The sequence below is a fragment of the Pseudidiomarina indica genome (assembly GCF_900104245.1).
In the GTDB taxonomy this organism is placed as follows: Bacteria; Pseudomonadota; Gammaproteobacteria; order Enterobacterales; family Alteromonadaceae; genus Pseudidiomarina; species Pseudidiomarina indica.
Genome location: NZ_FMXN01000005.1, coordinates 56543 through 111876 on the forward strand (window position 1 = coordinate 56543; position 55334 = coordinate 111876).

A 55334-nucleotide genomic window follows, 5' to 3' on the forward strand; every position below is an offset into this window, starting at 1 on the left:
TTATACACGTTAAGCCGATTAACCGTGCCAGTGGTGGCGGCGGTTAACGGGCTCGCTATCGGCATTGGCACCACCATTTTACTGCACTGTGATTTGGTTTATGCGAGTAGCAACGCACAATTTGCCTTGCCCTTTATTAATCTGGGCTTGGTGCCTGAAGCCGGTTCGAGTTTATTGCTCCCGCAACGAGTGGGGTATCTCAACGCAGCTGAATTGCTATTGTTAGGGGATTCCTTCAGTGCTCAGCAAGCGTTGGAGTTTGGCTTGGTGAATCGTGTGGTGGAGCCGGATGCGTTACTGGAAACCGTCACTACAGTTACCAGTGCCCTGGCGGCGAAACCGCAAGGTAGTTTACGGGCCAGCAAGCAACTGATGAAGTTACCCCCTGAAACGGTGGCAGAGCGGATTGGGCGTGAGGCGACTGTCTTTGCTCAAGCGTTAACGTCAGATGCGGCACGAGCAGCAATTCACGCCGTCTTACAGCGTAAGAAATAACCTCCTGTTTAATAAACCAGCAGTCGGTTGCAATAGCCTTGCGACCCCTGCTGCTTTAAGCGATAATGCTCGCGTTATGGCGACCTCATTGGTCCCCTCGCAACATGAACTGGCGAACCCGGTCAGGCCCGGAAGGGAGCAGCCGTAGTCAGGGAAATGTGTGCCGGGGTGTGGCTGGTGGGGTTGCCTCCCTTCGATACTGTCTTGCTGTCCCATTGAAAACACGTCAAACTACACTGAATCCAGTGTGCTTTCTGCATCCTTTCAAAAATAATTCATAATCATGACTGAGGACCGCATGGCAAAAAATATCAAACCCGTTTATTACGGTGAGTATCTGCAGCTAGATAAACTGCTTGATGCTCAGTCCCCCCATAGCAAGCGATATGGCCCAGAGGCACATGATGAAATGCTCTTTATCATTGTGCACCAAGTTTATGAACTGTGGTTTAAACAAGTGCTGCACGAATTATGGAGCATTCATCGCGAGTTTCAACAGCCAGAACTTGATGATAGAGCGATGCAAACCGTGGTCCATCGATTACGACGAGTCTTAGCGATTCAAGAGCTAATGAATCAGCAAGTCGGCATCATTGAGACCATGACTCCCCAAGAGTTTTTAGAGTTTCGGGATTATTTGGTGCCTGCGTCTGGCTTTCAGAGTATTCAATTTAAAGAGTTAGAGATTCTATTAGGCCTGACCCGTGACACTCGTATTACTTACGATCAAGCGTCATTTTATAGTCGTTTGAATGATAGCGACCGCGCTTACTTGGAGCAACTAGAGCAACAACCGAGTTTATTTGATGGGGTGGATCAATGGTTGGCTCGCATGCCATTTTTGGAATTCGATGATTTCAGTTTTTGGGACATGTATCAGCAAGCAGTCACGCGTGCCTTGGATAGGGATGAACAAATCATTCGCAATAACATTACGAGTGAGCAAGAACTCAACGCTGAGCTCGCCAACCTGCAAGTGAATAGAAACAATTTCTCTGCATTATTTGATAGCGAAAGTTATGGTTCGTTACAGGCAGAACAGCGCGTGCGTTTATCACAGCGTGCCATGTTAAGTGCCTTATTTATTACCCAGTATCGTGAAGAACCCGCATTTCACCTCGCGTACCAAGTGATTACAGCACTCATTGAAATGGATGAGAAACTTACCATTTGGCGCTACAAACATGCCATGATGGTGCAGCGCATGATTGGTACGAAAATTGGGACAGGTGGCTCTTCAGGGCATGATTACTTACGCCGAACCACAGAACAGAATCGGGTATTTAGAGACTTTTTTGCGATGGCGACTTATTTACTTCCCAAGCATGACTTACCTGACTTACCGCCATTACTACGTCAAGCACTGGGCTTCCATTTCCAACAACGGCCTAAGGACGAGGGCGCTGCTCCTGCTGGAACCAATTGATCGCTTGATGCAGCGAACGCAGTTGATGCGCTAAATGTTCCGACAACCACTGGCTTCGCTGGCTGGTTGTCGCTTGCTCTAGGCGACGCAAGTTACGGCGCAGCTCGTGAATGTAATCTTGCGGGTGATCGACGTCCTGATTGAATAACTGAGGATCAAACCAACCTGCAAAAGCATCAGCATTGATATTCAGTTGCTGTAGTTGGTGTTCTAACCGCTCGATTTGCTGTGTAAGCCGTTGTTTCAGTTGTGGATCCATTTGCTTCTCTTTTAGATGTGATTCTATTCAGTGCGTCATACCCTAGAAATAAGGTAAGTGTACTGTAAATACCTCGGTGAAACTACGAGCTCAATTTGAAGTGAATCAGGCTCCCTCAACCCACCCTAATTATCTTAAGTGTTAAGATTGTGTGAGCAGATGGAATGAATTGGAGCCTGTCTATTTTAGCCCACTTAGGCTGTTGACATTGTCTTATTGATCGTGGGAGTATTGAGCATTATTACCTTGGTGTACTCCACAGGTAGTAGCTGCAAGTGTTGATTAAATTCTATTCGTCACTCAATAACTGGGAGGCTAACGGTGTGTTACCGTTATGCTAATAAGTTAAGTCAAATTGGTTGGGAACTATGACCAAAGTAATCAATAAAAGCAAAATTGCTGCAGCCCTCGTCGGCATGTTCGCAATTGCAGGTAGCGCAACAGTCGCTGCCCAACAGATTTCTACGTTGCAAAACGAAGAAGCAAAAATTCACACAGCTGACAAGCGGTCACAAGAAAAAATCGATTCTTTGTTCGAGCAGAGCCAAGAATTACTATTTGAATACCGCCGTGTCGTGGACGAGTATGAAAACCTCAAGGTGTATAACGACCACGTTCAGCGTTTAGTGGATGACCAAAATGCATCACTGGCTTCTCTACAGCGCCAGATCGACGGCATTGAAGCAACTAAGCAAGGCGTAGTTCCTTTGATGTACAAAATGATCGACGCTTTGGAGCAGTTTGTGCAACTGGACCTTCCAATTCATAAAGAAAGTCGTTTAGAGCGTGTTGCGCGTTTACGCGACATCATGGGCGCTTCAAACGTGACTACGTCTGAGCAATTCCGTCAGATCACTGAAGCTTATCAAGCTGAAATGGACTACGGTGCAGGTTTAATTGCCTATGAAGGCAAGCTGCAATTTGGTGGAGAAGAAATCGCAGTTGATTACTTCCACTTAGGGCGCGTTGCATTGTTGGCACAATCAACCGACTTGAAAAACGGTTGGATTTACAACAATAACTCTGGGGAGTGGGAAGCGTTAGACGATTCTTACTTGAACTCATTAACTCAAGCGATTCGTATGGCGCGGAAGCAAACCGCACCTGATTTGATTAAACTGCCAATCTATGCAGCGGAGCGTGCAGAATGAACAAACTAGTGAAATCTTTGCTGGTAGCAGCAGCATTCTCATTATCAGCTGGCGCAAGCGTTGCCTATGCGCAAGAGGAAGCAAAGTCACTTGACCAATTATTAGAAATGGTTAAGCAGAACCGTGCTGCTTCTCAACGTATTAACGCAGAACGTGAAGCAGAGTTCACTTCGGCGCGTGCTGATAAGCAAGCATTGTTAACCAATGCTAAACGTCAATTAGCGAATGAAAAATCTCGCGGTGAGCGTTTGCAACGTGAGTTCGCTGAGAACGAAGTTTCTTTAGCAAATAAAGAAGAAGAATTGAAAAACGCAATGGGTACTTTAGGTGAAATCGTTGGGGTAGCACGTGGTGCTGCATCTGACACGATTGGCCGTATCGCTACCTCAATTGTAAGTGCTCAATATCCAGGTCGTGAAGTGGTGTTGGAAAGTATCGCTGAAGCGCGTGAAGTCCCAACTATCGCTGAACTCGAAGAACTGTGGTTAGCATGGTTAACCGAAATGCGTGAATCAGGCCGTGTGGTCAAGTTTAACGCAGACGTGGCTGTGAGCGGTTCAACTGCCAATCTTGAAGTCACTCGTGTAGGTGTCTTTAACTTAATCGCTGATAGCAAGTACTTCCGCTACAACGACAGCGTGGGTGAAATTCAAGAGTTGGGCCGTCAGCCTGATGGATACGTGACCTCAGCAGCAGGCAAGTTTGAGCAAACTCAATCTGGCTACGCACCACTTTACATTGACCCGGCGCGCGGCCAAATCTTGAACTTAGCAATCCAGAAAGCAACCCTTTCTGAGCGTTATCACCAAGGTGGCACTGTTGGTTACGTTATTACCGCAGTACTTATCATTGGTATCTTGATTGCTATCTACAAGTTCATCACTTTAACGGCTGAAGCAGGTAAAATGCGTTCACAGTTGAAGAATATCGAAAACCCATCATCGAATAACGCGTTGGGTCGTATTCTGACTGTTTACAAAGAAAACCAAGCGGTTGACGTTGAAACCTTAGAAATGAAACTTGACGAAGCTATTTTACGTGAAACTCCACGTATCGATAGCGGCGTTAACATCATCAAAGTTTTTGCAGCGATTGCACCATTATTAGGTCTACTTGGTACTGTTGTGGGTATGATCGGTACGTTCCAATCAATCACATTGTTCGGTACAGGTGACCCGAAAATTATGGCTGGCGACATTTCAATGGCGTTGGTAACAACTGCACAAGGTCTGATCGCCGCAATTCCATTGATTCTAGTTCACTCTGTTGTGGCTGCACGTGCAAAATCGATCGTTCAGGTACTCGATGAGCAAGCTACTGGTATCGTAGCTGCGCATGCGGAGAAGAAGGGGTAATCCTATGAACTACCTGGTGGGACTTTGGGAATCTATCAGGGATTTTTTAGCGACCGGTGGCGACGTGTTGTACGTCGTCATGGGAGCACTCTTCATCATGTGGGTTCTCATGATTGAGCGCTTCTGGTTCTTGACCAGCGAGTATCCAAAACTTCGTAATAATATTATTGCGAAATGGAATGCCCGCTCGGATACCACCTCATGGTACGCTCATAAAATTCGTGATGCATGGCTTTCTGAAGCCGAAGATAAACTTAATGCACGTATTTTGTTGATCAAAACATGTGTTGCGCTGTGTCCATTAATTGGGCTGTTAGGAACCGTTACGGGTATGATTACAGTGTTTGAAATCATGGCCGTACAGGGGACTGGTAACCCGCGTTTGATGGCGTCAGGTATTTCAATGGCGACCATCCCAACGATGGCAGGAATGGTTGCAGCATTGTCAGGTATGTACTTTGCGACGCGCTTAGAAGCTCGGGTTCGTAAAGCGAAGAACAAATTGATTGACAGTTTGCCACATCATTAAGAGAGAATAACTATGGCACGTAAACGTTTTCAGGAAGAGGAAGAAGCAGCGATTGATATGACACCGATGTTGGACATCGTGTTCATCATGTTAATCTTCTTCATCGTGACGACCTCTTTCGTTAAAGAAGCAGGTATTGACGTGAGCAAGCCAGAAGCGAGTCAAGCGCAGGCGAAACCGTCTGCCAACATCTTCATCGCTATTCGTGCGAATGGTGAAGTGTGGATGGACAAGCGTATGGTTGATGTTGAGCGCGTTGGTGCAAACATTGAGCGTCTATTGGCAGAACAGCCAACTGATATCGTCGTGATTCAGGCGGACAAAGAAGCCAAGCATGGTACTGTCGTAAAAGTCATGGATCAAATCAAGGAAGCGGGTATCGATAAGATATCCATTGCTGCAGAGGTCGAATAATATGGTGCGCTTCATAGTATCATTACTATTGGGTGCTGTAGCTACGTTCCTTCTGTTCGCTTTCATGGCTTATTTGATTAGCGGTGGGGACGGACGGAAAGACGTACCTCCGCCTACACCACCTATTGAGATTGTGACAACACCACCGGATTCTGATGTGGATAGGATTCGACGGACTCCGCCGCCGCCGCCACCACCACCTCAGCAGCCGCCCCAAACTCCTCAGGCCGAGCCTGATACATCGAGTGACGGGCTGAACTTTAACCCGGACTTCGGTAATGTCGAAATTTCGACTGATACAGGGTTGGGAACAGGTGGTTTGGCAGTCGCCGACGGGGATGCTACCCCGATTGTCCGAATCAACCCTCGCTATCCGCCAGCGGCGGCACGTGATGGGCTTGAAGGATGGGTGATGCTGCGCTTCACAATTGACGAAACAGGTGGTGTGACTGACGTTGAAGTAATTAACTCTGAGCCGCGTCGAGTATTCGACCAAGAAGCTCGTCGAGCATTGCTACGTTGGAAATATAAGCCAAAAGTTGTTGATGGAAAGCCGGTTCGTCAGCCTGGCCAAACCGTTCAGCTTGATTTCAAGTTGGATATGGAGTAACAGATGATGCACAAAAAACTCACAACGTTATTAAGTGCGAGTGTATTGTGTTCTGTGATGGCAGTAGCTTCGGCTACTGTCCACGCACAGGAAATCAATTACAATTTGCCATCAGCAGAGCAAGTTCAAGCTGCGAAAGACGCACGTCGTAACCAAGTGGTAAGCGAACGAGTTGGTCGCCGTTTGATCAAAGCCCTCGACATGTATACTGAACAGGAAGATGTGAAGGGTGCTATTGCCGAGTTGGAAGCAGCGGGTGCGCGTGATTCTTTTGACGTGGCGTATGTGAACCGTTTTTTAGGGAACCTGTACGCTGCAGATGAGCAGTTTGACCGCGCGATTCAACTGGTTAAACAGGCTGCTGACTCCAATGAATTGGGCTGGAGCGATCACGCGTCAGTGTTAAAGCTGACCGCCGATTTGGCATTACAAACAGAACAATACAAGCTTGCACTTGAGTATTACGGGAAATGGTTACAATTTACCGGTGAGCGTGATGCAGACGTCTTTATGCGTATTGCAAACGCTTTTTACGAGTTGAAGCAATTTGATAAAGTGATTCGCCCAGCGGACTTATCGATTGCAGCTTTTCGTGAAAAAGGTGAAGAAAACCGTAACCCTTATATTCTGAAAATCGCTTCTTACTACGAGAGCCAAAAGTACGCTGAAGCCATCAAAGTCTTGGAAACTGGGTTAGAAGTTTTACCGGGTGAGAAAGGCTGGTGGAGTCAGTTGGGCATGATGTATATGCTCGTAGAAGATATGGGCAAAGCGTTGCAGACAATGGAGATTGCTTATTTAGCTGGTTATCTTGATAAAGAAAATCAGTTTAAAGCGCTCGCTCAATTGTACTCGAACAACCTGATTCCATATAAAGCAGCGACGACCATGCTGAAGCATATCGAAGCCGGCGATATTGAAAAAACGATGCGCAACTACCAAATGGTGGCGAGTAGTTTTGAACAATCTCGTGACTTTGATAAAGCAGCTGTTCAGTTTGAGAAGGCAGCTCAATATGCTGAAGCTCGTGAAGATAAAGCCGATATGTACCGCCGTCAAGGTAATGCGTACATTCGCGCAGAAGAGTACACGAAAGCTGTTGCTGCGTTATTGAAAGCACTCGAGAACGATGTTGAAAATCCGGGTCGTGTTTACATGTCGATTACCGAGGCTCACTTCTACAACAATAACTTCCGCGAAGCGCTGAAGTATGTTCAAGAAGCGAAGAAATTCTCGAACGAGCGACGCAATGCGTCAAGCTGGGAACAGTATATTCGTTCGAAAGCTTCGAATCGTGGCATCACCTTATAAGCGATATCGTTTATCCGTAAAAACCCCGCCACCTGCGGGGTTTTTTTATTGATGATGATTGGCTTATTGAGCCCCGCTAATAATTCGAGTATGATCCGCATCGAAAATTTTTATGAAGTGAGGAGGTTGTAGTTATGGCTCACGAAGAAAACTTCCGTGATGAATCTGGGGTAATAATGGGCTGGCTTGCTGCCATTGTGTTTGTGGCTGTGCCTTTATTGCCTGCAGTTCTATCATGGATCAAATTCTTTTCAGCATAGGCTGTAAACGACAGTAGGGATTCTATGTCATTGCATTTATTGTTGGTTGAGGATAAACCAACGACCCGGGAGCAACTGTTGCAATTTCTTGCGCAGACCCCGTTCACGGTAAGCTGCGCCAATGATGGTTTAGAAGGCTTAAACCGCTGTAAAACTGAGTCATTTGATGTGGTGCTAGTGGATCATAAAATGCCGCTCATGGATGGGTTGGCGTTGATTAAAAGTTTGCGGCAGCTACCTGCCTACCGCGCAGTACCCATTATCTTGATGACCACACTCGACAGTGCACAAGTAGACCCGTTAGCTGAAAAAGCAGGGGCGAGTTTGTGTCTGTCGAAACCAATTAATGGTGCTCGTTTAATTGAGTTATTGGATGATTTAGCAAGGACCATTGCTCAACCGCAACAAAGCACTGCGTAAGGGGGCGAGGTGAACCTCACCAACGTAATTGCTGCGATACCTGATTACCCAAAGCCTGGTGTAATATTCCGAGATATAACGCCCTTATTGGCAGACGGGAAGGTGTTCCAACAGGTGATTGACCAGTTTGCGGAGCGTTATCGCCCGTTGGGCGTGACCAAAGTCGTCGGCATCGAAGCGCGTGGCTTTATATTTGCGACGGCACTCGCCTATGCACTCGGAATTGGATTTGTACCCTTGCGCAAGCCGGGCAAATTACCGCGGGCGACCCTTTCACAGACCTACGCCTTGGAATACGGCGAAGATACCCTCGAAATTCACGTTGATGATATTCAGCCCGGTGAGCGGGTGGTTATCATGGACGATTTGTTGGCGACCGGCGGAACGGTGATGGCAGCCATCGAATTGCTTCGCCGTCAACAAGCGGACATTGTTGAATGTGCATTTGTAATCACACTCAATGATTTAGAAGGGCATTCGCGTTTAGCTAATGCGGCGATTCCCTACTATACGCTGTGTACGTTTTAAGGTAAGTTAGTAACCCTAAGTTAGTGATCGAGAGAGAAGCGATTAGCATGAGCTATCAGGTCCTCGCCCGCAAATGGCGACCGCGCATATTTGCCGAGGTTGTCGGGCAACAACATGTTCTGCAGCCACTGATGAATGCGTTACAAACAGGACGTCTTCATCATGCGTGGTTGTTGACTGGTACCCGCGGGGTAGGGAAAACGACGATTGCTCGGATTTTGGCTAAAAGCTTAAACTGCGAGCAAGGCGTCACGGCAGAACCTTGTGGCCAATGTGGAGCTTGTACCGCCATTGACCAGGGCCGCTTTGTTGATTTGCTGGAAATTGACGCCGCATCACGGACAAAAGTTGAAGATACCCGAGAGCTGTTAGATAACGTGCAATACGCCCCAACGCAAGGGCGCTTTAAAGTTTATCTGATTGACGAAGTCCACATGTTATCGCGTCACAGCTTTAATGCGCTGCTAAAGACACTCGAAGAACCGCCAGCGCATGTCAAATTTCTATTGGCGACCACTGACCCTCAAAAGCTTCCAATCACTGTTCTGTCCCGTTGTTTACAATTCAATTTGAAGGCTTTATCACGGGATGAAATTGCGGCCCATTTGGCCCAGGTATTAACGGCTGAGAATATCCCTTTTGACGCAGCTGCGCTGCAGTTATTAGCACGTGCAGCGCAAGGTAGTATGCGCGATGCGTTGAGTTTAACAGATCAAGCTATTGCGCAAGGCAACCAAGCGGTTGTGATGGAAGGGGTCCAACAAATGCTGGGCAGTGTCCCCAGTTATCAGTTAGTGAACCTTTTACAATGTATCTTGTTGGGGCAAGCAGACAGCCTGTTTGAATTACTTGAACAGGTGGCAAGTCAAGTGCCTGATCTGAGTGGCTTATTACCTGAGCTACAAAACCTTTGTCACCAAATGGCACTCTATCAAGCCGTTCCAGCGACCGCTCAAGCAACGGGGTTAACAGCGGAAGCACAAACCTTAGCTCAGCAAATTCCTGCTGAACTATTGCAAGTTTTTTATGATATTTTGGTGCAAGGCCGCCGTGATTTACAGTACGCCAGCGATGTGCGTAGTGGGGTCGAAATGACGCTGTTGCGGTTGCTTGCGTTTCGCCCCCAACAGTTGGATATTGTCGAAACGACACCGACTGAGAATACCGCGCCAGTGCCGATGATTAAAGTGGACGAAGCGTCTGAGTTGCAAGCGGCAGCTGAACCTCAGCCAAGCGCACCACCGCAAGTAGCAATGGCACCCGTGCCACAGGTTGAGCCTCAACCAGAACCTGAGCCAGCGCCAGAGTCAGAGTCAGAGCGCGAAGCACCCGCGATGGATCTCAAGGCATTGTTGGCAACCCGAGAAGCATTGGCGCAAAAAAAAAATTGTGAAACCCTAGATAGTTCAGTCCAGCATACGTTACCACCAGAAATGGAACCTGAGCCCGAGGTTGTTGCAGCATCCTCCTTAGCGCTCACAGTGGAGAGCCCAGAGGTTGTTGAATTGCCGATAGAACTAGCTGAAACGACGCGTTCTGCAGCCGAGGTTGATCGCTGGGCAGCGTTGGTCGAAGAACTGGATGTGCATGGGTTAACGCGTCAATTTGTCCGTCATTGTGTGCTACAACAGCAGCAAGGGCGTCACTTTTTAATGGTTCGTAAAAGCTGGGCCTATTTGTTGAATGAAAGCATGGCCAGTCGAGTAAAAGAAGCCCTGGCAAATCAGTACCAACTTCATATTGCTGATGTGCTAGTGGGCGATACTGACACACCAACGCCTGCGGAAATTCAAGATAAAATTAATGAGCAACGATTGCAGCAAGCTGAACAAGCTTTAGCACAAGATACGTTTGCGCAGCAATTAGAGAAACAATTGGGAGCCCAGCTCATCGCTGACTCCGTTAAACCCATTTAGTAGAAAAGAGGTTGTTATGTTTAAAGGTGGTTTAGGTAACATGATGAAGCAGGCACAGCAAATGCAAGAGCGGATGCAAAAAGTGCAGGCGGAAATCGCGAACCTCGAGGTGGTTGGTGAAGCCGGAGCCGGATTAGTCAAAGTCACCATGATGGGCAATCATAATGTGCGTCGTGTGGCGATTGACCCAAGCTTATTCGGTGATGATGATGCTGAAATGATTGAAGACTTGGTGGCTGCTGCTATCAACGATGCGGTTCGCCGTGTTGAGCAAACCTCCCGTGAGAAAATGGCGGAAGTGACCGGCGGCATGAATTTACCACCGGGCTTCAAGATGCCATTCTAAGGCACACATGTCGATGCAACTTAGTCCTGCAATTCAAGAGCTGATTCATGCCCTGCGGTTATTGCCGGGGGTTGGCGCTAAAACTGCTCAGCGCATGACGTTCCAACTCTTGGAACGTCAGCGTGAAGGGGCCATGCGGCTTGCTCATGCGTTAACAACAGCCGTGGAGCGGGTGGGGCACTGTGAACAATGTCGAACTCTGACGGAGAGCTCGATTTGTACGATTTGTGCCAATCCGAAGCGCCGTGATAGCGGCTTACTCTGTGTGGTGGAGACGCCAGCCGACGTGATGGCGATTGAGCAAACTGGGCAATATCAAGGGTGCTACTTTGTCCTGATGGGGCATTTGTCTCCGTTGGATGGCATCGGCCCTGAAGATATTGGCTTAGATGTGCTGGCACAGCGGCTTCATCAAGATGGACTGCATGAAATTATCCTGGCCACGAACCCCACGGTCGAGGGCGAAGCAACGGCACATTATATTGCTGATTTAGCTCGTTCCCGTGGCATTAAAACATCACGAATTGCCCATGGTGTTCCTGTTGGAGGAGAGCTTGAATTTGTGGATCAAGCCACCTTGGGGCACGCATTCAGTGGCCGTAAGCTGATCGATTAACTTACGGCTGCTAATTTCTTTTTTTTACGCTTGAAATTACTCGTCTCGCCCCCATCTTTCTTCTATCGAAAATTCAATAATAAAATCATTTAGCTATCGTGTAGGAGAATACATCATGGCGGACGCTCGTCAGACCGAAACTCATGGCTTTCAAACCGAGGTGAAGCAATTACTTCATCTCATGATTCACTCCTTATATTCCAATAAAGAAATCTTTTTACGCGAGCTGGTTTCGAACGCATCGGATGCTGCTGATAAATTACGCTTCAATGCCTTGAGCAATAGCGAGTTATTGAGCAGTGACACAGAGCTTTATGTGCGAGTCAGTGCCAATAAAGAAGCGGGTACTTTAACCATTAGTGATAATGGTATTGGGATGACGCGAGATGAAGCCATCACTCATTTAGGAACCATCGCAAAGTCGGGGACGGCCGATTTCTTTAGTCGTTTGTCGGGCGATCAAGTGAAAGATAGCCACCTTATCGGTCAATTCGGGGTTGGTTTTTACTCCGCATTTATCGTTGCAGAAACGGTGACCGTTCGAAGCCGTGCTGCCGGCAGCGAAGCCCACGAGGCAGTTGAATGGTCCTCTCAAGGGGAAGGTGAATTCACCATTCGCGATATCGAAAAATCCAATCGCGGGACTGATATTATTTTGACGTTGCGTGATGATGCCAAAGAGTTTTTAGATGAATGGCGTTTAAGAAGCATCATTACGAAATACTCCGACCACTTGAGCATTCCAGTACAGATGCCGAAGCGGGGTGACGATGAGCAGCTTGAGGGTTGGGAAGCGGTCAACTCTGGCCAAGCCTTGTGGACGCGCGATAAATCAGAGATTACTGATGACGAATACAAAGAATTCTATAAGACCATCGCGCACGATTTTGAAGACCCCTTGCTATGGAGCCATAACAAGGTAGAAGGCACGTCGGAGTACACCAGTTTACTTTATATTCCGAAGCGAGCGCCGTGGGATTTATGGAATCGTGATCAACAAAACGGCATCAAACTGTATGTGAAGCGGGTTTTCATTATGGATGACGCGAAACAGCTTATGCCGAGTTATCTTCGCTTTGTTCGTGGCTTAATGGACTCCGCAGATTTGCCGTTAAACGTATCGCGGGAGATTTTACAGGATAATAAAATTACGCGCTCCATGCGCACTGGCAGCACCAAACGTGTGTTGTCGATGCTGAAAAAGCTCGCGAAAGATGATCCTGAAACCTATCAAACATTTTGGGATACCTTTGGCACTGTGCTGAAAGAAGGTCCGGCGGAAGATCACGCGAACCAAGAGACGATTTTGAGTTTACTCCGTTTTGCGTCAACCCACGAAGATACCCCTGTAGCGAAAGTTAGCTTGGACGATTACGTGGCGAGAATGCCGGAGAAGCAAGAGAAAATCTATTATATTGTGGCCGATTCTTATGAAGCGGCACGCGATAACCCAGCGCTTGAAATCCTGCGTAAAAAGGGCATCGAAGTCTTACTCCTGTCTGAGCGCATCGATGAATGGTTAATGAGCCATGTGATCGACTACAAAGATAAAGCGTTCCAGTCAGTAACACGCGGCGATTTGGATCTTGGCGAATTAGCAGATGCCGAAGATAAAGAGCAGCAAGAGAAAGTGGAAGAAGCATTTAAAGACCACTTGAAACGCTTTGAAAGTGCACTTGGAGAGCAAGTGAAGTTGGTTCGAGTGACCCATCGCTTAACCGATTCACCTGCGTGCATCGTGACGGATGAGAATGATATGAGCACGCAAATGGCGAAACTGATGGAAGCGGCAGGTCAAAAAGTTCCGGAAACCAAATACATCTTTGAAATTAATCCAGGACATACGCTAGTGCAGCGAGTGGTTGCAGTGAACGATGAACAACGTTTTGCGGAATGGGCTCAAATTTTGTTGGATCAAGCCACCTTGGCTGAGCGAGGCAGTTTGAAGGACCCTGCAAAATTTGTGGCGCGGGTGAATAAACTGATGTTGGAACTGACTGCAGACGCAACCGCATAAGTTTGACGGGTGGTATAAAAAAACAGCCGTTGGCATCAAGGAGAGCATTGTTCGACGCATGTCGGCAATGCTCGGACTTGTCAATGCACGCTGCGCAAGGTAAAGTTCGACTTTATCTCATCCGTATCCAAACAAATTCAGTAAAAGAGGTTGTTCATGCGCATAATCCTGTTGGGCGCGCCTGGCGCAGGGAAAGGTACACAAGCGCAGTTCTTGATGAAAACTTTTGGGATTCCACAAATCTCAACCGGAGACATGTTACGAGCTGCAATCAAGGAAGGCACCGAGTTAGGTAAACAAGCCAAGGCGGTGATGGATGCAGGCAGGTTAGTGTCTGATGACATCATGATTGGCTTGGTCAAAGAACGGATTGCACAACCGGATTGTCAGAATGGCTTCTTACTGGATGGGTTTCCTCGAACGATTCCGCAGGCTGATGGCATGCATGCAGCAGGCATCATGGTCGATTTCGTGCTGGAATTTGATGTGCCTGATGAAGTCATCGTTGAACGGATGGCAGGGCGCCGTGTGCATCCGGGTTCAGGGCGTGTTTACCATGTGACCTACAACCCACCACGGGTTGCCGATGTCGATGATGTCACGGGTGAAGCGCTGGTGGTTCGTGATGACGACAAAGAAGCGACGGTTCGTAAACGGCTGGCAATTTATCATGAACAAACCGAGCCATTAGTCACTTATTATCGTAAACTAGCAGAGCAAGGTCAGGTGCAGTTTCACAACATTGATGGAACGAGAGAAGTTGAAGTGATCAGTAGTGAGCTTCAACAGTTATTACAATAACTCGTTGCGGTACATCAATGCAGGACAAAACCCACCTTGAGTGGGTTTTTTGCTTCCATTGTTCAGTCACTATCATTAAGGATAACCATCATGGCTGCGTCATTAAACATTACGTTGTTATACGCTGGGTTGTTGGCCGTATTACTGATTGTTTGGTCATTAAACGTGGTACGCCTTCGCTTGCAAGAGCAAGTCGGTTTAGGGAGCGGCCAGTCCATACGGCTGGCGGCAGCAATTCGCATTCAGGGAAACTTCGTCGAGTATGTTCCCATGGCATTAGTGTTACTGGCGCTAATGGAGTGGCACGGAGCGGCAGCCCCCTTGTTACACACGTTAGGACTGGTGTTACTCATTGGTCGCCTGATTCATGGTATTGGTTTAACGCAATCAGCGGGTAAATCAGCCGGACGAATGTTGGGAACTCTTGCAACCATGGCGGTTCTGTTAGTGCAAGCAGGGTACGCCATTGGTGCTTATTTTGGTGCTATTTTATGATGAATTTAGCTGGAGTGTATCGTTTTGGCACCCCCGAACAACCACCCTTACTCCTGCTGCATAGCTCACAAAGTACGAGCAGTCAGTGGCGTGGTCTGGTGCAACAAATTCAAGATGATTTTGATATTTTAGCCATCGATTTGCTGGGGTATGGTAAAGCCCCTGATGCCAATCATATTGAACCAGAAGGGTTTCGTTTTGCCGATGAAATGCCACGTATTCTTGAGGCAGTAGAGGCGGTTGGTTGGCAGCAAGAGGTGACGCTGGTGGGGCACTCCTATGGGGGCGCTCTGGCACTAAAAATTGCTTTGGAACAACCGTTTGCCGTGAAAGCTTTGGTGGCCTTTGAACCTGTAGCATTTCATGTGCTGGAAGCCAATGAGGCAGCGCGGCTAGAAATTGAGAACATTGCGACACAAATGGAGCAGTTTGAGCAGCGGACGGCAACGGCGGCTTTTGTTGACTATTGGAATCACCCCGGCTTTTTCGAGTCGTTGCCTGAGGGCATGCAAGCTGTGATGTTGCAGCAGGCAAGTAAAGTCACGCGTGATTTCGCTGCCCTCATGGGGGAGCCTCATAAGCTCACTGACTATCGTTTGGTGAATGTTCCTGTCTTGTTGCTGCAAGGTAAAGAGACCCAAGCGAGTGCTCGTCAAGTCGCGCAGTATTTACTTGGTGTCTTGCCACATGCTCAAGCAAAAGAATTGGCATGCGGACATATGGGGCCAGTGACTCACCCGCATTTGGTGAACCCTGAAATTGTGCAATTCTTAATGCATCAAGTCATTGAGGTGGCATGAGTCAGTTTGCTATTTTTCGTCACTATCCCGACTTAATCTACTTAGATAGCGCCGCCACCTGTCACGTGCCGGATGTGGTTCTGGAGGCGGTGCAGCATTATTACCAACAGTTGCATGGGAATGTTCATCGCGGTAGCCATCGACTGGGGCGATTAGCAACGCAAGCACTCGAACAAGCACGGGAGCAACTAGCGATATTCATGGGCGCTCCAGCAGCGCAAGTGACGTTGCAAGCATCGACCACAGCGGCACTTAATCAGTTGGCAGATCATCTGCCTGTCACTTGGCAAGCTGGTGATGAAATCGTGCTAAGTTGGGCCGAGCATCATGCCAATATTCTCCCTTGGCAGCGACTCGCACAACGCTATCAGTTGCAGTTAAAATATATCGAGATCGACCCGGTAACGGGGGCACTGGGGGCTTGGGAGCACCTGCTGAGCGAGCGTACGAAAGTCGTTTCGGTGAGCTTGGCAAGCAATGTGACGGGTGCTGTCTTTGCAGTACAGCCATTATTACAACGGGCACAGCAGTTAGGAGCCTGGACGATTGTCGACGCAGCTCAAGCAGCTGCGCATGTGCCGCTGCGAGTTACTGAGTTAGGTTGTGATGCACTGGTCTTGAGTGCTCACAAAGCCTATGGGATGACCGGTTGTGCGCCTTTGTATCTGAGTGAGCGGTTGTTGGCGCAGCTTCCACCGATGGTCGTGGGAGGCGGCATTGTTGAACAGGTAAGTCCGTTGTCGGCAAGTTTCATCGATGGCGTCCAGCGATTTGAAGCGGGCAGCCCCAATACCGTTGCAATCGTTGCCGCGGCAACCGCGGTGCAATGGTTAACGACTCAAGATTTTACGCAGCTACAACAGTTACGGTCGCTGTTAGTGCATGAATTACAACAACGCCCTTGGCTAACTGTGTTGCCCAGTGGTGAGAACGCCACCCCAACGGTGGCATTTTACAGTACCGAGTTTCATGCGCAGGATATCGCTATCTGGTTAGATCAGCACGATATTGCGGTGCGAGCAGGGCACCACTGTGCGCAACTTTTTCTACAACATTGGCAATTACCGGCAGTCGTCAGAGTTTCTCTTGGTATTTATAATACTGAGGCACACATTCAACGATTACTACAAACCTTGGACGCTGGCTGGGCGTTATTTAGCTCAGATTAGGAGTACAGACGTGCAACAACCCAATCATTGGTGGGGTGAGTCGAAAAAACTGGCTCGGCTCACTGGCCCTATTTTGATCGCGCAATTAACCCAAGTATTAATGAGCGTGGTAGACACTTTAATGGCAGGACGTGTGAGTTCGACCGACCTTGCAGCGGTATCGGTGGGGGGCAGTATCTGGGTGCCCTCCACATTATTGATTTTAGGGCTCGCCTTGGCGCTGGCACCGATTATTTCTCATTTTGATGGTGGCAACCAACGTCATAAGGTTGCCAACATGGTTCAGCAAGGGCTCTATGCAGCAGTGATTGGTGGCGTGTTGTGCTTTGTCATCATTCAATGCGCACCGTTGATATTAAATGCAATGGCGGTGGAACCTGAATTTCGTACGATTACTCTCGATTATTTGTTTTACGTGAGTTTTGGTATTCCAGCACTGGTCGTTTACATGGTGTTACGGAACTACTGCGAAGGGTTATCCTTTACTGTGCCATCGCTAGTGATTGGGGTGATCGGTTTGTTGGTCAATATCCCAGTTAACTACATCTTTATCAATGGCTTGTACGGCATGCCAAAACTAGGTGGAGCAGGCTGTGGGTTAGCTACAGCCATTGTGTTTTGGGTGATGGCAATTGCGATGGTAACTTATGTTACTTGTACCAAACGTTTTGAACAGGTGCGCGTGTTTAAACAATTCCATTCCCCCAATTGGGACGATATTTTTTATGTGATTCGCCTTGGTGCCCCCATTGCAACAGCGATGTTCTTTGAAGTGAGTTTATTTGCTGCCGCAGCACTGGTGATTGCACCGTTGGGAGCAGTGGTGGTAGCAAGTCATCAAATTGCTCTGAATATATCGTCATTGGTGTATATGGTGCCCTTGAGCTTATCCATGGCTGTGACCTTGCGGGTGGGCTTTGCGCTTGGGGCAGGGAACCCGGCCAATGCCATGCTTAGCTATAAAATTGCGACTATTTTTGGCATGACTTTTGCGGCCATTAACGGATTAATCATGTACCTTGCTGGCGCATGGCTGGCTGGTCTGTATACAGATGATCAGACGGTGATTCAACTGGCCGCAGCATTAATGGGCTTGGCAGCAATTTTTACGTTATCAGATACCTTCCAAGCGGTTGCGATGGGAACGTTGCGTGGATACAAGGACACCAAAGCAGTGATGTTTATTACCTTCTTGTCCTATTGGCCGTTTGGTTTAACGCTCGGGGTTATCTTGTCACGGACCGATTGGTTAGTGGCAGGGTTGGGCGCACGCGGCATGTGGATCGGTTTTATTGCTGGGTTGTCGGTGGCAGCCGTTCTATTGGCATGGCGACTCCGTATTGTGAGTCGCCGCTACCGTCTTGCTCATGAACGTCAATTTGCTGAAACCGCGGCCGGGTCAAGCAGCTGATTGCCGCTTGGCTAAGGTGAGCAATACCTCATTCAGGTGCACATCGCGAGCGGCCAGCAGGACCAAAAGATGATAAAGCAGGTCAGCGCTTTCATTGAGAAGTTGGCTGTTGTCACCACTGACGGCGGCAAGAGCCACTTCCACGCCTTCTTCCCCCACCTTTTGCGCCACCCGCGCAACGCCTTGTTGCAACAACTGCACGGTGTAGCTATTGGGGTTGGCCTCTTGCTGTCGTGCATGAATGGTATCCATCAATTGCACCAGTAAGGGGCTTGCGCGTTGACTCGCAAAGCAGCTTCGCCGATCTAAGTGGCAGGTGGGGCCCGCTGGTAGCGCCATCACCAGCAGACTGTCTTGGTCACAATCGGTATGGATACTTTGAACGTGCAGCACGTGGTTGGATGTTTCCCCTTTGCGCCATAATCGTTGTTTACTGCGGCTATAGAAATAGGCCTGGGCCTGCGTCAAGGTGGCGAGTAACGCTTCTTGATTCATGTAACCTTGCATCAGCACTTCACCATTGTATGCGTGTTGTACGATGGCAGGAACAAGCCCATCCCCTTTATCAAAGTTAATTTGTAAATAATTCTCTAATGAAACTTGCATAGTTTGACCTTGCTGCGATGCCTTAAAACCGTACCGGAATTTGCGCTTGTTGCAGCGCCTGTTTGATGGCGGGGACGGTCACAATTTCTTTGTGAAACACTGAGGCAGCGAGGGCCCCGTCAACATTTGTCTGCTGGAATACCTCAACAAAGTGGTCAATACAGCCAGCGCCCCCCGAAGCGATGAGAGGCACTGAGCAGAGCTGACGAATTTGGTGCAACTGCTCAATGTCATAGCCGCGTCGAACACCATCTTGATTCATACAATTCAGGACAATTTCTCCGGCCCCTCGGGCAATCACCTCTGCGACCCACTCCGGAGTGGTCCAGTTGGTTTTCCGAGTACGCTGTTCATCGCCAGTATATTGATAAACTTCGTATTGATGGGTCTCGGGATTGTAGAAACTGTCAATGCCAACCACCACGCGTTGGGAACCAAACTCATCAACCAACTGATTGATCAGCTCAGGGTTGGCTAGTGCCGGGGAATTGATCGATACTTTATCAGCGCCCATGGCTAAGATGGATTGGGCTTGCTCGCGCGAACTAATCCCACCCGCCACGGTGAAAGGGATCGTTAACATTTGCGCAATCCGTTTCACCCATTGGCGGTCGACCAATTGGCCATTGGCTGCGGCGGTAATATCGTATAGGACTAATTCATCTGCTCCAGCTTGGGCGTAGCGTTCAGCGAGGGGCTCAATGGCCCCAATAATTTCGTGGTTACGAAATTGAACGCCTTTGACCACCTGTCCGTCACGCACATCTAAACAAGGGATGATTCGTTTTGCCAGCATGCCAATGCCTCCTTCAAGGTGAATTTACCGTTCAGTAATGCTTTTCCTAAGATAACAGAATCACACGCGATTGCTCGTAAAGCAGTGAAGTCAGCTAAACTCGCAATCCCACCAGACCCTTGTAGCTTCAGTGTGGGATAGCGTTGTTTCAATTGTTGGTAAAGCGTCAGATTCGGGCCCGTCAACATGCCATCACGCTCAATATCGGTGCATAACAGATGGCGTAATCCAGCCGGGAGTAATTCGTCGAGCACCTCATTGAGGGTCAGCGAGGAAGTTTGGTGCCAGCCGTGCGTTGCGGCCCTGAACGTACCATCGGCTGCTAATTTTCCATCAATGGCAACCACAATGGCATTCGGGCCATAGGTACGGAGCCATTGCTGAACGTGCTGAGGCTGAGTGACGGCCACGGAACCAATCACCACCCTTTGGACACCGAGTTCAAGTAATTGCTCAATATCCTCGGCAGTTCGAATGCCACCTCCCACCTGGATCGGTAGGGATGTGGCTTGTACGATTTGTCGAATCACCGTTAACTGCCGCTGGTTGGGACCTCGAGCGCCATCCAGATCGACGAGGTGGAGATATTGCGCCCCCTCATCTTCGTAGGCTAATGCGCACTCGTGCGGCGTTGCCGAGTAGGTTGTTTGGCGGTTGAAGTCGCCTTGCTGCAGGCGAACCACTTGGCCGTTGATGAGATCAAGAGCGGGAATTAACATGTTTTTGCCCCCTGAATCATGATGATCATGCGAGTACTCCTTTCGTGGATGGCAGGACCATCTCAGAATCGCGGGTTAAAGCCGGGCGTAAGGCGCGGCCAAAGACTTTAAAGAGGCTTTCCACCTGATGGTGAGCGTTCCCTTCGCTGGTGCTCAGGTGCAAGGTGATAGCCATGGCATCGGTCAGCGAGCGGAAAAAATGGGAAACCATTTCGGTGGGTAAATCACCGACTTGCTCGCGACTGAAATGGGCCTGCCATTGCAGGAAAGGGCGACCTGATAAATCAATGAGGCATTCTGCGCGGCATTCATCCATGGGGAGCGCAAAGCCGAAGCGGCCAATGCCCCGTTTATTCCCTAAGGCTTGGCGTAATGCTTGACCGAGGGCCAGCGCGGTATCTTCAATGGTGTGATGCTCGTCCACTGCTAAATCCCCTTGGACTTTTAGCTGTAAAGAAAATCCAGCGTGGGTTGCGATTTGAGACAGCATATGGTCAAAGAATCCCAATCCAGTTTGGATGGCTACTGGCTGCGATTGATCTAAATTGACCGTGATTTCAATTTGCGTCTCGCTGGTTTCGCGCACGACAGTGGCTGTCCGAGGGCGTTTGGTTAATAGGTCACTAATCCACTGCCAGTGACACTGTTGGCGTTCATACAGAATCCCTGGAAGCCCCATATTTTCCGCAAGCTCAATATCCGTTGGACGATCTCCAATCACATAGGAGTTGGTGAAATCAATACGGCCTTGTCGCAGGTAGTCTTTTACCAGTCCGAGTCTTGGTTTACGGCAGGCGCATTGCTCATGCTCGAAATGAGGGCAAATCAACACCTCATCAAAGACAATTCCCTGGGAGGAAAGGATTTCCATGAGCAATTGGTGGGGGGCGTCAAAATCTTCCTGGGGGAAACTAGCAGTACCTAACCCATCTTGATTGCTGACCATGACCAAACGATAGCCGTGCTGTTGCAATGCTAATAAGGCGGGAATTACTCCCGGCTCCAGTTCAAACTTGCTGAGGCAATCGAGCTGTTTATCTACTGGGGGTTCAGCCACCAAGGTGCCATCTCGGTCGATAAATAAAATGGGCTGTGCGGGTGTGACTCTCATGATAAAACCTCCAGTAAACGTTGCATTTCTGAGGGGCTCCCGATGCTAATCCGCACCGCTTGAATCCCCTTAAATTGTTGTGATTGATTACGGATCAGGACACCTTGTTGTGCGCACTGAGCGACTATTTGTTCAGCGTTTTCGACCTGCAATAAAATAAAATTGGTGACCGATGGCCAACTGCGGAGGACCCATGGCTTTGTGGCAAGCGCGGTGCTCACGCTCTGACGTAATTGCACCGTTGTTGCAACGGCGAGTTGCATGGCCGCCACTCCAGTTGCAGAGAGCGCAGTGCACGCCCGATCAATGGTTGGTTGTGGTAACGGATAGGGCGCCATCACTTTGCTAAGCACCTCGAGGATGCTCGGGTCGGCTAGCGCAAAGCCACAGCGAATCGCTGCCAGCCCGAAGGCTTTGGACAGGGTTCTTAAAATAACAAGTTGGGGGTAATCCGCTAACCACTGGGTGGTGGCATTGAGTGGTTGTGCCGTACTGGCCGCAGCATATTCGATATAGGCCTCATCGATAATGACGATTGCTTCCTCGCCCACCGTTTTCAAGAGTGCTCGGATTGCCGTAAGGGATACACAGCTACCGAGCGGATTCGATGGATTACAAACAAAAATAAGTTTGACGGAATGCTGTTTCAGCGCTGTTTCCATTGCCGCAATATCTAATTCCATGCGGCCCTCTTGAGCCGGTTGTAACGGCACATCGATCACTTGGGCACCGTGTGTTTGGGCGCTAATGGCATACATGCCATAGGTCGGTGAGGTGATCATAATGGCGTCCTGACCAGGCTCACAGAAACTCCGAATCAACAAATCAATGGCTTCATCGCTGCCTCGGCAACTAAGCACTTGCTCAGGTTGCACTTCGGCATAGCCCGCGTACGCACTATTGAGTGCGTTACTTTGAAAGGAGGGGTAGCGGTTTAAGGTCTCGTCTGCAGCCATCGAGCTGGGAGTGTTTGGCGCCTCATTTGCATTCAGCCATAGTCCATTTTGCGTCATGCTGCGGCGCGCAGATGCATAGGGCGTCACTTGAGCCAGATGACGTCGTTGCAAGGTTTGAGCTAGGGTCATAAGGTGTCCTCCAAACGAATCGCGACGGCACGGGCATGCGCATCGAGCCCTTCCGTTTGCGCTAAGGTGATTAACGTGGGAGCGAGGGACTGTAAGCCCGCCAGGGTTACTTCTTGGGTTGTGTAACGGCGGTAAAAGTCCAACAAGCCTAAGCTGCTGTACCGATTTGCCGAGCCATAGGTGGGCAACACGTGATTGGTTCCCGTGGCGTAATCCCCCCCAGCTTCTGGGGTGGTGTGCCCAATAAATATTGAACCTGCCACCGTGAGCATGGGCAGTAACGCCTGAGGATCCTCAACTTGGAGCGATAAATGTTCCGGCGCATAGCGTTGGCTAATTGAGCACGCTTGCTGGAGAGAGTCAGTGCAAATCATCCGACTATATTGCAACGCCTGACGGGCCAGTGCTGCACGCGGTAAGGAGCGCACTTGTTGTGCTAGCTGTTCGCCTACTTTTGCTAACAATTCGGCGCTTGGGCTGATCACGATCACTTGCGAATCGGCTCCGTGTTCCGCTTGCGATAACAAATCAGCGGCAATGTATGCGGGCTGTGCAGATTCATCCGCAATAATTAACAATTCCGATGGACCCGCAGGCATATCAATGACCGGGCCATCGGGACGCTGGGAAACTTGCTGTTTTGCGGCAGTGACGTAGCGGTTGCCCGGGCCGAAGATTTTTTGCACCGGTGCGATGCTTGCCGTTCCTAAGGCGAGTGCTGCAATCGCTTGCGCGCCCCCACAACGGTACACTTCGGTAATGCCACAGCGTTGGGCAGCATACATTAAGGCAGGCTCAAGCTCTCCCGTTGGATTGGGGGGACTGACTAACACACGGCGAGGGTTTAGCGCTATTTGCGCGGGTACGCCAAGCATGAGAGCTGTGGAGGGGAGCACGGCAGAACCTCCAGGAACATATAAGCCAACCGCCTGTAATGGCGCATAATGTTGTTCGCAGAATACGCCGGGGGTGGTTTCGACCCGAATGGATTGAGGTGTTTGTGCTTGATGGAACCGTTGAATGTTTTGGTAGGCTCTATCAATGGCTTGTTGCACGGCAACTGGGGTTTTCGCGGCTTGTGCAGCAACTTGTTCAGGCGAATAGCGGAGGCTGTCTAAGCGCACGCCATCAAAGCGTTGGGTGAACTCCAACACGGCTGCATCGCCTTGCTTGTCAACAGCCGCAATGATAGCTGCAACGTCCTGTTCAACTGTTGGTGAATCTTGTCGTAGCGGGCGTTGTAATAATTCGTGCTGGGCAGCAGCAGATAATTGGGACCAATCATTGATTATCATGTCAGTTACCCCATCATCTTTTCAATGGGCATTACCAGAATGGAACTGCAGCCAAGGTTTTTGAGCTGTTCCATGGTTTCCCAAAATAAGTTTTCGGTGCTGACCACATGAATCGCTGCAATATCTTGCCGTTGATTGAGGGGTAACACGGTGGGTTGCTCAGCACCGGGCAGTAGGGCAATCACTTGCTCTAACGCAGCGATCGGCGCGTGCAACATAATGTATTTGCTTTCACGTGCCTGTTGCACACCATCAATGCGCGGTAACAGTTGATCAATAATGGATTGTTTAGCGCTGGATAAAGGGGTTGTTCGCTGAATCAGTTGTGCTTGCGAGCGGAAAATGACTTCGCGTTCCACTAAACCATTGGCTTCCAAGGTGGCCCCGGTCGACACCAGATCGCAAATAGCATCCGCCAGGCCTGCGCGTGGAGCGACTTCTACACTACCGGTTAACACCGCGGTGTTGGCTGCGACGCCTACCCGTTGCAGGTAATTCTGCAGCAAATAAGGATAAGTGGTTGCAATGCGTTTGCCGACTAAGTCTTGAATCCCTTGATATGGCACTTCTTTCGGCAAGGCAATGGCTAGGCGACATTGCCCATAATCAAGAGAACGCAAGAGCTTAAATTTAGCCTCGAGTTGCGTTGCAAGGCGTTTGAGTCGAACCTCTTCCAAAACATTTTCGCCGACCAGCCCGAGGTCAACGACCCCATCCATGACGAGTCCAGGAATATCGTCATCGCGGACTCGTAGCAAATCCACCGGTTGATTTTGACAATGCGCCAGTAACTTCGCTTCATGCAGACTAAAACGGAATCCGCAAGCTTCTAATAGGGCCAAGGATGCTTGGCTTAAGCGTCCGGATTTTTGAATCGCGATGGTTAAGCGCGATGAATTTTGTTGAACAACCATGAATAACTCCAAAATAAAAACCCCGCAAGGGATGCCTCGCGGGGTTTTAAATCTTGGAGAAGGCAGCCCACAAATAACGTGTTAGCCTTCAGAGTGATCTGGGCTAACAAGGAGGATGATGGTGATGATGGTGCTGCTGTAAACTGAACATGAAATAACCTCAACCAATCAATGAAACGTGAATTGGTTTAGATTGTATAGATTGCAAGCTATCGATCAACCTTTATTTTGAAGGCTTTTGCAATTTGTTGTATCAAGTTGTATAGGTGTGCTTTTGGCTGGAACTGACAAAACACCGTCCCCTCCTGATTTTGTGGTACATTGGCACCACCATTTCTTAAAACTTAAGTTGATGTCAAAGGTTACTGCTCAATTTCAAAAGGACGGCGTGTTAGCGCAGACGTTGCCAGGGTTCCAACCTCGAGATGCGCAAATTGCGATGGCACAAGCGGTAGAGCGGGCAATGCTCAAGCGTTCACAACTGGTGGTCGAAGCTGAAACGGGAACTGGTAAAACCTTTGCGTATTTGGTTCCGACGCTGGTGCAGCAAAAAAAAGTGATTATTTCGACGGGCACCAAAGCGCTGCAAGAGCAGTTGTATCACCGAGATTTGCCTGCGTTGCGGGATGCTTTAGCGCCTCAAAAACAGGTCGCTTTGTTAAAAGGGCGTGCGAATTACTTATGTTTGCATCGGATGAATCAAGCGTTCAATCAAGCTGGTGAGCTGGCGCGAGATTTGCAGCAGCAGTTAGTCGAAGTGCGGCAATGGGCACAGCGCACCACCGATGGGGATATCGGTACCATGAATGTGCTGCCAGAAGACGCTGCCATTATTCCGTTTGTAACGAGTACGGTGGACAACTGTTTAGGTCGAGATTGTCCTGACTATGATGCCTGCTACTTGGTCAAGGCTCGCCAACGGGCCTTAGATGCCGATATGGTGGTCGTGAATCATCATTTGTTTTTCGCTGATATGGCGCTGCGTAATGTTGGCTTTGGTGAGCTCATTCCTCAGGCTGATGCCATTGTATTTGACGAAGCCCACCAGCTGCCAGATATTGCGAGCCAGTATTTTGGCGAATCTGTTTCAAGCCGTCAGCTGCAAGAATTAGCTCATGAGATTAAGTTAATCTATTTGACCGAGCTCAAAGATTTACGGCAACTCGAAATTGCGGCCAGTAAGTTACTAGTTAGTTTACAAGACTGGCGTTTGGTGTTTCCCCGTGACCCCATGCGGGGCAATTGGCGCCCGATGGCCCAGCGCGAAGAAGTGGCGCAAATGGCGGCGCTGATTGCACAGCAGTTAGAGTTCCTGCGTGACGTATGCAAAGCGGCCCTTGGGCGGCATCAAGATCTCGACCAGGCCTATACGCGCTGCCAGCAGCTATTAGCGAAGTGGAAGCAATTGCAAGAAGTGAATCGTACGGGCTACAGCTTTTGGTTTGAAACGACGACACGACAGGCGACCTTGCACCAAACCCCGTTGAGCGTGGCAGAGAAGTTTGGGGATTACGTGCGTGACAGTGGCATGGCCTGGGTATTCACGTCAGCCACCTTGGCAGTGGGTGAGAGTTTTCATCACTTTACTGATCAATTGGGACTATATGAAGCGACCACCTTGTGCTTAGCAAGCCCGTTCAACTTTGCGGAGCAAGCGATGCTATGTGTGCCGCGTTACTTGCCGCAGCCTCATGAAGCTGAAATGACACAGGCATTGGTCGACTTGGTTGAAGATGTGGTGACCCATAATCGCCATGGAGGCACCTTTGTTTTATTTACCAGTCATCGAATGCTGCAACAGGTGGCGACGCTGTTGGCAGAACGCATCGAACAGCCCTTATTCGTGCAAGGAACCAGTAGCAAACGGGATTTACTCGAGGAATTTACTGCGGCTGGCAATGGGGTGCTGCTGGGAACGTCATCGTTTTGGGAAGGAGTGGATGTACGTGGGGCTGCGTTACGATGTGTCGTGATTGATAAGTTGCCGTTTGCCAGCCCCGATGAACCGTTGTTGCAAGCGCGGGTCGAAGACTGTCGCTTGCGTGGCGTTGACCCATTCGCTCAGGTACAATTACCCCAAGCGATCATCGCCTTAAAGCAAGGCGCTGGGCGGCTGATCCGTGATGCCAGTGATCAAGGCGTGTTGATTGTCTGTGACCATCGTTTGGTAACCAAACCTTATGGTGGCGTATTTCTGAGCAGCTTGCCCGCCATGCAGCGGACCCGCGACCTGACAGTCGCCTTGCAGTTTTTAGCGCAACTGGAGAAGCCAGAGTGACGTTTAATGTTGTTTTAGCGATTGATACCTCAACTGAACAGTGCTCAGTCGCATTAAAGAAAGCCGATCAGTGGGCAACTCGCGCGGTGCTAGCGCCTCGTGAACACTCGCAGTTAATTTTGGGCTTGGTCCAGGAAGTTCTTACTGAATTAGCCATCACGTTGGCGGACGTCGAAGCCATTGTGGTTGGGCACGGGCCAGGGAGTTTCACCGGGGTGCGGATTAGCGTTGCCATTGCGCAAGGGCTGGCCTTTAGTCACAATTTACCCATTATTCCCGTCAGTACTTTAACGGGACTAGCCCAGCAAGCCATTCGACTGCACGATGCCCCGCAAGTGGTGAGTGCGATTGATGCGCGAATGCAAGAAGTTTATGTGGCCGCTTATCGCCAACAACAGAGGTTTGCCGTCCCCTTGTGCGCCGAGCAAATGGCCGGTTTGGTGGACCTGACCACGCTGCCATGGTGGTCGGAACTAGATCCTACCCAAATGGTGATGGGGGCTGGGACGGGCTGGCAGCTGGCTGAAGCTCCGCTGAATCAGCAAGGGCAGGTGCACGTTCTTGATGATGTGACGTTACCTTTAGCAGAGGATTTGTTGCGCTGGGGGGTGGCGTACGGCAAACCGATTGCCGCGGCAGATCTAGAACCGCTTTATGTCCGTAACGAAGTAGCTTGGCAAAAACTGCCGGGACGAGGTTAAAAACCCGTAAAGTTGTGGAACTTACATCGTTAAAAATCACTCAAACTGCTATAGATAAAGAATTTAGCAACGAAGCTTAACACGCGAAGAGGTCGCCTTATGAAGCACATGATTCCTATACTCGCAATGGTTACATTGGTCGCCTGTTCATCAGTTCCTGATAATTTGCAGGTACCTGATGATAAAGCGTTAGTTTCTTATCAAGCTGCGTTAGAAAATCCCGAGCAAGTGGTCGGACAGCCAGCGCGGTGGGGTGGGGTGATTGCCGATGTGCGTAACTCCGATGAAGGCACCGTGATTGAAGTCGTTAATTTTGATTTACAGAGCTGGGGCCGCCCGCAGCCGAGTGATCAGAGCCAAGGCCGCTTCCGCGCAAAATTTAACGGCTTTGTCGACCCAGTTGTCTATAAACAAGGAAAAGAAATTACCTTTATTGGTACGATTGGTCAGCCTGAGTCAGGGACCATTGATGAATACACCTATTTATTCCCAGTACTCAATGCGTCGAATAAACATTTGTGGCCAGTACGAAAAGAGCCCACACGTGTTGAAGTAAATTATGATGCATTATGGTATCGCCATTATTGGTATAGCTATCCAAATTACCCGCGGCCCATTTATGTGCCAGCGCCGGTCATGAAAGACGGTGGTCAAGCGGCGAAACAATAACTAGGTTTTCTTAATTCATGAACAAATCAACCTTGGATTTGCAACAGGCTCGACGTTTCGCCGAGCCTGTTGCGTTTGAGCTCCCGTGGGGAACGTTGCGTGGGCTCGCGTGGGGGAATCCGCAGGGTCACCCTATTTTGGCGTTACACGGATGGTTAGATAACGCCTTTAGCTTCTTACCGTTGGCGGAAGAATTCTTACAGTCACCACTTGCTGAGGACCACTTTCTGATTGCCTTGGATTTCGCGGGGCATGGTCAGAGCGATCATCGTCCGGCTGGTAACTTTTATCCATTTATCGATTATGCGTATGATGTGTGGCATGTGATCACGCAGCAAGAGTGGTCTAGCGTTAGTTTGCTCGGGCATTCGATGGGCGGTTATGTGACGGCCATGGTTGCGGCGGTGATGCCGCAGCAAATCCGTTCCTTGATGACCATCGAAGCCTTTGGCATGTTGACTGAATCAGCCGAACGCACCGTCGCTCAGCTACAGGCAAGTTTCCAGAGCCGTTGGCAGCAGCAATTCAAACGCGCCCCAATTTACCCTGATTTGAATAAAGCCGTGTTAGCACGAACCCTTGCGGGCGATTTAACGCGTGAATTGTCTGCCTTATTGGTGGAACGGGGGATTGCGGAAACGGATGCAGGCGGCTGGCGCTTTTTGGCCGACGGGTATTTACGTGTGCGTTCGCCGCTAAGAATGACCCCCGCGCAAGTGGAAGATATTCTGCGACAAATACAGTGTCCGTTTACCACCGTGGTTGCTTCGGCTGGCGAAATTGAAGTTAAGCAAGCGCTATTGCAATGGCAAAATTTTGTTCCACACTTAGAGCGAGTTGAATTGACAGGGGGACATCATGTGCATATGGAACAGCCGCATGCGATTATCCGAGCATTTTTACCGATGTGCGGTCACTCAGTTAGCTAGGCAAAAGTGGTCGGATATGCGATGATTGTGCGTTATTTACCTCAATGAAACATTGTAAAAGGCAAGGAGCAAGAACGCGTGGATAAAATTTGGCTAAAACGTTATCCAACCGGCGTCCCGGAAACCATTGATCCGGATCGTTTCAATTCCTTAGTGGATATTTTCGAGCAAAGTATCCAACAATATGGCGACAAAGTTGCTTTCATTAATATGGATACGGAAATGACATTCAATGAGTTGGATGTTCTTTCACGCCATTTTGCTGCGTTCCTGCAACAACGCGGACTGAAAAAAGGTGATGCCTTTGCCATCATGATGCCAAACCTATTGCAATATCCGGTGGCATTATTTGGCGCATTGCGAGCCGGGCTCACGGTTGTGAACGTAAACCCGTTGTATACGCCCCGCGAATTGAAGCATCAACTCGTTGACGCCAATGTTAAAGCGATTGTGATCTTGGAAAACTTCGCTCACACATTGCAAAAGGTGGAAGATTGCGTTCCTGTTGAACAAGTCTTTGTGACGGCGATTGGTGACTTGTTACCTGCGCCAAAACGGTGGCTGGTGAATGCGGTGGTGCGGCATGTGAAAAAGATGGTGCCAGCCTATCAATTGCAACACACAACCTCGTTCCGAGCGAGCCTTAAGCAAGGCGAAAAGTTTTCCTATCAACGACCTGAAATTATGGGCGATGACTTGGCCTTCTTGCAGTATACTGGTGGTACCACTGGGCTGGCGAAAGGGGCAATGCTTTCCCATCGGAATATGGTGGCGAACTTAGAAATGGTTTCAGCATTGGTGGCACCATTAGTCAACGATGGTGAAGAGACCGTGGTGACTGCATTACCGCTGTATCATATTTTCGCGCTTACCGCGAACTGTCTCACTTTCTTGAAGCACGGTGGGCAGAACTTATTAATCACCAACCCGCGCGATATGAAGGGTTTTGTTAAGGAACTCAGCAAGTATCCATTCTCGATCATTGCTGGCGTAAATACCTTGTTCAACGGGCTGCTCAACACGGAAGGGTTTAAAGATCTTGATTTTAGCCATTTAAAAATTGCGCTGGGCGGCGGTATGGCGGTGCAGCGCGCGGTGGCTGAAAACTGGCAGCGCGTGACGAAGTCGCGGCTATTAGAAGGTTATGGTTTAACAGAGTGTTCTCCGGTGGTGACGGTGAATCCGACGGATATTGAAGAGTACAACGGCACCATTGGCCTTCCCTTACCATCCACAGATGTTCGAGTTGTCGATACGGAAACTGGAGAAGTATTGCCTCAAGGCGAGGCTGGCGAGCTGCAAGTTAAAGGTCCGCAGGTTATGGTGGGTTACCTAAATCGTCCTGACGAAACCGCCCAAGTGATGAAAGATGGCTGGTTCGCGACCGGTGACATTGGGGTGATGGACAGTGACGGTTTTTTCCGCATCGTTGACCGTAAAAAAGACATGATTTTAGTGTCGGGTTTCAACGTTTACCCGAATGAAATTGAAGATGTCATTGCAGCTCACCCCAAAGTGTTGGAAGTGGCGGCAGTGGGAGTTCCGCATGACGCCTCGGGTGAACAAGTGAAGTTGTTTGTGGTGCGCAAAGATGCCAGCCTGACCGAAAAAGAGCTGATCCAATACGCGCGGGAAAACTTAACCGGCTATAAAGTGCCGAAATTAGTTGAATTCCGTGATGAGCTGCCGAAAACTAACGTCGGTAAAATCTTACGTCGCGAGTTACGTGATGAAGAAATGGCGAAAATTGAGGGTAAAGCCGACTAACTTATGACCCCTTACCAAGTAATTACCACTCAAGCTGAGCTACTGACCTTTTGTCAGTATGCTCAGCAGTTCTCTTATCTGGCATTAGATACTGAATTTATCCGCACACGAACCTACTATGCACGGCTAGGATTACTGCAAGTGCGGGTAGAGAACACGCTGGTACTCATTGATCCTTTAGCTAATATCGATTTAACGCCGTTTTGGCAGTTGCTGAAAGATCCTGCGCTGACTATCGTGATTCACGCCGGCGGCGAAGATTACGAAATCCTCGCCCAGCAGATGGGGGAGGTCCCCACCGCAATCATCGACACACAAATTGCGGCTGCTTTCGCGGGGCGTGGTGACGCCTTGGGCTATGCTGCGTTGGTGGAACAATATACCCAGGTGGAATTGGACAAATCGCAGTCACGGACCGATTGGTTGCAACGGCCGTTAAAGCCCGAGCAATTGGATTATGCGGCGGCGGACGTGCATTACCTCTATGAGATTTATCCACAATTACTGGCGGAACTATCCCCCGATAAATTGGCATTAGTGCAAGCGGAAAGTGAAGAACAAGTGAGGCGGCGGGCTGAATCGGTTCCCGCCCACTGGCTGTATTTGTTTTTCGGCAATGCGTGGCAATGCAATCAGCAACAGTTAGCGGTGTTGCGCGAGTTGTTGCAATGGCGCTTACAGCGGGCGCAATATTCCGATATTCCGCTGGGCTTTGTCGCTAAAGAGCATACGTTATTGGAGCTGGCGCGCCGCTGCCCACAGTCCATTACACAATTACGCAGTATTCCAGACTTGTCCCCGGTGACCATTCGCTATGGTGGAGAGCGCTTATTGGCTGTGATTGAACAGGGGTTAGCGGCGACAGAACTGCCCGAACCATTGCAGCGGCTGACGGATATGAGTGGCTATAAAGCAGCCTATCAACAAATGAAGCAATGGGTGCAACACACCGCCACTGAACTTGGAATCAGCCCTGGGTTGGTTGCTTCACGGCGCCAAATTAATGATGTGATTCACTGGGAGTGGCAAGTACCGTCCCGAGCGAAAGCAGAATTAGTTGCCCCTGACTTGTATCGAAGCTGGCGTGGCGCTAAGCTGAAAGTATTGATAGAAGACCTCTTACAGCGAGATCGTTAATCATGTTGTGTGCGATTTATCGTAGCCCTCGGCGGGCTGATACCTATTTGTACCTTTCACATCCGGCAGACTTTACTCGGGTCCCTGAGCCATTACGGGACGTTTTTGGAACCCCCGTCCATGTCATGACCATTGCCTTAACAGCTGAGCGTCGACTTGCCCGCTTATCGGTGACGGAGTTAACGCCGCGGCTGGAACAGGATGGCTACTATTTGCAAATGCCGCTGCATCAAGAGAATCTGTTAGACCTGCACAAAAAACTGCAACAGGAGTCAAAATCATGTCACTCGTAACGCGTTGGTTGGCCATTATCATGATTGGCTGCGCTGGAGCAGCTGCTCCAGCGCAAGCATCTGAAGGCTCGGAAGCATCAGAATTGGAAGCTGGCTTTGCTGCGTATGTGGAACAAATTAAACAAGAAGCCTTAGCCGCAGGGTACAAAGAAGAAACCCTGGCAACGGCGTTCGAGAACGTCACTTTTTATCAACGGTCAGTAAAAGCAGATCGCAACCAGCCGGAATTTAAGTTAACGCTGGATACTTATTTGCCACGTGCCGTGCCTGAATGGAAAGCTAAGAAAGCCGTTGAGATGTATCAACAGCATCGTGAATTACTGGAAAAAATTGGTAAGGAATACGGTGTGCAGCCACGTTTTATTGTGGCGTTGTGGGGCATTGAAACCAACTTTGGCGCTTTTACTGGAGGGATGGATGTGATTTCAGCGCTAACCACTATGGCCTATGAGGGTCGCCGCGAGGAGTTCTTTAAAAAAGAACTTTGGCACGCGCTCACCATCGTGGAAGAGGGCCATATTCCAATTGAGCAAATGAAGGGGTCTTGGGCCGGAGCCATGGGTCAAGCGCAATTTATGCCAAGTTCCTTTATGGCTTATGCCGTGGATTATGATGGCGATGGTCGCAAAGATATTTGGGGCTCCCAAGGCGATGTATTCGCTTCCGCCGCCAATTATTTGAAGTCTGTGGGCTGGCGTGACGATGTGACTTGGGGACGTCAAGTACAATTACCACCAGGCTTTGATGGCGCTCAAGCGTCCTTAACAATTAAAAAGCCATTAGCTGAATGGCAAGCCTTGGGAGTTCGTAGCTATGACGGCACGGACTTACCGAAACGGGACGATATTGTGGCCTCGATCGTTATTCCTGATGATCAAGAAGGCCGGGTCTTTTTGGCGTACAGCAACTATGACGCTTTGATGCGCTGGAATCGTTCTCATTATTTTGTTGCTGCGGTGGGGTACTTATCCGATCGCATTCGTTTTCCGAGGTCTGAATGATGGGATTACAACCCCCAAGCAAAATAGTTTGCGTCGGGCGTAACTATCGGGAGCACGCGGCTGAATTAAGCAACCCAGTGCCCAGCCAACCCTTATTGTTTATCAAGCCACCGTCAGCGATTACTCGCTTGCCGGAGGTTCGAATTCCGACGAGCTATGGCGACTGCCAACACGAAATTGAGTTGGCGGTATACATTGGCATGCCGTTACGCCGCGCGACTCCCGAACAAGCAATCAAAGCCATTGCCGGCTATGGGGTTGGGTTGGATTTAACCTTACGCGAGTTGCAGAGTGAATTAAAAGCCCAAGGCCATCCCTGGGAACGCGCCAAAGCGTTTGATGGCTCCTGCGTATTAGGTCCGATGATTGAGCGGATTGAGTTTGATGCTACGCAACCGTTTACTATCGCATTGCACGTGAATGGCGAATTGCGACAACAAGGCTCGAGTGCCGACATGCTATTTGCGATTGCCGATCTATTGGCTGATATCTCGGCGCAGTTCACCTTGGTGCCGGGGGATGTTGTATTGACCGGAACTCCTGCCGGTGTTGCCGCGCTACAGCTTGGTGATGAACTGCGATTAAGTTTACACCATGCGGATCGTCAATGGGATTGGCAGGCTCGGGTTGAGGCGGCTGACTAAATGGTGCAAGAGGCATTTTGGCAGACCAAAACCTTACAAGAAATGACTCACAGTGAATGGGAGCAGCTTTGTGATGGGTGTGGGAAGTGCTGTTTACATAAGCTGATTGATGCCGAGGATGCTGAAGAAACAGTCCATTACACCGATGTCAGCTGCCGCATGCTGAATACGAAAACCGGTCAATGCAGTGATTATGCAAACCGTCATCAGTGGGTGCCAGATTGCGTAGTGATTACTCCTGAGATGATTCATGAACTGGATTATTTACCCACCAGTTGTGCCTACCGTCGCTTGGCTGAAGGACGAGGGCTGGCTTCTTGGCATCCCCTGTTGCATGGTGGCGACCGTGAGCCGATGCGTGCAGCGGGCATGAGTGTGGCTGGACGGGTCGAAAGTGAAGACGAAGTGGCCGACGATCTCGAACTGCGGATCGTGACTTGGCCACTGCGTGATGTGGATTAACTCACCGGTTAGAGACGACGTAGTTTCAGCAGTCGTGCACAAATGATAAAAATGCCCGCAAGAGTATAAAAAGCAAAGTTAATTTGCATCCAGCCAGGCATGCTTAAGCCCAACCATGACCAATCAATTTCACCACACTGTCCTGGTGCTGCGAATAACGAAGGGAACCAGTGGTGGAGTGGCATCCAACTAGGAAAGTTAGGAAAGGTGTCGCATACCATAAACCATGAATTTTTGGCGTTTTGCATGGCGACGTGTTCGGCGGCAATGCGCCATCCCCAAATGGCCGCAGTGAGCCAGCCAGCATAACCAATCAGGCGTGCAAGCATTCGCTGGGGAGCAAGCCAACCAATGAATCCAGCAACTCCAAGCGCAATGATTGCGGTCCGTTGATAAATGCATTTTACACAGGGCTCAAGTCCTAATTGGTACTGAAAATACAGGGCCGTCAGTAATAATGCAAAACAGGAAAGTGTAAGAACTGCCCAAGCTCGACGTTGGGTCGGAAGTTTAGCCAAAAACAATAGCATCGCTGTGTTGACCTTTTGTTGTTTTACCTCGCAAGATACCCGAGAACTGCCAAAATGTCGATAAGTTCGTTGTTTCCTGGGTTACAAAACTTGTCCGACCATTGAAAAGGCTGGTAGAATCAAGACAACTCTATCACAGTCATCATTGTCTCGTTGAGTCAACATTTTCAAATTCAAACGACAGGCCATTACATGATTATCAAGGCACAAAGTCCGGCCGGTTTTGCCGAAGAATATATTGTCAAATCAATCTGGAACGGACATTTCGCTCCAGGGACAATTTTACCTGCAGAACGCGAGCTGTCAGAGCTCATTGGCGTGACTCGCACGACGCTACGGGAAGTATTACAGCGGTTAGCGCGTGATGGTTGGTTAACCATTCAACACGGGAAGCCGACCCGAGTGAATAATTTCTGGGAAACCTCAGGGTTAAATATCCTTGAGACCTTGGCCCGTCTTGATGAAGACGGAATGCCTGAGCTGGTTGATCAACTGCTTTCAGCGCGTACCAATATTAGTGCCATTTATATTCGCCAAGCATTGCGGAATGCGCCTGAGAAAGTGCTGGAATTGTTGACCGAAGCGGAGCAGCTTGACGACACATCGGAAGCATTCACCCAATACGATTATCGCTTGAATCATGAGCTGGCGCTCAACTCCGGTAATCCAATTTATGTGTTGGTGCTGAATGGTTTCAAAGGGCTGTATTCGCGGATCGGTAATTTTTATTTTACCAACCCGGCTGCCCGTGCCCGCGCACGCAAATTTTATGCCGATTTAAAACGCATGCCTAATGCCCCTAAACCTGAAGAAGTGGTCACGTTAATTCGTGAGTATGGCTATGAATCGGGCCAAATCTGGCACAGCATGCGGGGTGATATTCCAGCAAATCTGGTGGAATAATTAAATAACACGGTATTCCAAAAATAAAAAACCCGCTCGAGTGAGCGGGTTTTTTGATGAAGGCTGTGAATTAAGCGAAGTTTTTCGCTGCAAATTCCCAGTTCACTAAGTTCCAGAACGCATTTAAATAGTTCGGACGTGCGTTACGATAATCGATGTAGTAGGCGTGTTCCCATACGTCGACTGTCAGTAGTGGGGTGACGGTGCTATCCGTTAATGGTGTCGCAGCATTGCTGGTGTTCACAATGCCAACAGTACCGTCTGCTTTTTTCACTAACCATGTCCAACCGGAACCGAAGTTTCCTGCCGCTTGAGCGCTAAACTCAGCTTTGAACTTGTCAAAAGAACCAAAGGCAGCGTTAATCGCATCAGCTAATGTACCTGTTGGCTCACCACCACCGTTCGGGCTTAAGCAATGCCAGTAAAACGTGTGGTTCCAAACTTGAGCAGCGTTGTTGAAGACGCCGCCGTTTGAAGTTTTGATGATGTCTTCGAGTGACTTGCCTTCAAATTCAGTTCCTGCCACCAGCTCGTTCAGCTTAGTCACGTAGGTCTGATGATGCTTGCCGTAGTGGTACTCAATGGTCTCTGCAGAAATATGTGGTTCTAATGCATTTTTCTCATAAGGTAATGCTGGTAGTTCGAATGCCATGTCGACTCTCCGTTGTAAATTATGAATGAATGTCTTGTTTGAATTCTTTATAGGATACCATTGAATTCACAACAATCTAATACCATATCTATAGATGGGGACGAAATCCCAGAAAACAAGGGCGTCAGTTCGTCTAGTATACGCATTTTATGCCTCTTTTGCGTACTGAATGTCTTGTTGGCTCATGGTATACTTCATCATAGATCAAACCAAGTAACCTGCGGGGACGTTATGGAAACTGTTGAAAAAATTAAGCAACAGATCGCCGAAAATCCGATTTTGTTGTACATGAAAGGGTCACCAAAATTACCTAGCTGCGGATTTTCCGCTCAAGCATCACAAGCCTTGATGAGCTGTGGTCAAGCATTTGCCTATGTCGATATTTTGCAAAATCCGGATATCCGAGCAGAGCTTCCTAAATACGCTGATTGGCCGACTTTTCCACAATTATGGGTGGAAGGTGAGTTAATTGGCGGGTGTGATATCATTTTGGAAATGTACCAAAAAGGTGAATTACAAGAATTAATTCAAGAAGTTGCTGAGCGCCATCCGGCACCAGCAGCGGAATAACTTAAAACAACTAGATGGAGAAGAAGTAATGGGTGTATTAGTTGGTCGTAAAGCCCCTAACTTTACAGCAGCAGCCGTATTAGGTACTGGCGAAATCGTTGATAGCTTTAACTTTTATGAGCATATCCAAGGTAAAAAAGCGGTTCTATTTTTCTATCCGCTGGATTTCACCTTTGTTTGTCCGTCAGAGTTAATCGCGTTCAACCATCGTTTGGATGAGTTCAAGAAGCGCGGCGTGGAAGTGATTGGTGTTTCCATTGACTCACAATTTACCCACAATGCGTGGCGTAATACTGCTGAAGCAGATGGCGGTATTGGCCAGGTGAAATATCCATTAGTAGCGGACGTGAAGCACACAATTTGTCGTGCTTATGACGTTGAGCACCCAGTTGATGGCGTTGCTTTCCGTGCCTCTTTCTTAATTGATGAAGAAGGTGTAGTTCGTCACCAGATCGTAAACGACTTACCATTAGGTCGTAACATTGACGAAATGATTCGTCTGGTTGACGCATTGAACTTCCACCAGAAGCATGGCGACGTGTGCCCAGCAGGCTGGCAAGAAGGTGACGAAGGCATGAAAGCAGACCCACAAGGTGTTGCTGCATACCTGTCAAAGAACGCGAGCAAACTGTAAGCGTGAGTGATTTGAAAAGGCCGCAATTGCGGCCTTTTTTCTTTTTATTTGCATCTCTATTTGCTTCACTGCTAGCATCGATGGTGATAAATCAATCACCTTTATTAGGATAAAGCCTCAAGGAGGATGACAGTGTCGACTCATTCCTATGCCGATGTGTTGCAGTTTTGGTTTGAAGAATTAACCCCAGAACAGTGGTTTACGAAAAGTGATGCGTTGGATGAGCTGATCCGAGAGCGCTTTGCCGCAACCCTTATCGCAGCCAGCCAGGCAGAGCTATGGTTTTGGCGAACGAGCGCGGAGGGGCGGTTGGCTGAAATCATTGTGCTGGACCAGTTCTCGCGCAATATATACCGTGATTCCCCCAAAGCATTTACGCAAGACGCAATGGCGTTGGTCTTGGCGCAAGAGGCGGTGGCTTTAGGTTTGGATCAGCAATTAAATGTGACCGAAAAAGCATTTTTATACATGCCATATATGCATAGTGAATCTGCTCTCATTCACGAAGTTGCGGTGCAATTATTTAGTCAGCCTGGGTTAGAAACGAATTACGATTTTGAATTACGGCATAAAGTTATTATTGACCGATTTGGCCGGTATCCTCATCGCAATGCAATCTTAGGCCGCGTGTCGACCCGTGATGAAGTGGAATTTTTGAAACAGCCAGGCTCTTCCTTTTAACGATTAGGAGTGGATGATGGACGAATTCATGCAAGCAGCGATTGCGGAAGCCGAATTAGGGTTGCAAGAGGGTGGGGTGCCCATCGGTTCGGTATTAGTGCATCAAGGAAAAATTATCGGTCGGGGGCATAATCGTCGGATGCAGCAGGGGAGTCCCATTTTGCATGGGGAGATGGACGCCTTACAGAATGCGGGACGCCAACCGGCTCATGTTTATCGCGAGTGCACCATTTATACGACGTTATCCCCTTGTTGCATGTGTTCTGGGGCGATAGAGCTCTATGGCATTCCCCGCGTAGTGGTCGGTGAAAACCAAACCTTTATGGGAGCAGAAGAACGCTTGCGGAAGGCTGGTGTGGACGTGGTTGTGTTACAAGATGAAACCTGTATCCGCCTGATGGAAACCTTTATTCAGCAACATCCTGAATTATGGAATGAGGATATTGGCGAGTAAGGAGCGCTATTCTTGCTCCTGTTCGGTTGAGGTATCGGCTAATGGCCAGCCCCCTAATTGTTGGTATCGATTGACCATAAAACAAAATAATTCAGCGGTACGCTCGGTATCGTAGACAGCGGAGTGTGCTTGTTTGTGATCAAAAGGGATTCCGGCTGCTTGGCAGGCTTTTAATAACACCGTTTGCCCAAGGAATACTGCGGCTAAGGCTGCGGTATCGAAGGTGACGAACGGATGAAATGGATTCCGCTTGAGTTGTGCTCGCTCTGCCGCCGCCATGAGAAAGTTATGATCGAAGGTGGCATTGTGACCGACTAGAATGCAGCGTTGGCAGCCCGCGTCTTTTTGTGCTTTACGGATAGGCTTAAATAACTCTTTTAAGGCCGTCGCTTCATCAATGGCACCACGCAAGGGGGAATGCGGATCAATGCCATTGAAATCAATAGCGGCTTGCTCAATATTTGCCCCTGCGAATGGTTCAATGTGATAGTGCAGCGTTTGTGCAGGAATGAGTTGACCGGCCTCGTCAAAGGTTAAGGTCACCGCAGCAATTTCCAACAGCGCATCCGTTTTTGCATTAAAGCCGGCTGTTTCGACATCAATCACAACCGGCATATAACCACGAAATCGGCCCTGCATCAGTTCGCTCGGGGTTGGCTTACTCATAAGTCTCCAGGATTTTCGTCATTGCGTTCGATCAGTTCAATGGCGTAACCATTGGGATCACGAACAAAAGCGATTAGAGTAGAACCGCCTTTTACTGGACCCGGAGCACGATAAACATCCGCTCCCGCTGCACTAAGCCGTTCACAAGTACCGTAAATATCGTCCACCCCAATTGCGATGTGGCCAAACGCAGTGCCATGTTCGTATTCTGTGACACCCCAGTTGTAGGTCAGTTCAAGCACTGTATGATCGGCCTCATCCCCATAGCCAAGAAAGGCTAATGAATACTTATATTCTTCATTATCGGCTGTGCGGAGTAATTTCATCCCCAACAGTTCGGTGTAAAACTCGATGGAACGTTGCATATCGCCAACGCGTAGCATGGTGTGTAATAAACGCATGGGAACTCCTAATCGTCAGACGTTTTCTCTTTATACTCGCATAAATCTTCAATAATACAGCTGCCACAACGAGGTTTTCTCGCAATGCAGGTGTATCGCCCATGTAAAATAAACCAATGATGGGCATCAACTTTAAATTCTGCGGGAATCACTTTGTCGAGTCGGTCTTCTACCGCTCGCACGGTTTTGCCGGGGGCGAACTTAGTTCGATTGGCAACTCGGAATATATGCGTATCTACCGCAATCGTCGGCCAACCAAAAGCAGTATTCAGCACCACATTGGCAGTTTTACGACCGACTCCCGGCAGAGCTTCCAAGGCTTCACGACTTTCGGGGACTTCTCCCTGATGTTGTTCAACTAAAATTCGGCAGGTTTTAATGACATTTTCTGCTTTTGAATTAAATAACCCGATGGTTTTGATGTGCTCTTTAACCCCATCAACCCCTAGGTCTAGCATTGCTTGAGGTGTGCGAGCTACGGGAAACAGTTTACGGGTTGCTTTATTCACCCCAACATCGGTTGCTTGCGCCGATAACAATACCGCAATCAGCAACTCAAAGGTCGAGCTGTACTCCAGTTCTGTGGTTGGATTAGGGTTATTCGCTCGTAATCGTTCTAAAATTTCAATACGTTTTTGTTGATTCATGATTGCTACTGCGCCGTGACACGAGCTCGGGTCACTTGCTTTTGAGGTTGTTCAGCACGGGCCGCACGGTAACTATCGAGCCAGTTTTTGCCAGCAATAATAAACCCCATGACAATAAACGCACCCGGTGGCAATATCGCAAGCAATAACGGATAGTCCACACTGAATAATTGAATACGAAGTGCTTCTGCCCACTCGCCGAGTAATAAATCAGCACCATCAAATAAGGTGCCGTTCCCTAAAATTTCGCGGATCCCGCCCAGTATAACCAACACCAGAGTAAAGCCCAACCCCATCATCAGGCCATCAAAAGCACTGTGATGCCAAGGGTTTTTGGATGCGTAAGCTTCAGCACGTCCAATGATTAAGCAGTTGGTGACAATGAGTGGGATAAAAATCCCAAGTGCTTGGTAAAGCGTGTAAAGATAGGCATTCATAACCAACTGAATGACCGTGACGAAGGTTGCAATGACCATCACAAAAACGGGAATACGGATTTCGTTAGGAACATATTCTCGAATTAAACTGACGGTAATATTAGATCCGACAAGGACCAATAGAGTGGCCAAGCCAAGGCCGAGCCCATTGGTAATGCTTGCGGTGACTGCCAACAGGGGGCATAACCCTAAAAGTTGCACCAAGCCTGCATTGTTTTTCCAAAGCCCTTGCCAAGCAAGCTCTTTATAAACGGAGGGTGATTGACTCATGGGGATACCTCTGCTTGTTGGGGAAAGCAATTTGCTGGAGCTGCATACCATTGTTCTTGTTGTGCTGCAGCAACGAGTGCAGCACGTTGAACCGCTGTCACTACGGCTTGCGGGGTGATGGTCGCCCCCGTAAATTGATCAAACATGCCGCCATAGCGTTTGACGTTCCAGCGCGGGTCATCGGCACCATTGACTTTCTGACCGGTAAAATGAGTGATCCAATCACTGACTCGCAGTTCAATTTTATCTCCCAGCCCCGGGGTTTCATTGTGTGCGAGCGTGCGCACGCCAGCGATGGAGCCATCGGCATGAATTGCGACTAATAAATGAATCGCTCCGCTATAACCATCCGGCGCCGTTACTTCGATGGCGGTAGCGGTTGGTTGACCAGCCAGTTCGGCACGGTACACGCGCCGTTCGCCAGGGCCCAGCGCTGGGTCGCTCACTAATGTGCAGCTGTGATACAAGTCATTATCGTGCCATTCAGGCAGGATGATTTGGTTAAGAACGCGCAACAGCTCTTGTTCTTTTTGCCGAGCAATAGGCGCCTCTGTCAGAACTGAAATCGCCACGACCAGTAAGGTTGCAATGAGTGCAAAGGCGGTCAAGATAAGCCCATTACGCTGCATACTCTTGATAATCATGAACGCCCTCCGTGACCATAAACAGTGGGTTGGGTGTATTTATCTAGCACCGGTACGGTCATATTCGCTAAAAGTACGGCGAAGGCAACAGCATCGGGATAACCGCCCCAGGTACGGATCACAAAGACCAGCACGCCAATTAACAGCCCAAAAATCAAACGTCCTTTGTTTGATGTGGCAGCAGTGACTGGGTCGGTAGCGATGAAGAATGCACCCAGCATGGTGGCGCCACTAAGAGCGTGCATAAGCGGTGGAATTGCTTGATCAGGATGAAACAACCAATAGATCGCAGCCGGGATTAATAAGCCTAGCAACATGCCACCGGGAATATGCCAACTGATAATGCGCTGTTTAATTAAGATAAGTCCACCAACTAAGAAACCAAGATTTACCCAGGCCCAACCGATCCCTCCTAAACTACCAAAGATAGGTTTTGTCAGGCTCTCGGTGAGCGTCATGGCTTGCCCCAAGTCTTGGCGCAAGCTATCCAGTGGTGTGGCCATGGTGATGCCATCAACACCCATTCGCAGTTGTTCTAAATTATGTCCTGCTTGGGTAAAGCCAGTAAAAATGATGTGGAGTGTGTCGCCAAATGTGAGCGGTAACTGCGCCAACTCACTCGGCAGCGGCCAACTGGTTAACTGCACCGGGAATGAAATTAATAGAAGCACATAGCCAGCCATGGCGGGGTTGAACAAGTTTTGCCCCACACCGCCATAAACGTGTTTCACCACCACGATAGCAAATAAAGTACCAATCACAATCACCCACCAAGGTGCCAAGGCAGGGATTGCAATCGCTAACAGGACGGCCGTAACGATGGCTGTATGGTCTTGCCAAGCGTGCGCGATCGGACGGTTGCGTAACCGCATAACGGCAGCCTCTGCGAGCCACGCAGTGGCCAATGCTAAAAGAATCTGGACATAGACGCCAACACCAAAAAAGTAGGTTTGTAGGAGCACACCGGGCAACAGCGCTAAATACACCCAGCGCATGACTTGCTGAGTGGTACGCCGACTATGGGTGTGAGGGGAAGCGGCTAACTTAAACGTCATACGTTACTCTCATCATCAGATTGTTTCGCTGCTGCGGCAGCTTGTGCTGCTTTGCGGGCTTTGGCGCGGGCAATGGCCGCTTGGATGGCGTCTTGTGGATCATCTGCACCTTTTGCTACCGCCTCAGCTTGTGCTCGTTTACGGGCTTCGGCGGCCAGACGATGACGCTCTAACCGTTCTTGTTTTTCTCTTTCAAGGCGTTCTTGACGTGCTTCAAAGCGTTCGCGAGCAATTTCAGATTTTACTTTTTCGCGTGCCAACTGCCGAACTTCTGCTTTTGCTTTGCGGTAGTAATGAACCAGCGGAATTTCACTCGGGCAGACATACGCACAAGCACCGCACTCGATACAGTCAAACAAGTGGTGTTGTTCTAAACCATCGTAATCTTTGGCTTTCGCTAGCCATTGCAATTGTTGCGGTAATAGCTGTGCAGGGCAAACATCGGCACAAGCACCACAGCGGATACAATTCATTTCTGGTCCCGCCGGCGGTAGTTCAGCATGGCTTGGCACCAGAATGCAGTTAGTGATTTTAACCACCGGAACGGCTAAATCAGGAAGGGTGAAGCCCATCATGGGCCCGCCCATAATGACTCGCTGCGTGGGCGTGGGTTGAAAACCACAATGAGCGAGTAAATCAGCAACCGAAGTACCGAGTCGGACCCAGTAATTCCCCGGTTGACTCACTTGTTCTCCGGTGACTGTTACAACGCGTTGGATCAGCGGTTCACCGGCTAGAACAGCCCGAGCGACAGCATAAGCTGTGCCAACGTTTTGTACCACCAACCCCAAATCTAGCGGGAGGCCGCGGCTAGGTACTTGCTGTCCAGTCAGGAGCTGAATCAATTGCTTTTCACCCCCTGAGGGGTATTTGACCGGCACCACGCGTAACGCAATTTGCGGATGCTGTGGCAATAACTGTTCGAACTGCGCAATGGCTTCGGGCTTATTCGCTTCAATTGCTAGCAGCGCTTTGTCACAGCCTGCCAGATGCAATAGGATTTCAATTCCATCAATGATGGTTTGTGCGTGTTCTCGCATTAAGCAATCATCAGCGGTGATGTAGGGTTCACATTCCACACCGTTGATAATTATGTATTCAATCGGTCGTTGCAAGGCGAGCTTTTGTGCGGTCGGGAAACCGGCGCCGCCCAATCCTGCAATGCCTGCTTGTTTAATCCGCTCGAGCAGTTCTGAGCGCCCGTGCTCACGATAATCGAGTAGGGGAGGCATGGTGACCAGAGTATCTTCACCGTCAGCAGTGAGCGTAATAACCGTATCAGCAAGCCCTGACGGGTGCGCAATTCGCCCTGCAGCAATGGCTGTGATAGTGCCCGAAGTTGGTGCATGAACGGGCAGGCCATTATTCAATCCAGCATGAGTTAGCGGCTGACCACCGAGCACGCGATCACCGACGGCAACGATAATGTCGCCCGCTGCACCAGAATGCTGTTTAATTGGAATTGTAAACGTCTGCGCCAATGGCAATGGGGTAATGGACCCTTGATTAGACAGCTGCTTGCGTTCGGGTGGGTGAATGCCCCCTGGAAAATTCCAAAGTTGACCCGAATCGATCTCTTTTATTGCGATTGTCATTCGTTTCCTGACTCCACTACACGAACTGGAATCTGTTGGAGATCCCATTGCCAGTTATCGGGGCGCACCGGCACCGGAACCATATCAATACAGTCGACTGGGCAGGGTTCAACGCATAAATCACAGCCTGTACACTCATGAGCGATGACGGTGTGCATATGTTTGGCAGCCCCCAAAATTGCATCCACGGGACAGGCCTGAATACATTTGGTGCACCCAATGCATTCGTCTTCACGAATCACCGCAACCTTTTTAACGGTTTCAGTACCATGGGCAGCGTCCAGGGGTTTGGCTTCAACACCCAGCAACTCAGACAGGTTTTTGATGGTGGTTTCACCACCTGGAGGACATTTATTAATTTCTTCGCCATTTGCGATGGCTTCAGCATAGGGACGACACCCAGGATACCCACATTGACCACATTGGGTTTGGGGGAGTAAAGCATCAATTTGCTCGACAATAGGATCGCCTTCAACATGGAAACGAACTGCCGCAAACCCCAGGATTAAACCAAAAATTAAGGCAAGAACCCCTAAAATAATTAATGCCGTTAAAAAACTCATGGGACTGCCACCAAGCCACTAAAGCCCATAAATGCCAATGACATCAAGCCCGCAGTGATCATTGCAACCGCTGCCCCTTTAAATGGAATGGGAACATCGGCTGCGGCTAGCCGTTCGCGTAAGGCTGAGAATAAAACCAATACTAATGAGAATCCCACGGCAGCACCAAAGCCATAAATAATGGATTGAATAAAATTATGCTGTTCGTTGACGTTCAGCAACGCCACGCCAAGCACCGCGCAGTTGGTGGTAATCAGCGGCAAGTAAATGCCGAGTAGTCGGTAAAGAGTTGGGCTGGTTTTATGCACCACCATTTCAGTAAATTGCACGACCACCGCAATGACTAAAATAAAGGTTAAGGTTTGCAATGCGGTGAGCCCAAATGGTACTAATAAGTATTGGTTGACCAAATAGCTACAGACTGAAGCTAAGGTCAATACAAAGGTTGTCGCTGCGGACATCCCAATGGCCGTTTCAAGCTTATTTGAAACGCCCATAAAGGGGCACAGCCCAAGAAATTTTACCAGTACAAAGTTGTTGACGAGTACTGTTGCCACCAACAGGAGCAAATAGTCGCCCATACGCTAAATCATCCCATACATTACGATTGCCTCTATTATCGAATGTTTAACGCTGCGAAACAACCGATGAACTATCGGGTTATTAGCGATTGTCATGTAAACTTCACAAAACTGTCACGCGACTGTGACGCCCCATGCTTAAATTTCAATCAATGAATGCGAGGAGGAATCATGAGGAATGATTTATGACAACCTTGATGATGCGCTGGTTAGAACGTTTTAACCGATTCGATCAACGAAGCTTCCACTGGCTTAATGAACGTTTTGAAGCCTGTTGTCGGCATCAACTCATTCGCTGGATTTCACGTTCGGGCGATGGGTACTGCTACGCCATTATCGCGTTGCTGGTAGGGTTGTTACAAGGGGTTAAAAGCACCCCTATCATTACTGCCTTAGTCATTGGGTTTATGATTGAAATTCCGCTGTTTATGGTGCTTAAGCGAAGTTTAAAACGGCAACGCCCCTACCATAAGCATCCCGACTTTAAAGCGGTGATCCTTGCACACGACCAATTTAGTTTCCCGTCAGGCCATACCACAGCAGCATTTTTATTTGCCGGCATTATGAGCACCTTTTTTCCTGGGTGGTTCTGGGTGCTGTATGGCTGGGCAGGGGCTATCGGACTCTCACGAGTGTTACTAGGGGTCCATTACCCAGGCGACGTGGTGGCTGGCGCCTTGCTTGGTTATGGCATCAGCGCATACGTCATGATGGTAATGGATGCTGTTGGTTAACTAGCAAAAAAGGAAAGGGCATGCGTATTTTAGTGGGTGTGCAAGGCACCGGGAATGGTCACTTGAGTCGTTGCGCTGCATTAGCTGAAGCATTAGCAAAGCAGCCGGATATAAGCGTTGATTATTTGGTGTCTGGACGCACCAAAGAACAATTTTTTGATATGGACGTGTTTGGCCAATGGCAATGGCGACAAGGGCTTACGTTTGCGGTTGAACGAGGCAAAGTGCAAGGGTTCGAAACCCTGCGTCGCAACGATTGGCAGCAATTTTGGCAAGATGTCCGTAAGCTCGACTTGAGTTCCTACGACTTGGTAGTGAGTGACTATGAACCGATTACGGCCTGGGCAGGGCGCTTCCAACGGAAACGGGTCATCGGGTTAGGGCGTCAATATGCGTTTTATCAGCCGACCCCAAGTTTGCCAATCACCGCCATGCAACGACAGTTGATTCGCTGGTTTGCGCCCGCTGACGAAGTGGTTGGCATGCATTGGTTTGATGATGGCTCTCACTTACTTCCCCCCATTATTCATCAGCGAGCGGTGGCCGAAACGATTGAACCAGACCGTTACTTGGTTTACCTGCCGTTTGAATCTTTGACGGAGATTCATCGTTTATTGTTGCACTTTCCCCAACTCCGGTTTGACGTGTACCACCCACAAGCAGAATGTCAGCAAATTGGTCATATTCGATATTCATCACCAACTCGGATTGGGTTTGCTCAGTCCCTCGCAAGCGCCGTAGGGGTGATTAGCAACGCTGGTTTTGAAACCGCAAGCGAAGCCTTGGCTTTGGGTAAAAAACTCTTGGTGAAGCCGCTGGCAGGGCAATTTGAACAACTGGCGAATGCTCGTTGCCTCGCGCACTACGGTTTTGCTCAGCAAATGGACACCCTTGATGCTAAAACAGTGAGTCGATGGTTAGCGATGGCCAGTGGAGTACCACAACCATGGCCTGATGTTGCAACCGCAGTTGCGAACTGGTTGAAAAACGGGGCAACAATGCCGGTGCGTCAACTAAGCAGTCAACTTTGGCAACGCATGGAAGAAGACAATTACCGAGATTATTTACGCTGTTATTAAAGCAGAAAGGGATAAGTGTCTGAACAAGCTTTGAAGTGGCTCCCCAGGTAGGATTCGAACCTACGACACATGGATTAACAGTCCACCGCTCTAACCGACTGAGCTACTGGGGAATCGAGAAGATTTTAAGAGGTGTTTGCTGCATTGGCTCCCCAGGTAGGATTCGAACCTACGACACATGGATTAACAGTCCACCGCTCTAACCGACTGAGCTACTGGGGAATGCATCAAACAACGGATGCGAATGTTAAAGGGGCTTGCGGCCGGTGTCAATACTAAAACAGTTCGATTGCTTGTTTTGTGTCCAAAGAACGAAAAATACTTGAAAGAATGATCGTTGCATAGTCTCGGTATAACAAATGATATAGCTTGAGTTTGTCAGCGGTTATCCACATCAGACGCAAACTCATATCGTACAAAGGCTAGCGCATCTTATCCACTAAATCTGTGGATAACCTTGTGGGGAAATCTGTGAGTTATCATGTTTGATGCGCTGTAGCGGCTTTTTTAGCGATTGCTTAAAAAGTATCTCGATTAAGAAAATATCAATTAAAACAGTGACTTGTAAATTAACTGAAATGAGGTTTGAATCCGGCTGGCGAGACTTACGAATGCGATTGTATTTCAGCCTCAAATTGTGCATTTCTTGTCTTGTTTGTCGATAAAACAAACGTTGGGTAAGCCCTGATAAAGTATGGGTTTCAGGACTATTAAATTTTTGTGACAAGCGATTTTTTCAAACACTTGTTTTACTTACGTTGTCATGAGTTTGTCATGTGGCAATAAAAAAGCCGCAGTGAACTGCGGCTTATCAAACAACTTTCTGGCTTAAGCTTCGGCAAATGCTTTAATTCGACGCACCGCCTCTTGCAGGGTGGCTAAACTGCAGGCAAATGAGAAGCGGCAATGGCCCGGTGCCCCAAAGGCTGTCCCTGGCACCAAAGCAACTTTCGCTTCGTTTAAAATCATCTCACACAGTTCAACATCACTGCTGGCTCCTTTTGCGGCCATCAATGCATCGATATTCGCGAAGGTATAAAAGGTGCCGTCGCCGGCAATGCACTTCATCCCAGGAATCTGGTTCAGCGCATCAACCAGATAGTCATGGCGCTGTTTAAATTCGGCCACCATGGTTTGAATGATGCTTTGATCACCTTCTAATGCAGCCAGCGCCGCCCATTGGCTAATACTGGTCGGGTTTGACGTGCTTTGTGATTGCATTTTTTTCATTGCAGCAATCAGCGGTTTTGGGCCCGCAGCATAGCCAATGCGCCAACCAGTCATGGCGTAAGCTTTGGAAACACCCGAAAGGATGACAATACGATCTCGTAAATCGGGAGCGACCATGGCGATGTTATAGAATGGCTCATCACTCCATAGAATATGCTCATACATGTCATCGGTCGCAATCAACACCTGCGGGTGCTCACGCAATACCGCCGCTAAGCTTTCTAATTCAGCTTTGCTGTAGGCCGTCCCGGTCGGGTTAGATGGACTATTAATAAATAATAGACGGGTGTTTGGCGTGATTGCCGCAGCAAGTTGCTCTGCAGTGATTTTATAACGTTGTTCAATGCCTGCATGGATGACTTTTGGCACCGCACCTACCAACAATGACATGTCAGGGTAGGAGACCCAATAGGGTGCTGGGATTAATACTTCATCCCCTGGATTTAACCAAGCACTCAATAAGTTGAAAATACTGTGTTTGCCCCCAGCTGAAATGAGGATTTCGCTGGGTTCATAGGTTAAGCCGTTATCACGCTTGAACTTGTTAATGACTGCTTGTTTGAGTTGTGGAATGCCATCCACCGCAGTGTATTTGGTATGGCCGGCATCAATGGCGGCTTTGGCTGCTGTTTTAATAAACTCGGGCGTATCGAAATCAGGTTCACCAACACCTAATCCAATCACATCATGGCCGGCAGCTTTGAGTTCTGCAGCTTTTTGCGACACGGCTAATGTAGGCGATGGTTGTATTGCATTCACACGATCAGATAATGGGTAATTCACGGTGCAATCCTAACGGTTAGATGGGCTAAAAAGAGTGTCGCTACTATAGCGTTTTCATTGAATTTTGTCTATTAACCGAACCTCCTAGCCATGGCAGCGAGCCGCAAAATTCGGTACACTAGACTTATTTTTACGCACCGGTACGAACGTCTTATGAGTCATGCTGTAACAGCAAAATCATTGCTACAAAATCCCATCTCTCAAACCTTGTGGCAAATGACCTGGCCCGTCATTATCGGGGCGTTGACGCTGATTAGTTTTAACGTTGTAGATACGTTTTTCGTGAGTATGCTGGGGACGGAGCCCTTGGCAGCGATCAGTTTTACCTTTCCGGTGACGTTTACCGTGATCAGCTTAACCATTGGTCTGAGTATTGGCACTTCTGCGGTGCTCGCTCGTAAACGTGGCTTAGGGCGTGACTCCCATGCTCAGTTTGATGGCGTGGTGGCGCTGGTCATTTCAGCGTTGTTGGTGGCCGTGCTGGCGCTGATTGGGTATGCCTTTATGGATGAGATTTTTGGGGGACTAGGAGCGCAACCGGAACTGATGCCGCATATTCATGATTACATGAGTGTCTGGTTTCTCGGTGCCGTCTTTTTAGTCACCCCGATGGTGGGCAATGCAGTATTACGCGCAGCTGGCAACACCAAAATCCCTTCCTTGATCATGGCGGCCGGTGGCTTACTTAACGCGGTATTCGATCCCATTCTCATTTTTGGGGTTGGTCCGATTCCAGCGATGGGAGTAAAAGGGGCAGCTTATGCGAGTCTCTTATCTTGGGTGATCGGAACGCTGGGGGTGATTTGGTATTTATTTCGCAAAGAATTGATTTCACTGCAACTGCCTCACCAAGCAAGCTGGGTTCATTCAAGCCGACAAATTCTTGCCATCGGCATTCCTGCTGCTGGAGCGAATATGCTCACTCCTCTGGCCATGGCCAGTGTGACTGCCATCATTGCGGTTTACGGGGCTCCAGCCGTCGCTGCGTTTGGGGTTGGGACACGATTGGAATCACTCGCGAGCGTCATTATCCTCGCGTTATCGATGTCACTGCCGCCGCTGATCAGTCAAAACTTTGGTGCCAGTCAATTTGCTCGGGTGCAAGAAGCGTTTCGGGTTGCGATTCGCTCCGTGGTATGGATTCAATTGGTGATTTATGCGTTGTTGGTGGTGACTGCACCCGGTATTGCGCAAATTTTTACCGATGATCCCGAAGTTGCACGACTAGTGCGCTTATTCATTTATATTATGCCGCTTGGGTACGGCATGCAGGGCATCATTATTTTGGCAAATTCGAGTTTCAATGCGTTGCATCGACCGCTGAATGCGTTGGTGTTAAGTGTGATTCGCCTGTTTGTGATGTTTGTTCCGCTAAGCTGGCTTGGGGCCATGCTCTATGATGTCCCTGGGCTATTTATTGGCGGGGTGGTAGCGAATTTCTTCACCGGATTATTTGCTTGGTGGTGGTTCCAACGTGGACTGCGTTTAGCGATAGATCAAGAACAACAGGGTAGTTAGTACAATGAGCCGAGCTTTTGAACTGCAATCTGAGTATCAACCCGCGGGAGATCAGCCTGCTGCCATTGAAAAAATCGTGGAGAATCTTGACGCTGGGTTAGCGTATCAGACCTTACTCGGAGTGACTGGGTCTGGGAAAACGTTCACCATGGCCAACGTGATTCAGCAAGTCCAACGCCCCACCTTGATCTTGGCTCATAATAAAACGCTCGCCGCACAGTTATATGGTGAAATGAAAGAGTTTTTTCCAAATAACGCGGTTGAGTATTTCGTTTCCTACTATGATTACTATCAGCCGGAAGCATATGTTGCCAGTACGGACACCTTCATTGAAAAAGATGCATCCATCAACGACCACATAGAGCAAATGCGTTTATCGGCTACCAAAGCTTTAATGGAACGGCGTGACGTGGTGCTAGTAGCGTCTGTATCGTGCATTTATGGTTTGGGTGATCCTGAGTCCTATATGCAGATGATGCTGCATTTACGGCGTGGCGACATTGTTGACCAACGGGAAATTTTACGACGGTTAGCGCAACTTCAATATCGCCGCAATGATGCAGCCTTTGAGCGCGGGACCTATCGGGTGCGCGGGGATGTGATTGATATTTTCCCAGCTGAATCGGAACAATTAGCAATTCGAGTGGAATTGTTTGACGAAGAAATTGATCGGATTAGCTTTTTTGAACCTTTGACGGGTCAGGTGACTGATCCTGATGTAGCGCGGGCAACGGTTTACCCGAAAACTCACTATGTGACTCCTCGTGAAACGATTTTGCGGGCGATTGACCAAATTAAAGAAGAACTCCAAGAGCGGCGGCAGCATTTGTTAGCAGAGAATAAGTTGGTGGAAGAACAGCGGCTGACGCAACGCACGCAGTTTGATATCGAAATGATGCTGGAGCTGGGCTATTGCTCTGGCATTGAAAACTATTCACGGTACTTGTCGGGGCGTGCACCCGGAGAACCACCTCCCACCTTATTGGATTATCTTCCTGATGATGCGTTGTTAATTATTGACGAATCCCATGTCACCGTATCGCAAGTCGGGGCCATGTATAAAGGCGACCGCAGTCGGAAAGAAAACTTGGTTCAGTATGGCTTCAGGTTGCCCTCGGCACTCGATAACCGACCACTGAAATTTGATGAGTTTGAAGCAATTTCGCCGCAAACCATTTATGTGTCTGCCACGCCTGGGAATTACGAGCTGGAAAAATCAGCCGGCGAGGTGGTGGAGCAGGTGGTGCGGCCAACAGGCTTGATTGACCCTGAGATTGAAATTCGGCCAGTGGCGACACAGGTGGATGACCTGATGTCTGAGGTTCGCCTTCGTACCGCGAGAAATGAGCGAGTGCTGGCAACCACCCTGACGAAAAAGATGGCTGAAGACTTAGCGGATTATTTGGATGAACATGGCATTCGCGTGCGCTATTTGCATTCGGACATTGATACCGTTGAGCGCATGGAAATCATTCGTGACTTGCGCTTGGGGGAGTTCGACGTGCTGGTTGGCATTAACTTGTTGCGGGAAGGCTTGGATATGCCGGAAGTGTCTTTGGTGGCAATTCTTGATGCAGATAAAGAAGGCTTCCTCCGCTCAGAACGCTCGTTGATTCAAACCATTGGTCGCGCGGCGCGTAACTTAAACGGAACCGCAATTTTATATGCGGATCGGATCACTGGCTCGATGCAGCGTGCCATTGATGAGACCGATCGCCGGCGGGCGAAGCAGGTGGCTTATAATGAGCAGCATGGCATCACTCCGAAAGGGTTAACCAAGCGGATTACGGATGTGATGGATCTTGGTGGTGCGGTGCGCGCGCCTCGACGTGAACAACGGGTTGCTGAGGATACTTCAAGCTACAAAACTCCGCTATTGGATCCTCGCCAATTAATGGCAGCAATCACAGATACTGAAAAAGCCATGTATCAGGCGGCACAAGACTTGGAGTTTGAGAAAGCTGCGAGTTTGCGTGATGAACTCGCGGCGTTACGTGAACAATTAAAGCGGCTTGGATAATGCAATTACAACCCGGTGATGAAGCTTATGTAACCCCAGACGGGTCGCTGAAAACCCCCGCGAGTTTGGTATTTATTTTATTATTTTTAATGCGTGGTTACGCGGCTTGGATTGTCTCCTTGACCTTTGCTTCTGATCGCGGTCGCTTGCTGCAATTTTTTTATACCACAACAGAGCAATTTGGCATTGCCTTATTGGTTGGCTTGCCGGCGTTATTCGCGATGATTCTGATCAGCCAAGTGAAACAAACGGTGCCAGCTTGGGTGAAACAAGGCATGCGCTGGTTGCCATTTTTACTATGGTTGAGTTGGTTGGCCGATGGCTGGTTGATATTGACTTTAATTAGCCAAATTTGGCCAACTTTTTCGGTCTTGAAAGGGGGATTATTATTTGGCTGGCTAAGTGTGGCTTGGATGTTATTGTTTTCCCGCCATTTAACCCGTTATCGACAGCTGGTGATCACAGCCGATTAAGCACCCTTATTGGGTGTTTATTTGCGTATGGAATTGAATGAGTAAGGAATATCACAAAGAGTGGTGGATGGTACTGGGTTCGAACCAGTGACCCCCGCCTTGTAAGGGCGGTGCTCTCCCAGCTGAGCTAACCATCCATCGGGAGTACGCAAGAAAACTAAGAGGTGGTGGATGGTACTGGGTTCGAACCAGTGACCCCCGCCTTGTAAGGGCGGTGCTCTCCCAGCTGAGCTAACCATCCATTTTCTCTGCGTTGCGGGGCGTATTATAGGGAGCTTCGCGGCCCTGTCAACAACAAATCGCATCCCCGCGTGCTGACTGCTGTTTTTTTCCGCAGTTCGCCGTCAATTTGGCCATTCCTTTCTAATGCGCCTTGACTAGCTTCTTGATAGAATAGAGCAAATGCGATTCAGCAACATAACCTGAAACATGCGGAGAAAGCAAGAATTATGACAGTGGTCACCCGATTTGCCCCAAGTCCAACTGGTTACCTTCACGTTGGTGGTGCGCGGACAGCGTTATATTCATGGCTGGTTGCCAAGGCAGCTGGCGGTAAATTTGTTTTGCGGATTGAAGATACCGATCGAGAGCGTTCCACGCAGCCTGCCATTGATGCCATTCTAGAAGGCATGGAATGGTTAGGCTTGACCTGGGATGAAGGTCCTTACTACCAAACCAAGCGATTCGATCGCTATGAACATTATATTCAGCAATTGTTGAATGAAGACAAAGCCTACAAATGTTATTGCTCACCCGAGCGTTTAGAAGCCATGCGTGAAGAGCAAATGGCACGAGGTGAAAAGCCTCGCTATGACGGCCATTGTCGTGACAATCCTCAGGCCAGCGGCGATCGTTATGTGGTGCGCTTTCGGAACCCACAAACGGGCAGTGTGGCATTCCATGACCATATCCGTGGACCGATTGAGTTCGCTAACAGCGAATTGGATGATCTGATTATTGCCCGCAGTGATGGCACGCCGACCTATAACTTTTGTGTGGTGATTGACGACTGGGAAATGAATATCACCCATGTGGTGCGCGGCGAAGACCATATCAATAATACTCCGCGGCAAATTAATATATTAACCGCTCTAGGGGCGCCAGTCCCAGAATACGCGCATGTTTCGATGATTCTGGGCGATGACGGCAAAAAGTTGTCCAAACGCCACGGTGCAGTCAGCGTGGTGCAGTATCGCGATGACGGCTACCTGCCTGAAGCCGTATTAAACTACTTGGTGCGGTTGGGGTGGTCACATGGGGATCAAGAAATTTTCAGTGTGGATGAAATGATTCAGTTATTTAAACTGGATAACGTCAACAAAGCCGCTTCTGCATTTAACACAGACAAGTTAAATTGGCTGAACCAACACTATATGAAGAGCTTACCCGCTGCTCAGGTAGCGACCCATTTACAGTGGCACTTTACCGATCAGGGGATTGATAGCAGCCAAGGGCCTGCACTCGAGCAATTGATTCCA

The 55334-nt window shown here is 49.0% G+C and carries 62 protein-coding genes, 4 tRNA genes and 1 other RNA gene (2 of these 67 running past the window's edge); 42 read left to right on the forward strand and 25 right to left on the reverse strand.

The genetic code is table 11. From position 1 onward, the window contains the following. From BLP64_RS05480 to BLP64_RS05490, 3 genes are all read left to right on the forward strand, one after another. Window positions 1-495, forward strand: partial view of an enoyl-CoA hydratase gene (locus tag BLP64_RS05480; RefSeq protein ID WP_092592569.1) — the 3' portion only. The gene continues 252 nt to the left of window position 1, outside the view; 495 of the gene's 747 nt are visible here — the last part of the coding sequence; the start codon falls outside the window, past its left edge; it ends in the stop codon at window positions 493-495. Window positions 496-581: 86 nt separating this feature from the next. Further along, window positions 582-678: signal recognition particle sRNA small type (gene ffs, locus BLP64_RS05485), an RNA gene on the forward strand. A 115-nt stretch (window positions 679-793) separates the two neighbouring features. Then, window positions 794-1921, forward strand: coding sequence for a tryptophan 2,3-dioxygenase family protein (locus BLP64_RS05490; RefSeq protein ID WP_092592571.1), 1128 nt, complete (start codon window positions 794-796; stop codon window positions 1919-1921). On the opposite strand, the gene priC is transcribed toward BLP64_RS05490, so the two are convergent. Next, window positions 1884-2180 (reverse strand): primosomal replication protein PriC, encoded by a 297-nt coding sequence (gene priC, locus BLP64_RS05495; RefSeq protein WP_092592573.1) that lies wholly within the window; start codon window positions 2178-2180, stop codon window positions 1884-1886. The two genes, BLP64_RS05490 and priC, sit on opposite strands and share 38 nt — an antisense overlap. A 368-nt stretch (window positions 2181-2548) precedes the next feature. Between priC and BLP64_RS05500 the strand changes: the two genes are divergently transcribed. From BLP64_RS05500 to BLP64_RS05580, 18 genes are all read left to right on the forward strand, one after another. Further along, window positions 2549-3331: a DUF3450 domain-containing protein gene (locus BLP64_RS05500; protein ID WP_092592575.1), complete on the forward strand. Its 783-nt coding sequence runs from the start codon at window positions 2549-2551 to the stop codon at window positions 3329-3331. Beyond that, the gene (locus tag BLP64_RS05505; protein ID WP_092592577.1) at window positions 3328-4686 is read left to right on the forward strand and encodes a MotA/TolQ/ExbB proton channel family protein; all 1359 of its coding nucleotides are present in this window, start codon (window positions 3328-3330) and stop codon (window positions 4684-4686) included. Before BLP64_RS05500 ends, BLP64_RS05505 begins: the two co-directional genes overlap by 4 nt. A 4-nt stretch (window positions 4687-4690) precedes the next feature. Beyond that, a complete protein-coding gene (locus tag BLP64_RS05510; RefSeq protein ID WP_092592579.1) occupies window positions 4691-5215 on the forward strand; it encodes a MotA/TolQ/ExbB proton channel family protein in 525 nt (174 codons plus the stop codon). A 12-nt stretch (window positions 5216-5227) separates the two neighbouring features. Then, complete coding sequence (locus BLP64_RS05515; protein ID WP_092592581.1) at window positions 5228-5629, forward strand: ExbD/TolR family protein; 402 nt, start codon at window positions 5228-5230, stop codon at window positions 5627-5629. Window position 5630: 1 nt separating this feature from the next. Beyond that, window positions 5631-6239 (forward strand): energy transducer TonB, encoded by a 609-nt coding sequence (locus BLP64_RS05520; protein WP_092592583.1) that lies wholly within the window; start codon window positions 5631-5633, stop codon window positions 6237-6239. 3 nt (window positions 6240-6242) lie between these two features. After that, window positions 6243-7550 (forward strand): tetratricopeptide repeat protein, encoded by a 1308-nt coding sequence (locus BLP64_RS05525; RefSeq protein WP_233340112.1) that lies wholly within the window; start codon window positions 6243-6245, stop codon window positions 7548-7550. A 134-nt stretch (window positions 7551-7684) separates the two neighbouring features. Then, window positions 7685-7810: a hypothetical protein gene (locus BLP64_RS10960; RefSeq protein WP_267888208.1), complete on the forward strand. Its 126-nt coding sequence runs from the start codon at window positions 7685-7687 to the stop codon at window positions 7808-7810. Between the two features lie 24 nt (window positions 7811-7834). After that, entirely contained in the window at window positions 7835-8230 is a 396-nt protein-coding gene (locus tag BLP64_RS05530) for a response regulator (RefSeq protein WP_092592585.1), read from the forward strand. Between the two features lie 9 nt (window positions 8231-8239). Beyond that, the gene (locus BLP64_RS05535; protein WP_092592587.1) at window positions 8240-8758 is read left to right on the forward strand and encodes an adenine phosphoribosyltransferase; all 519 of its coding nucleotides are present in this window, start codon (window positions 8240-8242) and stop codon (window positions 8756-8758) included. A 47-nt stretch (window positions 8759-8805) separates the two neighbouring features. Continuing rightward, window positions 8806-10674: a DNA polymerase III subunit gamma/tau gene (dnaX, locus tag BLP64_RS05540; RefSeq protein ID WP_092592589.1), complete on the forward strand. Its 1869-nt coding sequence runs from the start codon at window positions 8806-8808 to the stop codon at window positions 10672-10674. Between the two features lie 16 nt (window positions 10675-10690). Further along, a complete protein-coding gene (locus BLP64_RS05545) occupies window positions 10691-11020 on the forward strand; it encodes a YbaB/EbfC family nucleoid-associated protein (RefSeq protein ID WP_092592591.1) in 330 nt (109 codons plus the stop codon). A gap of 13 nt (window positions 11021-11033) precedes the next feature. Then, complete coding sequence (recR, locus tag BLP64_RS05550; protein ID WP_092592593.1) at window positions 11034-11636, forward strand: recombination mediator RecR; 603 nt, start codon at window positions 11034-11036, stop codon at window positions 11634-11636. A gap of 115 nt (window positions 11637-11751) precedes the next feature. Then, window positions 11752-13653, forward strand: coding sequence for a molecular chaperone HtpG (gene htpG / locus BLP64_RS05555; RefSeq protein WP_092592595.1), 1902 nt, complete (start codon window positions 11752-11754; stop codon window positions 13651-13653). A gap of 156 nt (window positions 13654-13809) precedes the next feature. Further along, window positions 13810-14454, forward strand: a complete 645-nt coding sequence (adk, locus tag BLP64_RS05560) for an adenylate kinase (RefSeq protein ID WP_092592597.1) — start codon at window positions 13810-13812, stop codon at window positions 14452-14454. A gap of 90 nt (window positions 14455-14544) precedes the next feature. Further along, the gene (locus BLP64_RS05565; RefSeq protein ID WP_092592599.1) at window positions 14545-14949 is read left to right on the forward strand and encodes an MAPEG family protein; all 405 of its coding nucleotides are present in this window, start codon (window positions 14545-14547) and stop codon (window positions 14947-14949) included. Beyond that, entirely contained in the window at window positions 14946-15749 is an 804-nt protein-coding gene (locus tag BLP64_RS05570; RefSeq protein ID WP_233340113.1) for an alpha/beta fold hydrolase, read from the forward strand. The genes BLP64_RS05565 and BLP64_RS05570 overlap by 4 nt, the downstream gene beginning before the upstream one ends. Then, window positions 15746-16918: an aminotransferase class V-fold PLP-dependent enzyme gene (locus BLP64_RS05575; protein ID WP_092592601.1), complete on the forward strand. Its 1173-nt coding sequence runs from the start codon at window positions 15746-15748 to the stop codon at window positions 16916-16918. The genes BLP64_RS05570 and BLP64_RS05575 overlap by 4 nt, the downstream gene beginning before the upstream one ends. Before the next feature lie 10 nt (window positions 16919-16928). Then, window positions 16929-18329, forward strand: coding sequence for an MATE family efflux transporter (locus BLP64_RS05580; protein WP_233340114.1), 1401 nt, complete (start codon window positions 16929-16931; stop codon window positions 18327-18329). On the opposite strand, the gene hisIE is transcribed toward BLP64_RS05580, so the two are convergent. Genes hisIE through hisG form a run of 7 tightly spaced genes read right to left on the reverse strand, consistent with a single transcriptional unit; the run spans window position 18318 to window position 24855 of the window. Next, a complete protein-coding gene (gene hisIE / locus BLP64_RS05585; RefSeq protein WP_092592603.1) occupies window positions 18318-18935 on the reverse strand; it encodes a bifunctional phosphoribosyl-AMP cyclohydrolase/phosphoribosyl-ATP diphosphatase HisIE in 618 nt (205 codons plus the stop codon). The two genes, BLP64_RS05580 and hisIE, sit on opposite strands and share 12 nt — an antisense overlap. 22 nt (window positions 18936-18957) lie before the next feature. Continuing rightward, window positions 18958-19731 carry an imidazole glycerol phosphate synthase subunit HisF gene (gene hisF / locus BLP64_RS05590; RefSeq protein WP_092592605.1) on the reverse strand — a complete coding sequence of 258 codons (774 nt, stop codon included), beginning with the start codon at window positions 19729-19731 and terminating at the stop codon, window positions 18958-18960. Then, window positions 19701-20450: a 1-(5-phosphoribosyl)-5-[(5-phosphoribosylamino)methylideneamino]imidazole-4-carboxamide isomerase gene (hisA, locus tag BLP64_RS05595; protein ID WP_092592607.1), complete on the reverse strand. Its 750-nt coding sequence runs from the start codon at window positions 20448-20450 to the stop codon at window positions 19701-19703. The genes hisF and hisA overlap by 31 nt, the downstream gene beginning before the upstream one ends. Before the next feature lie 25 nt (window positions 20451-20475). Further along, window positions 20476-21561 (reverse strand): bifunctional histidinol-phosphatase/imidazoleglycerol-phosphate dehydratase HisB, encoded by a 1086-nt coding sequence (gene hisB, locus BLP64_RS05600; RefSeq protein ID WP_092592609.1) that lies wholly within the window; start codon window positions 21559-21561, stop codon window positions 20476-20478. Beyond that, on the reverse strand, window positions 21558-22646 hold the full coding sequence (gene hisC / locus BLP64_RS05605) for a histidinol-phosphate transaminase (RefSeq protein ID WP_092592611.1): 1089 nt from the start codon (window positions 22644-22646) through the stop codon (window positions 21558-21560). The genes hisB and hisC overlap by 4 nt, the downstream gene beginning before the upstream one ends. Further along, window positions 22643-23941, reverse strand: coding sequence for a histidinol dehydrogenase (gene hisD, locus BLP64_RS05610; RefSeq protein WP_092592613.1), 1299 nt, complete (start codon window positions 23939-23941; stop codon window positions 22643-22645). Before hisD ends, hisC begins: the two co-directional genes overlap by 4 nt. 5 nt (window positions 23942-23946) lie before the next feature. After that, window positions 23947-24855, reverse strand: coding sequence for an ATP phosphoribosyltransferase (gene hisG / locus BLP64_RS05615; protein WP_092592615.1), 909 nt, complete (start codon window positions 24853-24855; stop codon window positions 23947-23949). Window positions 24856-25207: 352 nt separating this feature from the next. Between hisG and BLP64_RS05620 the strand changes: the two genes are divergently transcribed. The 10 genes from BLP64_RS05620 (at window position 25208) to BLP64_RS05665 (ending at window position 34736) form a co-directional block, all read left to right on the forward strand. Next, window positions 25208-27133, forward strand: coding sequence for a DNA repair helicase YoaA (locus BLP64_RS05620; protein WP_092592753.1), 1926 nt, complete (start codon window positions 25208-25210; stop codon window positions 27131-27133). Beyond that, entirely contained in the window at window positions 27130-27834 is a 705-nt protein-coding gene (tsaB, locus tag BLP64_RS05625) for a tRNA (adenosine(37)-N6)-threonylcarbamoyltransferase complex dimerization subunit type 1 TsaB (protein ID WP_092592617.1), read from the forward strand. Before BLP64_RS05620 ends, tsaB begins: the two co-directional genes overlap by 4 nt. Before the next feature lie 99 nt (window positions 27835-27933). Beyond that, a complete protein-coding gene (locus BLP64_RS05630; RefSeq protein ID WP_092592619.1) occupies window positions 27934-28503 on the forward strand; it encodes a Slp family lipoprotein in 570 nt (189 codons plus the stop codon). A gap of 17 nt (window positions 28504-28520) precedes the next feature. Beyond that, the gene (locus tag BLP64_RS05635; protein WP_092592621.1) at window positions 28521-29432 is read left to right on the forward strand and encodes an alpha/beta fold hydrolase; all 912 of its coding nucleotides are present in this window, start codon (window positions 28521-28523) and stop codon (window positions 29430-29432) included. Between the two features lie 78 nt (window positions 29433-29510). Beyond that, on the forward strand, window positions 29511-31199 hold the full coding sequence (fadD, locus tag BLP64_RS05640) for a long-chain-fatty-acid--CoA ligase FadD (protein ID WP_092592623.1): 1689 nt from the start codon (window positions 29511-29513) through the stop codon (window positions 31197-31199). 3 nt (window positions 31200-31202) lie between these two features. Further along, the gene (gene rnd / locus BLP64_RS05645; RefSeq protein ID WP_092592625.1) at window positions 31203-32336 is read left to right on the forward strand and encodes a ribonuclease D; all 1134 of its coding nucleotides are present in this window, start codon (window positions 31203-31205) and stop codon (window positions 32334-32336) included. A 2-nt stretch (window positions 32337-32338) separates the two neighbouring features. Continuing rightward, entirely contained in the window at window positions 32339-32629 is a 291-nt protein-coding gene (locus tag BLP64_RS05650; RefSeq protein WP_092592627.1) for a YcgL domain-containing protein, read from the forward strand. After that, window positions 32617-33630: a lytic murein transglycosylase gene (locus BLP64_RS05655; protein ID WP_092592629.1), complete on the forward strand. Its 1014-nt coding sequence runs from the start codon at window positions 32617-32619 to the stop codon at window positions 33628-33630. The genes BLP64_RS05650 and BLP64_RS05655 overlap by 13 nt, the downstream gene beginning before the upstream one ends. After that, entirely contained in the window at window positions 33627-34274 is a 648-nt protein-coding gene (locus tag BLP64_RS05660; RefSeq protein ID WP_199286047.1) for a fumarylacetoacetate hydrolase family protein, read from the forward strand. The genes BLP64_RS05655 and BLP64_RS05660 overlap by 4 nt, the downstream gene beginning before the upstream one ends. Then, window positions 34275-34736 carry a YcgN family cysteine cluster protein gene (locus BLP64_RS05665; protein WP_092592633.1) on the forward strand — a complete coding sequence of 154 codons (462 nt, stop codon included), beginning with the start codon at window positions 34275-34277 and terminating at the stop codon, window positions 34734-34736. It begins immediately after the preceding gene. A gap of 8 nt (window positions 34737-34744) precedes the next feature. On the opposite strand, the gene dsbB is transcribed toward BLP64_RS05665, so the two are convergent. Beyond that, complete coding sequence (dsbB, locus tag BLP64_RS05670; protein WP_092592635.1) at window positions 34745-35266, reverse strand: disulfide bond formation protein DsbB; 522 nt, start codon at window positions 35264-35266, stop codon at window positions 34745-34747. Window positions 35267-35458: 192 nt separating this feature from the next. Here dsbB and fadR point away from each other — a divergent pair, with 192 nt between their 5' ends. Then, complete coding sequence (fadR, locus tag BLP64_RS05675; RefSeq protein ID WP_092592637.1) at window positions 35459-36169, forward strand: fatty acid metabolism transcriptional regulator FadR; 711 nt, start codon at window positions 35459-35461, stop codon at window positions 36167-36169. Window positions 36170-36239: 70 nt separating this feature from the next. Here fadR and sodB read toward each other — a convergent pair whose 3' ends face one another. Next, on the reverse strand, window positions 36240-36821 hold the full coding sequence (gene sodB / locus BLP64_RS05680; RefSeq protein ID WP_092592639.1) for a superoxide dismutase [Fe]: 582 nt from the start codon (window positions 36819-36821) through the stop codon (window positions 36240-36242). A 231-nt stretch (window positions 36822-37052) separates the two neighbouring features. Here sodB and BLP64_RS05685 point away from each other — a divergent pair, with 231 nt between their 5' ends. The 4 genes from BLP64_RS05685 to BLP64_RS05700 all read left to right on the forward strand — a co-directional run bounded on the left by BLP64_RS05685 (window position 37053) and on the right by BLP64_RS05700 (window position 39160). Next, the gene (locus BLP64_RS05685; RefSeq protein WP_092592641.1) at window positions 37053-37391 is read left to right on the forward strand and encodes a Grx4 family monothiol glutaredoxin; all 339 of its coding nucleotides are present in this window, start codon (window positions 37053-37055) and stop codon (window positions 37389-37391) included. 28 nt (window positions 37392-37419) lie between these two features. Further along, window positions 37420-38025, forward strand: coding sequence for a peroxiredoxin (locus tag BLP64_RS05690; protein ID WP_092592643.1), 606 nt, complete (start codon window positions 37420-37422; stop codon window positions 38023-38025). Window positions 38026-38151: 126 nt separating this feature from the next. Then, window positions 38152-38706, forward strand: coding sequence for a DUF924 family protein (locus BLP64_RS05695; RefSeq protein ID WP_092592645.1), 555 nt, complete (start codon window positions 38152-38154; stop codon window positions 38704-38706). 16 nt (window positions 38707-38722) lie between these two features. Next, on the forward strand, window positions 38723-39160 hold the full coding sequence (locus BLP64_RS05700) for a nucleoside deaminase (RefSeq protein ID WP_092592647.1): 438 nt from the start codon (window positions 38723-38725) through the stop codon (window positions 39158-39160). 6 nt (window positions 39161-39166) lie between these two features. Here BLP64_RS05700 and rnt read toward each other — a convergent pair whose 3' ends face one another. The 9 genes from rnt to rsxA are packed head-to-tail and all read right to left on the reverse strand — an operon-like array spanning window position 39167 to window position 46019. Then, the gene (gene rnt, locus BLP64_RS05705; protein WP_092592649.1) at window positions 39167-39826 is read right to left on the reverse strand and encodes a ribonuclease T; all 660 of its coding nucleotides are present in this window, start codon (window positions 39824-39826) and stop codon (window positions 39167-39169) included. Next, complete coding sequence (gene gloA / locus BLP64_RS05710) at window positions 39823-40227, reverse strand: lactoylglutathione lyase (RefSeq protein ID WP_092592651.1); 405 nt, start codon at window positions 40225-40227, stop codon at window positions 39823-39825. Before gloA ends, rnt begins: the two co-directional genes overlap by 4 nt. Before the next feature lie 8 nt (window positions 40228-40235). Further along, complete coding sequence (gene nth, locus BLP64_RS05715; protein WP_092592653.1) at window positions 40236-40874, reverse strand: endonuclease III; 639 nt, start codon at window positions 40872-40874, stop codon at window positions 40236-40238. A 5-nt stretch (window positions 40875-40879) separates the two neighbouring features. Continuing rightward, a complete protein-coding gene (locus BLP64_RS05720) occupies window positions 40880-41581 on the reverse strand; it encodes an electron transport complex subunit E (RefSeq protein WP_092592655.1) in 702 nt (233 codons plus the stop codon). After that, the gene (gene rsxG, locus BLP64_RS05725) at window positions 41578-42225 is read right to left on the reverse strand and encodes an electron transport complex subunit RsxG (RefSeq protein ID WP_092592657.1); all 648 of its coding nucleotides are present in this window, start codon (window positions 42223-42225) and stop codon (window positions 41578-41580) included. The genes BLP64_RS05720 and rsxG overlap by 4 nt, the downstream gene beginning before the upstream one ends. Then, a complete protein-coding gene (gene rsxD / locus BLP64_RS05730; RefSeq protein ID WP_092592659.1) occupies window positions 42222-43280 on the reverse strand; it encodes an electron transport complex subunit RsxD in 1059 nt (352 codons plus the stop codon). Before rsxD ends, rsxG begins: the two co-directional genes overlap by 4 nt. Beyond that, window positions 43277-44875: an electron transport complex subunit RsxC gene (gene rsxC, locus BLP64_RS05735; RefSeq protein ID WP_092592661.1), complete on the reverse strand. Its 1599-nt coding sequence runs from the start codon at window positions 44873-44875 to the stop codon at window positions 43277-43279. Before rsxC ends, rsxD begins: the two co-directional genes overlap by 4 nt. Then, window positions 44872-45438, reverse strand: a complete 567-nt coding sequence (gene rsxB / locus BLP64_RS05740; protein ID WP_092592663.1) for an electron transport complex subunit RsxB — start codon at window positions 45436-45438, stop codon at window positions 44872-44874. Before rsxB ends, rsxC begins: the two co-directional genes overlap by 4 nt. Further along, window positions 45435-46019 carry an electron transport complex subunit RsxA gene (gene rsxA, locus BLP64_RS05745; protein ID WP_092592665.1) on the reverse strand — a complete coding sequence of 195 codons (585 nt, stop codon included), beginning with the start codon at window positions 46017-46019 and terminating at the stop codon, window positions 45435-45437. Before rsxA ends, rsxB begins: the two co-directional genes overlap by 4 nt. A 185-nt stretch (window positions 46020-46204) precedes the next feature. Between rsxA and BLP64_RS05750 the strand changes: the two genes are divergently transcribed. Continuing rightward, window positions 46205-46753 carry a phosphatase PAP2 family protein gene (locus BLP64_RS05750; protein ID WP_092592667.1) on the forward strand — a complete coding sequence of 183 codons (549 nt, stop codon included), beginning with the start codon at window positions 46205-46207 and terminating at the stop codon, window positions 46751-46753. Between the two features lie 20 nt (window positions 46754-46773). Further along, window positions 46774-47832, forward strand: a complete 1059-nt coding sequence (locus tag BLP64_RS05755; RefSeq protein ID WP_092592669.1) for an MJ1255/VC2487 family glycosyltransferase — start codon at window positions 46774-46776, stop codon at window positions 47830-47832. A 36-nt stretch (window positions 47833-47868) separates the two neighbouring features. Here the strand turns inward: BLP64_RS05755 and BLP64_RS05760 are convergent. From BLP64_RS05760 to BLP64_RS05770, 4 genes are all read right to left on the reverse strand, one after another. Continuing rightward, window positions 47869-47945: transfer RNA gene (locus BLP64_RS05760), tRNA-Asn, on the reverse strand. 32 nt (window positions 47946-47977) lie between these two features. Beyond that, window positions 47978-48054 (reverse strand) — tRNA-Asn (locus BLP64_RS05765). Between the two features lie 217 nt (window positions 48055-48271). Next, complete coding sequence (locus tag BLP64_RS10735) at window positions 48272-48559, reverse strand: hypothetical protein (RefSeq protein ID WP_143001073.1); 288 nt, start codon at window positions 48557-48559, stop codon at window positions 48272-48274. Between the two features lie 101 nt (window positions 48560-48660). Then, window positions 48661-49845: a pyridoxal phosphate-dependent aminotransferase gene (locus BLP64_RS05770; RefSeq protein WP_092592671.1), complete on the reverse strand. Its 1185-nt coding sequence runs from the start codon at window positions 49843-49845 to the stop codon at window positions 48661-48663. Window positions 49846-49998: 153 nt separating this feature from the next. Here BLP64_RS05770 and BLP64_RS05775 point away from each other — a divergent pair, with 153 nt between their 5' ends. Genes BLP64_RS05775 through BLP64_RS05785 form a run of 3 tightly spaced genes read left to right on the forward strand, consistent with a single transcriptional unit; the run spans window position 49999 to window position 53856 of the window. Next, window positions 49999-51363, forward strand: coding sequence for an MATE family efflux transporter (locus tag BLP64_RS05775; protein ID WP_092592673.1), 1365 nt, complete (start codon window positions 49999-50001; stop codon window positions 51361-51363). Between the two features lie 4 nt (window positions 51364-51367). Then, on the forward strand, window positions 51368-53383 hold the full coding sequence (gene uvrB, locus BLP64_RS05780) for an excinuclease ABC subunit UvrB (protein ID WP_092592675.1): 2016 nt from the start codon (window positions 51368-51370) through the stop codon (window positions 53381-53383). Continuing rightward, window positions 53383-53856, forward strand: a complete 474-nt coding sequence (locus tag BLP64_RS05785; protein WP_092592677.1) for a DUF2919 family protein — start codon at window positions 53383-53385, stop codon at window positions 53854-53856. Before uvrB ends, BLP64_RS05785 begins: the two co-directional genes overlap by 1 nt. A gap of 61 nt (window positions 53857-53917) precedes the next feature. Here BLP64_RS05785 and BLP64_RS05790 read toward each other — a convergent pair. Beyond that, window positions 53918-53993: transfer RNA gene (locus tag BLP64_RS05790), tRNA-Val, on the reverse strand. Window positions 53994-54021: 28 nt separating this feature from the next. Further along, window positions 54022-54097 (reverse strand) — tRNA-Val (locus BLP64_RS05795). Between the two features lie 208 nt (window positions 54098-54305). On the opposite strand from BLP64_RS05795, the gene gltX reads away from it, so the two are divergent. Then, window positions 54306-55334 carry the 5' portion of a glutamate--tRNA ligase gene (gltX, locus tag BLP64_RS05800; protein ID WP_092592679.1) on the forward strand. Its footprint extends 378 nt past the window's final position, so the window shows 1029 of its 1407 coding nt (coding positions 1-1029); its start codon is at window positions 54306-54308; its stop codon lies beyond the right edge, outside the window.

What these genes read in the sequence shown, in the direction of transcription:
- BLP64_RS05490 (WP_092592571.1), top strand. Translation starts at nt 794, where the DNA reads ATGGCAAAAAATATCAAACCCGTTTATTACGGTGAGTATCTGCAGCTA.
- priC (WP_092592573.1), bottom strand. Translation starts at nt 2,180, where the DNA reads ATGGATCCACAACTGAAACAACGGCTTACACAGCAAATCGAGCGGTTA.
- BLP64_RS05500 (WP_092592575.1), top strand. Translation starts at nt 2,549, where the DNA reads ATGACCAAAGTAATCAATAAAAGCAAAATTGCTGCAGCCCTCGTCGGC.
- BLP64_RS05505 (WP_092592577.1), top strand. Translation starts at nt 3,328, where the DNA reads ATGAACAAACTAGTGAAATCTTTGCTGGTAGCAGCAGCATTCTCATTA.
- BLP64_RS05510 (WP_092592579.1), top strand. Translation starts at nt 4,691, where the DNA reads ATGAACTACCTGGTGGGACTTTGGGAATCTATCAGGGATTTTTTAGCG.
- BLP64_RS05515 (WP_092592581.1), top strand. Translation starts at nt 5,228, where the DNA reads ATGGCACGTAAACGTTTTCAGGAAGAGGAAGAAGCAGCGATTGATATG.
- BLP64_RS05520 (WP_092592583.1), top strand. Translation starts at nt 5,631, where the DNA reads ATGGTGCGCTTCATAGTATCATTACTATTGGGTGCTGTAGCTACGTTC.
- BLP64_RS05525 (WP_233340112.1), top strand. Translation starts at nt 6,243, where the DNA reads ATGATGCACAAAAAACTCACAACGTTATTAAGTGCGAGTGTATTGTGT.
- BLP64_RS10960 (WP_267888208.1), top strand. Translation starts at nt 7,685, where the DNA reads ATGGCTCACGAAGAAAACTTCCGTGATGAATCTGGGGTAATAATGGGC.
- BLP64_RS05530 (WP_092592585.1), top strand. Translation starts at nt 7,835, where the DNA reads ATGTCATTGCATTTATTGTTGGTTGAGGATAAACCAACGACCCGGGAG.
- dnaX (WP_092592589.1), top strand. Translation starts at nt 8,806, where the DNA reads ATGAGCTATCAGGTCCTCGCCCGCAAATGGCGACCGCGCATATTTGCC.
- BLP64_RS05545 (WP_092592591.1), top strand. Translation starts at nt 10,691, where the DNA reads ATGTTTAAAGGTGGTTTAGGTAACATGATGAAGCAGGCACAGCAAATG.
- recR (WP_092592593.1), top strand. Translation starts at nt 11,034, where the DNA reads ATGCAACTTAGTCCTGCAATTCAAGAGCTGATTCATGCCCTGCGGTTA.
- htpG (WP_092592595.1), top strand. Translation starts at nt 11,752, where the DNA reads ATGGCGGACGCTCGTCAGACCGAAACTCATGGCTTTCAAACCGAGGTG.
- adk (WP_092592597.1), top strand. Translation starts at nt 13,810, where the DNA reads ATGCGCATAATCCTGTTGGGCGCGCCTGGCGCAGGGAAAGGTACACAA.
- BLP64_RS05565 (WP_092592599.1), top strand. Translation starts at nt 14,545, where the DNA reads ATGGCTGCGTCATTAAACATTACGTTGTTATACGCTGGGTTGTTGGCC.
- BLP64_RS05570 (WP_233340113.1), top strand. Translation starts at nt 14,946, where the DNA reads ATGATGAATTTAGCTGGAGTGTATCGTTTTGGCACCCCCGAACAACCA.
- BLP64_RS05575 (WP_092592601.1), top strand. Translation starts at nt 15,746, where the DNA reads ATGAGTCAGTTTGCTATTTTTCGTCACTATCCCGACTTAATCTACTTA.
- hisIE (WP_092592603.1), bottom strand. Translation starts at nt 18,935, where the DNA reads ATGCAAGTTTCATTAGAGAATTATTTACAAATTAACTTTGATAAAGGG.
- hisF (WP_092592605.1), bottom strand. Translation starts at nt 19,731, where the DNA reads ATGCTGGCAAAACGAATCATCCCTTGTTTAGATGTGCGTGACGGACAG.
- hisA (WP_092592607.1), bottom strand. Translation starts at nt 20,450, where the DNA reads ATGTTAATTCCCGCTCTTGATCTCATCAACGGCCAAGTGGTTCGCCTG.
- hisB (WP_092592609.1), bottom strand. Translation starts at nt 21,561, where the DNA reads ATGAGAGTCACACCCGCACAGCCCATTTTATTTATCGACCGAGATGGC.
- hisC (WP_092592611.1), bottom strand. Translation starts at nt 22,646, where the DNA reads ATGACCCTAGCTCAAACCTTGCAACGACGTCATCTGGCTCAAGTGACG.
- hisD (WP_092592613.1), bottom strand. Translation starts at nt 23,941, where the DNA reads ATGATAATCAATGATTGGTCCCAATTATCTGCTGCTGCCCAGCACGAA.
- hisG (WP_092592615.1), bottom strand. Translation starts at nt 24,855, where the DNA reads ATGGTTGTTCAACAAAATTCATCGCGCTTAACCATCGCGATTCAAAAA.
- BLP64_RS05620 (WP_092592753.1), top strand. Translation starts at nt 25,208, where the DNA reads ATGTCAAAGGTTACTGCTCAATTTCAAAAGGACGGCGTGTTAGCGCAG.
- BLP64_RS05630 (WP_092592619.1), top strand. Translation starts at nt 27,934, where the DNA reads ATGAAGCACATGATTCCTATACTCGCAATGGTTACATTGGTCGCCTGT.
- BLP64_RS05635 (WP_092592621.1), top strand. Translation starts at nt 28,521, where the DNA reads ATGAACAAATCAACCTTGGATTTGCAACAGGCTCGACGTTTCGCCGAG.
- rnd (WP_092592625.1), top strand. Translation starts at nt 31,203, where the DNA reads ATGACCCCTTACCAAGTAATTACCACTCAAGCTGAGCTACTGACCTTT.
- BLP64_RS05650 (WP_092592627.1), top strand. Translation starts at nt 32,339, where the DNA reads ATGTTGTGTGCGATTTATCGTAGCCCTCGGCGGGCTGATACCTATTTG.
- BLP64_RS05655 (WP_092592629.1), top strand. Translation starts at nt 32,617, where the DNA reads ATGTCACTCGTAACGCGTTGGTTGGCCATTATCATGATTGGCTGCGCT.
- BLP64_RS05660 (WP_199286047.1), top strand. Translation starts at nt 33,627, where the DNA reads ATGATGGGATTACAACCCCCAAGCAAAATAGTTTGCGTCGGGCGTAAC.
- BLP64_RS05665 (WP_092592633.1), top strand. Translation starts at nt 34,275, where the DNA reads ATGGTGCAAGAGGCATTTTGGCAGACCAAAACCTTACAAGAAATGACT.
- dsbB (WP_092592635.1), bottom strand. Translation starts at nt 35,266, where the DNA reads ATGCTATTGTTTTTGGCTAAACTTCCGACCCAACGTCGAGCTTGGGCA.
- fadR (WP_092592637.1), top strand. Translation starts at nt 35,459, where the DNA reads ATGATTATCAAGGCACAAAGTCCGGCCGGTTTTGCCGAAGAATATATT.
- sodB (WP_092592639.1), bottom strand. Translation starts at nt 36,821, where the DNA reads ATGGCATTCGAACTACCAGCATTACCTTATGAGAAAAATGCATTAGAA.
- BLP64_RS05685 (WP_092592641.1), top strand. Translation starts at nt 37,053, where the DNA reads ATGGAAACTGTTGAAAAAATTAAGCAACAGATCGCCGAAAATCCGATT.
- BLP64_RS05690 (WP_092592643.1), top strand. Translation starts at nt 37,420, where the DNA reads ATGGGTGTATTAGTTGGTCGTAAAGCCCCTAACTTTACAGCAGCAGCC.
- BLP64_RS05695 (WP_092592645.1), top strand. Translation starts at nt 38,152, where the DNA reads ATGACAGTGTCGACTCATTCCTATGCCGATGTGTTGCAGTTTTGGTTT.
- BLP64_RS05700 (WP_092592647.1), top strand. Translation starts at nt 38,723, where the DNA reads ATGGACGAATTCATGCAAGCAGCGATTGCGGAAGCCGAATTAGGGTTG.
- rnt (WP_092592649.1), bottom strand. Translation starts at nt 39,826, where the DNA reads ATGAGTAAGCCAACCCCGAGCGAACTGATGCAGGGCCGATTTCGTGGT.
- gloA (WP_092592651.1), bottom strand. Translation starts at nt 40,227, where the DNA reads ATGCGTTTATTACACACCATGCTACGCGTTGGCGATATGCAACGTTCC.
- nth (WP_092592653.1), bottom strand. Translation starts at nt 40,874, where the DNA reads ATGAATCAACAAAAACGTATTGAAATTTTAGAACGATTACGAGCGAAT.
- BLP64_RS05720 (WP_092592655.1), bottom strand. Translation starts at nt 41,581, where the DNA reads ATGAGTCAATCACCCTCCGTTTATAAAGAGCTTGCTTGGCAAGGGCTT.
- rsxG (WP_092592657.1), bottom strand. Translation starts at nt 42,225, where the DNA reads ATGATTATCAAGAGTATGCAGCGTAATGGGCTTATCTTGACCGCCTTT.
- rsxD (WP_092592659.1), bottom strand. Translation starts at nt 43,280, where the DNA reads ATGACGTTTAAGTTAGCCGCTTCCCCTCACACCCATAGTCGGCGTACC.
- rsxC (WP_092592661.1), bottom strand. Translation starts at nt 44,875, where the DNA reads ATGACAATCGCAATAAAAGAGATCGATTCGGGTCAACTTTGGAATTTT.
- rsxB (WP_092592663.1), bottom strand. Translation starts at nt 45,438, where the DNA reads ATGAGTTTTTTAACGGCATTAATTATTTTAGGGGTTCTTGCCTTAATT.
- rsxA (WP_092592665.1), bottom strand. Translation starts at nt 46,019, where the DNA reads ATGGGCGACTATTTGCTCCTGTTGGTGGCAACAGTACTCGTCAACAAC.
- BLP64_RS05750 (WP_092592667.1), top strand. Translation starts at nt 46,205, where the DNA reads ATGACAACCTTGATGATGCGCTGGTTAGAACGTTTTAACCGATTCGAT.
- BLP64_RS05755 (WP_092592669.1), top strand. Translation starts at nt 46,774, where the DNA reads ATGCGTATTTTAGTGGGTGTGCAAGGCACCGGGAATGGTCACTTGAGT.
- BLP64_RS05775 (WP_092592673.1), top strand. Translation starts at nt 49,999, where the DNA reads ATGAGTCATGCTGTAACAGCAAAATCATTGCTACAAAATCCCATCTCT.
- uvrB (WP_092592675.1), top strand. Translation starts at nt 51,368, where the DNA reads ATGAGCCGAGCTTTTGAACTGCAATCTGAGTATCAACCCGCGGGAGAT.
- BLP64_RS05785 (WP_092592677.1), top strand. Translation starts at nt 53,383, where the DNA reads ATGCAATTACAACCCGGTGATGAAGCTTATGTAACCCCAGACGGGTCG.